Annotated in this window: 40 protein-coding genes (1 of these 40 cut by a window edge); 20 read left to right on the top strand and 20 right to left on the bottom strand. The window is 51.2% G+C overall.

Annotation, left to right across the window (positions count from 1 at the left end; translation table 11 throughout):
* Window positions 1–2,601, bottom strand: partial view of an ATP-binding protein gene (locus ACO0LK_RS22600; RefSeq protein ID WP_422979075.1) — the 5' portion only. The gene continues 1,335 nt to the left of window position 1, outside the view; only the first 2,601 of its 3,936 coding nucleotides appear in the window; it begins with the start codon at window positions 2,599–2,601; its stop codon lies beyond the left edge, outside the window.
* A gap of 248 nt (window positions 2,602–2,849) precedes the next feature.
* Here ACO0LK_RS22600 and ACO0LK_RS22605 point away from each other — a divergent pair, with 248 nt between their 5' ends.
* The 5 genes from ACO0LK_RS22605 (at window position 2,850) to ACO0LK_RS22625 (ending at window position 9,242) form a co-directional block, all read left to right on the top strand.
* The gene (locus ACO0LK_RS22605; protein WP_422979077.1) at window positions 2,850–6,131 is read left to right on the top strand and encodes an amidohydrolase family protein; all 3,282 of its coding nucleotides are present in this window, start codon (window positions 2,850–2,852) and stop codon (window positions 6,129–6,131) included.
* Window positions 6,132–6,399: 268 nt separating this feature from the next.
* Window positions 6,400–7,593, top strand: coding sequence for an aromatic amino acid transaminase (locus tag ACO0LK_RS22610; RefSeq protein WP_422979079.1), 1,194 nt, complete (start codon window positions 6,400–6,402; stop codon window positions 7,591–7,593).
* Window positions 7,594–7,696: 103 nt separating this feature from the next.
* Window positions 7,697–8,230, top strand: a complete 534-nt coding sequence (locus tag ACO0LK_RS22615) for a hypothetical protein (protein WP_422979081.1) — start codon at window positions 7,697–7,699, stop codon at window positions 8,228–8,230.
* 92 nt (window positions 8,231–8,322) lie between these two features.
* Window positions 8,323–8,838, top strand: coding sequence for a hypothetical protein (locus ACO0LK_RS22620; RefSeq protein WP_422979083.1), 516 nt, complete (start codon window positions 8,323–8,325; stop codon window positions 8,836–8,838).
* Window positions 8,839–8,894: 56 nt separating this feature from the next.
* On the top strand, window positions 8,895–9,242 hold the full coding sequence (locus ACO0LK_RS22625) for a hypothetical protein (protein WP_186945214.1): 348 nt from the start codon (window positions 8,895–8,897) through the stop codon (window positions 9,240–9,242).
* 40 nt (window positions 9,243–9,282) lie between these two features.
* Here the strand turns inward: ACO0LK_RS22625 and ACO0LK_RS22630 are convergent, their stop codons facing one another.
* The 4 genes from ACO0LK_RS22630 to ACO0LK_RS22645 all read right to left on the bottom strand — a co-directional run bounded on the left by ACO0LK_RS22630 (window position 9,283) and on the right by ACO0LK_RS22645 (window position 13,125).
* Entirely contained in the window at window positions 9,283–9,972 is a 690-nt protein-coding gene (locus tag ACO0LK_RS22630; RefSeq protein ID WP_422979085.1) for a pentapeptide repeat-containing protein, read from the bottom strand.
* Between the two features lie 31 nt (window positions 9,973–10,003).
* Window positions 10,004–10,837, bottom strand: a complete 834-nt coding sequence (gene murI / locus ACO0LK_RS22635; protein ID WP_422979087.1) for a glutamate racemase — start codon at window positions 10,835–10,837, stop codon at window positions 10,004–10,006.
* Between the two features lie 31 nt (window positions 10,838–10,868).
* Window positions 10,869–12,389, bottom strand: a complete 1,521-nt coding sequence (locus ACO0LK_RS22640; RefSeq protein ID WP_186945212.1) for a fumarate hydratase — start codon at window positions 12,387–12,389, stop codon at window positions 10,869–10,871.
* 136 nt (window positions 12,390–12,525) lie between these two features.
* Entirely contained in the window at window positions 12,526–13,125 is a 600-nt protein-coding gene (locus tag ACO0LK_RS22645; protein WP_422979089.1) for a YqhA family protein, read from the bottom strand.
* A gap of 368 nt (window positions 13,126–13,493) precedes the next feature.
* Here ACO0LK_RS22645 and acs point away from each other — a divergent pair, with 368 nt between their 5' ends.
* Window positions 13,494–15,488 carry an acetate--CoA ligase gene (gene acs / locus ACO0LK_RS22650; protein WP_422979091.1) on the top strand — a complete coding sequence of 665 codons (1,995 nt, stop codon included), beginning with the start codon at window positions 13,494–13,496 and terminating at the stop codon, window positions 15,486–15,488.
* A gap of 227 nt (window positions 15,489–15,715) precedes the next feature.
* Here the strand turns inward: acs and ACO0LK_RS22655 are convergent, their stop codons facing one another.
* A complete protein-coding gene (locus ACO0LK_RS22655; RefSeq protein WP_422979093.1) occupies window positions 15,716–16,579 on the bottom strand; it encodes an AAA family ATPase in 864 nt (287 codons plus the stop codon).
* A gap of 386 nt (window positions 16,580–16,965) precedes the next feature.
* Between ACO0LK_RS22655 and ACO0LK_RS22660 the strand changes: the two genes are divergently transcribed.
* Complete coding sequence (locus tag ACO0LK_RS22660; protein WP_422979095.1) at window positions 16,966–17,289, top strand: c-type cytochrome; 324 nt, start codon at window positions 16,966–16,968, stop codon at window positions 17,287–17,289.
* Between the two features lie 15 nt (window positions 17,290–17,304).
* On the top strand, window positions 17,305–17,658 hold the full coding sequence (locus ACO0LK_RS22665) for a c-type cytochrome (protein WP_422979097.1): 354 nt from the start codon (window positions 17,305–17,307) through the stop codon (window positions 17,656–17,658).
* 207 nt (window positions 17,659–17,865) lie between these two features.
* On the opposite strand, the gene ACO0LK_RS22670 is transcribed toward ACO0LK_RS22665, so the two are convergent.
* Window positions 17,866–18,120 carry a hypothetical protein gene (locus tag ACO0LK_RS22670; RefSeq protein ID WP_422979151.1) on the bottom strand — a complete coding sequence of 85 codons (255 nt, stop codon included), beginning with the start codon at window positions 18,118–18,120 and terminating at the stop codon, window positions 17,866–17,868.
* A 342-nt stretch (window positions 18,121–18,462) separates the two neighbouring features.
* Entirely contained in the window at window positions 18,463–19,596 is a 1,134-nt protein-coding gene (locus tag ACO0LK_RS22675) for a JmjC domain-containing protein (RefSeq protein ID WP_422979099.1), read from the bottom strand.
* A gap of 78 nt (window positions 19,597–19,674) precedes the next feature.
* Between ACO0LK_RS22675 and ACO0LK_RS22680 the strand changes: the two genes are divergently transcribed.
* Window positions 19,675–20,241, top strand: a complete 567-nt coding sequence (locus ACO0LK_RS22680; RefSeq protein WP_422979101.1) for an FKBP-type peptidyl-prolyl cis-trans isomerase — start codon at window positions 19,675–19,677, stop codon at window positions 20,239–20,241.
* Between the two features lie 64 nt (window positions 20,242–20,305).
* Here the strand turns inward: ACO0LK_RS22680 and mutS are convergent, their stop codons facing one another.
* The 3 genes from mutS to ACO0LK_RS22695 all read right to left on the bottom strand — a co-directional run bounded on the left by mutS (window position 20,306) and on the right by ACO0LK_RS22695 (window position 25,639).
* Window positions 20,306–22,939 (bottom strand): DNA mismatch repair protein MutS, encoded by a 2,634-nt coding sequence (gene mutS / locus ACO0LK_RS22685; RefSeq protein WP_422979103.1) that lies wholly within the window; start codon window positions 22,937–22,939, stop codon window positions 20,306–20,308.
* 429 nt (window positions 22,940–23,368) lie between these two features.
* Entirely contained in the window at window positions 23,369–24,754 is a 1,386-nt protein-coding gene (locus tag ACO0LK_RS22690; RefSeq protein ID WP_422979105.1) for a DEAD/DEAH box helicase, read from the bottom strand.
* Between the two features lie 93 nt (window positions 24,755–24,847).
* Complete coding sequence (locus ACO0LK_RS22695) at window positions 24,848–25,639, bottom strand: inositol monophosphatase family protein (RefSeq protein ID WP_422979153.1); 792 nt, start codon at window positions 25,637–25,639, stop codon at window positions 24,848–24,850.
* A 169-nt stretch (window positions 25,640–25,808) separates the two neighbouring features.
* Here ACO0LK_RS22695 and ACO0LK_RS22700 point away from each other — a divergent pair, with 169 nt between their 5' ends.
* The 3 genes from ACO0LK_RS22700 to ACO0LK_RS22710 all read left to right on the top strand — a co-directional run bounded on the left by ACO0LK_RS22700 (window position 25,809) and on the right by ACO0LK_RS22710 (window position 29,640).
* Window positions 25,809–26,567 carry an RNA methyltransferase gene (locus tag ACO0LK_RS22700; protein ID WP_422979107.1) on the top strand — a complete coding sequence of 253 codons (759 nt, stop codon included), beginning with the start codon at window positions 25,809–25,811 and terminating at the stop codon, window positions 26,565–26,567.
* Window positions 26,568–27,073: 506 nt separating this feature from the next.
* Window positions 27,074–28,864, top strand: coding sequence for a type IV pilus assembly protein FimV (locus ACO0LK_RS22705; protein ID WP_422979109.1), 1,791 nt, complete (start codon window positions 27,074–27,076; stop codon window positions 28,862–28,864).
* A 128-nt stretch (window positions 28,865–28,992) separates the two neighbouring features.
* On the top strand, window positions 28,993–29,640 hold the full coding sequence (locus ACO0LK_RS22710) for a glutathione S-transferase (protein WP_422979111.1): 648 nt from the start codon (window positions 28,993–28,995) through the stop codon (window positions 29,638–29,640).
* 106 nt (window positions 29,641–29,746) lie between these two features.
* On the opposite strand, the gene ACO0LK_RS22715 is transcribed toward ACO0LK_RS22710, so the two are convergent.
* Entirely contained in the window at window positions 29,747–30,547 is an 801-nt protein-coding gene (locus ACO0LK_RS22715; protein WP_422979113.1) for a PP2C family protein-serine/threonine phosphatase, read from the bottom strand.
* Window positions 30,548–30,631: 84 nt separating this feature from the next.
* Between ACO0LK_RS22715 and ACO0LK_RS22720 the strand changes: the two genes are divergently transcribed.
* Both ACO0LK_RS22720 and ACO0LK_RS22725 read left to right on the top strand, forming a co-directional pair.
* Window positions 30,632–30,832, top strand: a complete 201-nt coding sequence (locus tag ACO0LK_RS22720; RefSeq protein WP_422979115.1) for a YdcH family protein — start codon at window positions 30,632–30,634, stop codon at window positions 30,830–30,832.
* Between the two features lie 176 nt (window positions 30,833–31,008).
* Entirely contained in the window at window positions 31,009–32,868 is a 1,860-nt protein-coding gene (locus tag ACO0LK_RS22725) for an ATP-dependent DNA helicase (RefSeq protein ID WP_422979155.1), read from the top strand.
* Between the two features lie 129 nt (window positions 32,869–32,997).
* Here the strand turns inward: ACO0LK_RS22725 and ACO0LK_RS22730 are convergent, their stop codons facing one another.
* From ACO0LK_RS22730 to ACO0LK_RS22755, 6 genes are all read right to left on the bottom strand, one after another.
* Window positions 32,998–35,028, bottom strand: a complete 2,031-nt coding sequence (locus ACO0LK_RS22730) for a M13 family metallopeptidase (protein ID WP_422979157.1) — start codon at window positions 35,026–35,028, stop codon at window positions 32,998–33,000.
* 208 nt (window positions 35,029–35,236) lie between these two features.
* Entirely contained in the window at window positions 35,237–36,226 is a 990-nt protein-coding gene (locus ACO0LK_RS22735) for a peptide ABC transporter ATP-binding protein (RefSeq protein WP_422979117.1), read from the bottom strand.
* Window positions 36,226–37,242 (bottom strand): oligopeptide/dipeptide ABC transporter ATP-binding protein, encoded by a 1,017-nt coding sequence (locus ACO0LK_RS22740; RefSeq protein WP_422979119.1) that lies wholly within the window; start codon window positions 37,240–37,242, stop codon window positions 36,226–36,228. The genes ACO0LK_RS22735 and ACO0LK_RS22740 overlap by 1 nt, the downstream gene beginning before the upstream one ends.
* A 13-nt stretch (window positions 37,243–37,255) precedes the next feature.
* Complete coding sequence (locus tag ACO0LK_RS22745) at window positions 37,256–38,161, bottom strand: ABC transporter permease subunit (RefSeq protein ID WP_422979159.1); 906 nt, start codon at window positions 38,159–38,161, stop codon at window positions 37,256–37,258.
* Window positions 38,162–38,258: 97 nt separating this feature from the next.
* Entirely contained in the window at window positions 38,259–39,263 is a 1,005-nt protein-coding gene (locus tag ACO0LK_RS22750) for an ABC transporter permease subunit (protein ID WP_422979121.1), read from the bottom strand.
* 196 nt (window positions 39,264–39,459) lie between these two features.
* On the bottom strand, window positions 39,460–41,067 hold the full coding sequence (locus ACO0LK_RS22755) for an ABC transporter substrate-binding protein (protein ID WP_186945190.1): 1,608 nt from the start codon (window positions 41,065–41,067) through the stop codon (window positions 39,460–39,462).
* Window positions 41,068–41,365: 298 nt separating this feature from the next.
* On the opposite strand from ACO0LK_RS22755, the gene ACO0LK_RS22760 reads away from it, so the two are divergent.
* Window positions 41,366–42,097: an alpha/beta family hydrolase gene (locus ACO0LK_RS22760; RefSeq protein ID WP_422979123.1), complete on the top strand. Its 732-nt coding sequence runs from the start codon at window positions 41,366–41,368 to the stop codon at window positions 42,095–42,097.
* A gap of 31 nt (window positions 42,098–42,128) precedes the next feature.
* On the opposite strand, the gene recJ is transcribed toward ACO0LK_RS22760, so the two are convergent.
* Together recJ and ACO0LK_RS22770 are read right to left on the bottom strand one after the other, a co-directional pair.
* Complete coding sequence (gene recJ, locus ACO0LK_RS22765; protein ID WP_422979125.1) at window positions 42,129–43,817, bottom strand: single-stranded-DNA-specific exonuclease RecJ; 1,689 nt, start codon at window positions 43,815–43,817, stop codon at window positions 42,129–42,131.
* Window positions 43,814–44,815 (bottom strand): hypothetical protein, encoded by a 1,002-nt coding sequence (locus tag ACO0LK_RS22770; RefSeq protein ID WP_422979127.1) that lies wholly within the window; start codon window positions 44,813–44,815, stop codon window positions 43,814–43,816. The genes recJ and ACO0LK_RS22770 overlap by 4 nt, the downstream gene beginning before the upstream one ends.
* A gap of 94 nt (window positions 44,816–44,909) precedes the next feature.
* Here ACO0LK_RS22770 and ACO0LK_RS22775 point away from each other — a divergent pair, with 94 nt between their 5' ends.
* From ACO0LK_RS22775 to ACO0LK_RS22795, 5 genes are all read left to right on the top strand, one after another.
* A complete protein-coding gene (locus tag ACO0LK_RS22775; protein ID WP_422979129.1) occupies window positions 44,910–46,166 on the top strand; it encodes a lipoprotein-releasing ABC transporter permease subunit in 1,257 nt (418 codons plus the stop codon).
* Window positions 46,159–46,860, top strand: a complete 702-nt coding sequence (lolD, locus tag ACO0LK_RS22780) for a lipoprotein-releasing ABC transporter ATP-binding protein LolD (RefSeq protein WP_422979131.1) — start codon at window positions 46,159–46,161, stop codon at window positions 46,858–46,860. Before ACO0LK_RS22775 ends, lolD begins: the two co-directional genes overlap by 8 nt.
* 13 nt (window positions 46,861–46,873) lie before the next feature.
* On the top strand, window positions 46,874–48,238 hold the full coding sequence (locus ACO0LK_RS22785; protein WP_422979133.1) for a hypothetical protein: 1,365 nt from the start codon (window positions 46,874–46,876) through the stop codon (window positions 48,236–48,238).
* A gap of 66 nt (window positions 48,239–48,304) precedes the next feature.
* Window positions 48,305–48,973 (top strand): polysaccharide deacetylase family protein, encoded by a 669-nt coding sequence (locus ACO0LK_RS22790; RefSeq protein ID WP_422979135.1) that lies wholly within the window; start codon window positions 48,305–48,307, stop codon window positions 48,971–48,973.
* 84 nt (window positions 48,974–49,057) lie between these two features.
* Complete coding sequence (locus ACO0LK_RS22795; protein ID WP_422979137.1) at window positions 49,058–50,944, top strand: MFS transporter; 1,887 nt, start codon at window positions 49,058–49,060, stop codon at window positions 50,942–50,944.
* Window positions 50,945–51,084: the final 140 nt, after the last annotated feature.

Below are 51,084 nucleotides of genomic sequence, written 5' to 3' on the forward strand. Positions count from 1 at the left end.
AACAGAAAATCGTAGTAGCGTCGTGTCGGACGTATGTGCAGGTTTTGGTAGACTGTGCACATGCATGGTGATATCGCCACCTGCCGGGGTAAACTTGACTGCATTATTGATCAGGTTGATCAATACCTGGCCCAGGCGCAAAGGGTCACCGCGCAGACTTGCTGGCACATCTGCGTCGACCAGAACCACGTAGTTAACCTGTTTTTCCGCAGCCTTCTGGCTGATCACCGTGGATATGCCGGTCAGTACTTCTTCTAAGGAAAACGGTATGCACTCAACATCCAGCATACCTGCTTCTATCTTTGAAAAATCCAGAATGTCATTGATGATGCCCAGCAGCGATTCACCGGCATGATGTATCTTGCTGACGTAATCATATTGCTTGGGTGTCAGCCGGGTTTGCAAGGCCAGGTGGGCCAGGCCGATGACGGCATTCATGGGCGTGCGGATTTCATGGCTCATGTTGGCCAGAAATTCACTCTTCAGCCGCGTCGCATCTTCTGCCTTTTTGCGGGCCTGCCTTTCGGTGATACTTGCTGCTTCCAGTTGCTGTTGGGTCAGCCGCAGTTCGCGATATGCATTCGCATTATCAAGTGCAATTGCACCGTAGGCACACAGAGTGCGAAAAATCAGACATTCCCTTTCCCCATAGGCATGCTCGCGCGGGGTCTGTATGGTCATCACACCCAGAATGCGTTCATTGATACTCAGTGGGGCAAACAGCAGGCTGAGTGTCTGCAAGGTATCCTGTACAACGGTGAAGTCATTGTCGGCCAGCAGCTCCAGCCTGATTTCGCGCTTCTCACGCACACAGCGGGCGCTGAAGGCACGCTCATCGTTGACGGCAACTTCGTGACGCGGGTGTGGCAGGTTTTCTTCTATGCCAAAGGCCTGGGTCAGGGTCTGACCATCGTCGGACAACAGATAAATGATGAAGGTGGTGGCGTCCAGCAAATCTTTCAGGTGATGATGTATGGCTTCAAAGACGGCTTCCGGTTCCAGGTTGGAGGTGATTTTTTGCCCTATCTTGCCCAACCGTTCTAGGGTCACACCGGCCTCTTGCAAGGTGGCTGCACGGCGTGCTTCTGATGCGGCTATCAGCCGGTGTTGTTCGGCTTCTGCACGTATCAGTTCGGTTTCATGCCTGACCTGTGCCATGGCGGTACGGTTGTTGGCCTGCTTTTTACTTTCGCGCTGCTCTGCCGCGACGGCCAGTTTTGCATACGCCAGCGCCTTGCCGGTATCGCCGATATCTGACCAGGCATTGCTGAGGGCCATCAGCAATTCTGTGCTTGCCTGCCAGCCCTCGGTCAGTTTGCCGGTCTGTAGTGACTCTTCCAGATAATAGATGGTGGCATTCGGTGCATCCATGTTGGACGGTTGGCTGACTACATGGCGCGCATGGATTTCTGCCAGTGTCTGGTTCAGCGTGACGCCCAGCGCGGTGAACTGGTGCAGGTGAATCAGGGTTCGTGCTTCTTCTATGGCATCCAGGGCGGCGGTAGCCTGGCCAGAGGCAGACAGGGCGCGTGCATAGCGTATCAGGGCTTGTGGCAAGTCATCCATCGAATGCGCAGCGCGAAACAGGGCGATGGCTTCGCTGAACGCCAGTATGGCTTTGTCGGTTTCACCCTGCAATAACAGGCATTCTGCCAATTCTGCATGGACGATGGCTTTATTGATGCCACCCGGCGCATGCGAAAAACCGTTCAGTGCTTCTTCCAGCGTTTTTTTACTGCGTTCCAGTTGCCCCAGTTGCCGTAGCAGGCTACCCAGATGCGACATGGCATAGCCTATCAGTGCCGGCCATTCGGTTTCGTGCGCACGTTCTGCCGCCCAGTCAAACACCCCGGCAGCACCTTCCAGATCACCGACGGCCTGCATGGATTCACCAGAATTGCCGGCTGAAATAATGGCCAGCCTGATCATGCCAGCCTGGCGTGCCAGTTCACTGGCTTGCAGATAATAGACTGATGAGCGTGCAGGTTCGCGCCGCCCCTGTATCACCCCCTGGGCTGCCGCCATATGGGCAGCGACTGCCGGATGAGACTGGTGCTGGTGTTGTCTGTCAAACGCGGCATGTCTGACCGATGCTGCCATAGGATCATAAAATGCCAGTTCATAGATGGCCCATGATTCTGCAATCGATAGCCTGAGCTGGTCATTGGCGCGGGTGTACCAGGTGATAGCATTGTTGCAGGCGCGGGCTTCGCGTACGGCGTCACCCTGTTCCAGCGCCAGTGCCGCATCGGTCAGGCTGGCATCACCCAGGCCGGTTGCGTCGTTAAGGTCGGTAAAAACAGTCAGGCTGTCGGCCAGCAGGTGTTCGGCGTCATTCAGCCTGCCATGCAGGGCGGCAACTTCTGCCCTGATCAGGCAAAGGCGGGCATAAAATTGCCTGCGCATGGTTTCGGGCGCATCCAGCTCAGCCAACTCTGTCAATACCTGAGCGGCAAGTTCGGCGGCGCGCCGGCTATTTCTTTGTCGCAAATGCCAGGCCAGACTTAGCTGCATCATGAATTTTTCCAGTCCATGTGCAGAAGTCAGCCTGGCAGCAAGCTGTGTTACTTCGTCCTCTAGCGCAAATAGATTCATGGTCATGAACAGAATGCAATTGCTCAAATAATACCTGATGCAAGTCGATTTGATGATGTATGGTCTACTGCTTTGTTGTAATTCAATATATGTCCGGTGCAATACAGATGATGACAGCTTGCCATAGGGAACTTTTTGCCTGAGGATGCATCTGAAAGCATCTGGCTGATATGCTTTGGATATATTATTGGGTGGCGTATTGGCTAGCAAAAAACCACATAAAAACGACATAAAAACCAACGAGGGAGAAGTGTATGCGTGTTTCACGACTGTTGCCTGGGGCCTTGGCTGTCATGCTGTGTTTGCCGGCATTGGCGGCATTAGCAGCGGAACCAGCCGCCAAGCCGGATGCAGATAAAAAGAAATGGGATGTCAATCATCCCCCAGGCGAAAGCAGGACAGTCAATATTGACACACGCAGCGGCACCTGGATGAGTGTGGATGTCAGCCCAGACGGCAAGCAACTGGTCTTTGATCTGCTGGGTGATTTGTACACGCTGCCGATTGCAGGCGGTGAAGCCAAGGCTTTGACGCATTCCATGGCGTGGGAAATGCAGGCGCGATTTTCACCTGACGGCAAACAGATTGCCTATATGTCTGACGCCGGTGGCGGTGACAACGTATGGGTCATGAATGTCGATGGCAGCAATGCGCATGCCGTCAGCAAGGAAGATTTCCGCCTTTTGAATAACCCGGTGTGGCACCCGAACGGACAATATATTGCAGCCCGCAAACACTATACCGGCACACGTTCACTGGGATCTGGTGAAATCTGGCTTTATCATCAAAGCGGCGGTACGGGCGTACAGTTGAATGAAAAGCCAAACTGGCAAAAAGACCTGGGTGAGCCAGCTTTTTCACCAGATGGCCGCTATGTCTATTATTCGCAAGATACGACGGCTGGCACATCCTTTGAATACAATAAAAATTCCAACGCGCAGATTTACCAGATTTTCCGTCGCGACATGCAGGATGGCAAAGTCAAGGCTGTGGTCAGCGGCCCCGGTGGCGCAGTAAGGCCTGTTCCGTCACCAGACGGCAAATACCTGGCGTTTGTACGTCGCGTGCGGAATCAGTCCACCTTATTCCTGAAGAACTTGCAGACTGGCGAAGAAGCTGCCGCCTGGCCGGAACTGGAGCGCGACATGCAGGAATCCTGGGCCATACAGGGTGTTTATCCAGCTTTCGCCTGGATGCCTGGCAGCAAGGAAATCGTGGTCTGGGCCAAAGGCAAGATATGGCGTCTTGACCCGTTTTCGCACAAGGCCGCAGAAATTCCCTTCCATGTGAAAGACACACGCGAAGTCCGTGATGCCTTGCGTTTTCCGCATGAGGTGGCCCCCGATCAGTTTGATGTGCATCAGTTACGTTGGGTGAATGTGGCGCCACAGGGTGACAAGGTCGTATATTCGGCGTTGGGGCATATCTATATCAAAGACTTGCCAAATGGTGCACCACGCCGCCTGACCGCGCAAAACACTCATTTTGAATTCTTCCCCAGTTTTTCACGCGATGGCAAAGCTGTGGTTTTCAGTAGCTGGAATGATGAGAAACTGGGCTCGGTCAGGGTGGTGGATCTTGCAAGTGGCAGGGAATCGGTGCTTACCAAGGCCCCAGGCAAATACATGCAAGCGCGTTTTTCACCGGATGGCAGGCAAGTCACTTACGTCAAGGCCAAGGGCGGCTTTCTGACCACGCCCTGGTATGGAATGGACACCGGGGTCTATGTGACCAGTGTTGACGGCAAATCCGAACCACGTTTCTTGTCGGAAGATGGTAGTGCACCGCAGTTTGGCAAGGATGCTGATGCCGTGTACGTAACACGCACGCAATTTTCAGGTGAGGTTGACTGGACTACGTCGTTGGTACGCCTGCCACTGGATGGCAAGCCTGAGCAACCGGTCGCAAAAAGTGAATTTGCCGGTGAATTTGCGATTTCTCCGGATGGTGAATGGCTGGCATTTGGTGAGCGCTATCATGCTTATGTCACGCCATTGCCGCTGGCTGGCAAGGCTGTCACCATAGGTCAGAAAATGGATGCCCTGCCAGTAAAGCAGCTGGATGTGAATGCCGGACAATATCTGCACTGGTCGGGTGACAGCAAGCGCATTCATTTTTCTTTGGGGGATGAATTATTCAGCCGTGATTTGAAAGACGCCTTTGCATTTGTACCAGGTGCACCGGCCGAATTGCCCAAACCAGTGGAGCAGGGCGTCAAGATAGGCTTCCGTCAACAGGCCGACAAGCCTGCTGGCCTGACTGTGATTTCCGGCGCCCGGATAGTCACCATGAAAGGCGATGAAGTCATTGAAGATGGCCGCATCGTCGTCAGGGACAACCGCATAATCAGCATAGGCAAGGCCAGCGACATCGCCATACCGGATGGTGCCAAGCAGATAGATGCAAAAGGCAAGACCATATTGCCGGGCCTGGTTGATGTGCACTGGCATGGTGGCATGGGGGAAGGTGGCATTATCCCGCAGCAAAGCTGGGTCAATTATGCGTCGCTGGCGTTTGGGGTAACGACCATTCATGATCCTTCCAACGATACCGGCGAAATCTTTACCCAGAGTGAGTTGCAAAAGGCCGGGCAGGTACTGGGACCACGCATTTACTCAACTGGCACCATACTGTACGGTGCCAAGGGCAACTTCGCTGCCATCGTAAATAACCTGGACGATGCCCTGACACACCTGAAACGCCTTAAGGCAGCCGGGGCAATTTCTGTGAAAAGTTACAACCAGCCACGACGTGAGCAGCGTCAGCAAATTCTGGAAGCTGCACGGCAGACGCAAATGATGGTGGTGCCTGAAGGCGGTTCATTATTCCAGACCAATATGACCATGGTAGTCGATGGCCATACCGGCGTTGAACATGCTTTGCCCGTCGAAAAAGTGTATGAAGATGTGCGGCAATTGTGGTCGCAAACCCAGGTCGGTTATACACCTACGCTGGGGGTTGCCTATGGTGGTCTGGATGGCGAACATTACTGGTATGCACGTACGGATGTATGGAAACATCCCTTGCTGACCAGATATGTTCCCAAATCGGTACTGGAGCCGCGCAGTGTCAGGCGTGAAACTGCACCGGAAGAAGATTTCAATGTATTCAAGGTCGCAGAAACGGCCACGTCATTGCAGCGTGCCGGTGTGCCAGTCAATCTGGGGGCGCATGGTCAGCGTGAAGGTTTGGCTGCCCATTGGGAACTATGGACTTTGGTACGGGGTGGCATGACGCCTATGGAAGCCATACGCAGCGGCACCATCAACGGTGCGCGCTATCTGGGGCTGGACAAAGACGTGGGTTCGCTGGAAGCCGGCAAACTGGCGGATCTGATGATCGTTGATGGAGATGTACTGAAAGACATACGTGTGTCAGACCGGGTTAGCCATGTGATGCTGAATGGTCGTCTGTATGAATCAGCAACCATGAATGAAGTCGGTAAGACACCTAAAACCCGCAAGCCTTTCTTCTTTGAAGGCAGCAATGGCAGCAATATGCCGGTAGAAGCCGAGGAACATTCGCACGGGCATTGATTTAATCACTCTGTAATTTTTCCGTGCCATTTTCTGTGCGGCAATATGTGCCGTTCTCCTGACAAGGGGAGCGGCATTTTTTATACTGCTTATGTTTGATTTGGTCAGATCAATACAGTTTTCATGCATGTGCTAGAGCAGCTGTATCCTAAGTTGGGGGTGGCTTGTGTCACAATAGAGGCATGACGCACATTGTCAGTGCATTTTGTTTAATAAAAATGCAAACAATGGCGCTTTGATTTTATGTCCAACCATCTGGAGTTTTATCATGTTTCAGCACGTCGAAGCCTACCCTGGCGATCCTATCCTGTCACTGAACGAGGCGTTTGGCAAGGACCCTCGTCCGAACAAGATCAATTTGTCCATCGGTATTTATTTTGATGATGCTGGCAAGATCCCCATGCTGCCTTCCGTTCGCGCAGCCGAACACAAGGTGGTGGCCGATGCAGGTGCCCGTCCTTATTTGCCTATGGAGGGTGCAGCCAATTTCCGTACTGCGGTCCAGCATTTGCTGTTTGGTGCTGACAATGCGGTAGTCAAAGCTGGCCGTGTGGTGACCATACAGTCTGTCGGTTCCAGTGGTGGTTTGAAGGTTGGCGGTGATTTCATCAAGCGCTATTTTCCTGAAAGCACCATGCTGGTCAGTGACCCTACCTGGGATAATCACCGTGCCGTATTTGAAGGTTGTGGCCTGACGGTCAAAACCTATCCTTACTACGACGCAGCGACCGGTGGTCTGCGTTTTGATGCCATGCTGGAAGCGCTGAAGGGCGCAGAGAAAAAAAGTATAGTTTTGCTGCATGCCTGCTGCCATAACCCGACCGGCGTCGATTTGACGAAGGCGCAATGGCAACAACTGGTGCCTGTGCTGAAAGAGCGTGAACTGATTGCCTTCATGGATCTGGCCTATCAGGGCTATGGCGATGGTATCGAAGAAGATGCGTATGCCGTGCGCCTGCTGGCAGATGAAGGTTTGAGCTTCTTCGTCGCCAACTCTTTCTCCAAGAGCATGAGCCTGTATGGCGAGCGTTGTGGCGCCCTGAGTGTGGTGTGCCCGGATGCTGCGCAAGCCGTGAATGTATTGGGCCAGATGAAGGCAACGATACGCCGCAATTATTCCAACCCGCCTTTGCATGGCGGTCAACTGGTGGCGCGTGTTTTGAGTGATCCAGAACTGCGCCCCATGTGGGAAGCTGAAGTGGTTGCCATGCGTGATCGCATCCAGCTCATGCGTCGCAAATTACATGATGTACTGAGCGCCAAACTGCCAGGTCGTGATTTCAGCTACTTCCTGACCCAGCACGGCATGTTCAGCTACACCGGTCTGACGGCAGAGCAGTGTGATCGCCTGAAAGAAGAATTTGGCGTCTATCTGGTGCGTTCTGGCCGTATGTGTGTCGCCGGCCTGAACACTGGTAATGTCGAAGCAACGGCAAGTGCTATTGCTGCGGTGCTGGGTTAAACACTGCTTAGCACTGCCAAGCACTGCTAATCGTTATTAAGTATTGATAAGTATTTACTGGCCCTCATTCTCTTTGTGTGAGTGGGGGCCATGTCTGAATAATATGCGACTGTATTTCATCGTCCCTCTGCTTGTCTGCCTGAGCTTTTCTGCCCGTGCAGACACTGTCTACAAAACCTATGTCAATCAGCGCTATGGGTTTGCGATTGATTATCCTGATTATTTACAGCCACAGGGTGAAGCTGCCAATGGTGATGGGCAGGTGTTTTTATCGCCCAAACAGGATGCCGAACTGAGAGTGTATGCGCGCGCCTGCATAGAAGAGTGGGACACCACGCCCGCAGAATTTCTTGCGAAAGCAGAGAAAAATAAAGCCAAAGATGGCAGGCAGATTACTTATCATGCCAAAGGCAAACATTTTGCAGTGGTATCTGGCATTAAGGGTGGCAAAAACGATGACAACAATGGTGGCAATAAAGTTGGCAGTAAAGTTGGCAACAACGGTCAGCAGATTTTTTACGAGAAATTAATCACTGATGGAAAATGGTGCAGCCTGTTTCAGTGGACCTATGCCAGCAGCAATCGTGAAAAATATGATGAAGCCACTAAACGTATTGCGGCTTCTTTCACGCCCTGACATAAAACCACCTGGCAGTATAAGTATATTGGTTGAAATTGCATTTCATGATGTTAAGATGAAGTTTTTGACACCATGAAATGTGGAGAGCCATGAAGCGGACTGCAAGTATCCTGTTATTGACGCGATTATGGCTGCTGGGCATGTGCATGATGCTGGCCGCCTGCGCTACGCAACTGGCACCAGCCTATGACAAGGCCGTAGTGGATGGATTGGCGGCAGTCAATACCGATGCCATGATCCTGTTTGCCAGTGTATCAAATGGTACAGACAAAAGCAGTTTTGCCAGTCGTGCCGATAAATACAATTCCCTCATAGGACGGCTGGATGCACTGAGTCTGCAAGCCGGTGCCCGCCCCATGCCAAAAAACAAGGTCACCGATGCCATCAATCGCGCACTCGACAAGCGCGGCAGTACGGGCATAGTGGATGACGACAGTACCCCGCCCAGTGCCTATGCGATCAGGAAAGTGTCGGACACCCTGGCAAAAATGCGCGACACCGATCGCCAACAAGGTGTGACTGCCTATGAGGCACTGGCATTCAAGGGCCAGGCTGCGATCTATCTGGATCAGGCCATCACCTACGAAAATTTCTTGCAGCGCTAATTTGCGGCAATAACTTGTAGCGATTATTTCTAGCGATAAGCAGAAGGAAAAGCACCATGTCACTTGATCTTGATCAACTCGTCGCCGATATGCAGGCTGCGGCCACAGGCGTTTTGCAAACCGACGTTACTACCTTGCGTGGTTTCACCCAGCAGCAATTACAGGCCATCGCGCAACAGGCGGGGCTGGTCAGCACCGGCATATTAACCAAGCAGATTACTCCGGAAACTCAGCAGTTCTTTCTTGATGGACTGGAAGACATGGCCCTGAGCTTTGCAAAAACCTTGCGTGGTTTGCTCATGGTGACCGTCGAAAAGGTGTGGAATGCCGTTGTTGGTGTGCTGTGGGGAGCCATTTCCAAGGCGACAAATCTGGTGTTGCCAGCGCCTGTGATGAGACAATAGGTCTGCGGAAACAAGTTGTTAAGTGCTGAGCCCGCCAGGTTCAGCCTACATTAATCCCCAGTTCCATGATCAACTCGGCGGCCTGCCGGTGGGAAATGGTCGCGCCCTTGAAGAGCTTGGCATTCACCAGTTTGAGTCCGCTGATATCTGCCTCGCGCAAGTCAGCACCTTCAAAGCGTGCAGCCACCAGAACGGCGTCACGCAAGCTTCCACCTTCGAAAATGGCGTCACGAAAGTCGCTGCCTGACAGGTCGGCGTCTGAGAAATCCAGTCCTGCCAGTTTCGCTTTTCGAAAAGACATTTTCTGTAAATCGGCACCTATCAGCAAGCAGTCTTCAAACGATAGACCAAGGTGACTGACTTCTTCAAAGATGGCCCCGGTCAGCTTGCAACTCTGATAGCTCACTGAGCCTAGTTTGGCGCGTCGCCACTTGCTATTGTTTAGATCGCAGCTTGTAAATCTGGCATCGACAAGATTGCCCGATTCAAAGTCAGCATGTCCCGCACGGCAGCGCTGCCATACCGTGTTGGCCAGATTGGCGGCGTACAGCGAAGCATCTGTCAGCCTGCAATTGTAGAAATACGCAGCTTCCAGATTTAATCTGGACAGATCAAGACCTTCGAAATCACAGTCATCAAACCGCAGCAAATCGCCAGCCACCGACGTCAATTGCTCCATGCGTGTACGGTTCAGGGTTTCGCCAGAAATGGCAATGGTTTGTTGAGTCATGGGATGATTACATTAACAAATTGATAGACGATTAGGCGACGAGTGCTGCGCTGATATTACTGGGCCCAATGTTCAGCCACTGTGCACAGGCCTGCCGCAAACGTTCAACACTGCCACTCGCGCAGGCGGTAAAAGCAGTTGGTATCGCAGCCTTCCTATCCAGCCCGCGCTGTATCAACAGGCGTTGCAATTGTAGGGCGACTGCCTGGCCAGTATCCACCAGTTGCACCGGCCTGCTGCCAGCAAGGTGTTGTGCGACAAACTCACGTATGAGGTGAGTGACAAGGGGATAGTGGGTGCAGCCCAGCACCAGGGTGTCGGCATTGGCATCCAGTAAAGGGGGCAGGTATTGTTGCAGCAGGTTGCGTATCTGTTCCGAATCGACGTTTGCTTTTTCGATCTGGTCAACCAGGCCAACGCATGCTTGCGGCATGAAATTCACCCCGGTTTCTGTACTCAGCTGTGCGCTCAGGCGCTGGTATTTATCGCTGTGCAGGGTGGAGCGTGTCGCCAGCACGCCGACGGTTTTGGTCTGACTCAGCAGGGCCGCAGGTTTCAGGCCCGGTTCCATACCGATGATGATCAGTTCAGGATAGCGTAGACGTAAATTGGCGATGGCCGCAGCGGTTGCCGTATTGCAGGCGACGACCAGCGCCTTGATCTGCTGGCTGAGCAAGAATTCTGTCACTGCGATACTGCGTTCGAGTATCAGGGCTGCCGGTTTGTCGCCGTAAGGCGCAAAACCGGAATCGGCCACATACAACAGGGATTCATTGGGCAATGTCTGTTGTATGTGCCGTAAAACCGACAGACCACCAATTCCGGAATCAAACACACCAACAGGTGCAGATGTATCGTGTGTCATGCAGGAGTGGTCATGTCAGTTATGTACTTGCTCAGGCGCTGACCGGAATAATACCGATTTTAGCCTGCCATTCTTTCGGGCCGGTATTGTGGACGGATGTACCTGTGGAATCGACCGCAACCGTGACTGGCATATCAACGACATCGAATTCATAAATGGCTTCCATGCCCAGATCGGCAAAGCCAACGACAGATGCTGATTTGATCGCCTTTGATACCAGGTAGGCTGCGCCACCGACTGCCATCAGGTAGGCAGACTGGTGTTTGCGTATGGATTCGATGGCGACCGGGCCGCGTTCTGCCTTGCCTATCATGGAAATCAGGCCGGTTTTTTCCAGCATCATGTCGGTGAATTTATCCATGCGGGTAGCCGTCGTCGGACCAGCCGGGCCAACAGCTTCATCACGCACAGGATCAACCGGGCCGACATAGTAAATTACACGGTTGGTGAAATCGACAGGCAATTGCTCGCCTTTTGCCAGCATGTCCTGGATACGTTTGTGCGCGGCATCGCGGCCAGTCAGCATTTTGCCGTTCAGGAGCAAAGTCTGGCCTGGTTTCCAGGAAGCGACTTCTTCCTTGGTTAATGTGTTCAGATCCACGCGTTTGGATTTTTCTGTATCAGGTGCCCAGCTTACATCTGGCCAGTCAGACAGTTTTGGCGGCTCTATGTAGCTCGGGCCAGAACCGTCGAGTACGAAGTGCGCATGGCGCGTCGCGGCGCAGTTAGGAATCATGGCAACAGGTTTGGATGCCGCATGGGTAGGGTACATATTGATCTTGACGTCCAGTACCGTCGTCAAACCACCCAGGCCTTGCGCGCCTATGCCCAGTGCATTGATCTTGTCGCACAGTTCTATACGCAATTCTTCAGTCTTGTTTTGTGGGCCGCGTTGCTTGAGCTCATACATGTCGATGTCATCCATCAGGGATTCTTTCGCCATCAGCATGGCTTTCTCGGCGGTGCCGCCTATGCCTATGCCCAGCATGCCAGGAGGGCACCAGCCTGCGCCCATGGTCGGTACGGTTTTCATGACCCAGTCAATCAGCGAATCAGAAGGATTCAACATGACAAACTTGGTTTTGTTCTCGGAGCCACCACCTTTGGCCGCGACTTTGACATCAACCGTATCGCCAGGTACCAGTTCCATGTGGACGACCGCTGGTGTGTTGTCCTTGGTGTTTTTGCGTTCGAAGTGCGGGTCAGCGACGATGGAGGCGCGCAGTTTATTGTCGGGGTCGTTATAGCCGCGACGCACGCCTTCATTCACGGCGTCAATGATGGAGCCACTGAAACCTTCGAAACGTACGCTCATGCCGATTTTCAGGAACACGTTGACGATGCCGGTGTCCTGGCAGATAGGGCGACGGCCTTCGGCGCACATGCGCGAGTTGGTCAGGATTTGTGCAATCGCATCTTTGGCGGCGGGGCTTTGTTCTGCCTCATAGGCGCGCGCCAGATGGGCGATGTAGTCGGCTGGATGATAATAGCTGATGTACTGTAGCGCAGCGGCTACGGATTCGATCAGATCGTCTTGCTTGATGACTGTCATGATATGGCTCTTGGCTAGGTGAAGAAAAACGGGGTTGTTGCTGATTTATAGCTGCTTGGTTGTTGGTTTCAGTTGCTGGCTTTAATTGCTGGCTTTAATTATTACGTGCGTGCGCAATATTCCAGGTTTCCAGGCATTAATGCTTCTCGCCTGACTGTGCGGTTTTGGTCATGATCTGGTCGCAATGTGCGATTGCCAGGGCTGACAGCAAAAAGACCACATGTATGCCGGTCTGTGCCAGCACGACTTGCGGATCATAATTGCCGGCGTTGATGAAAGTTTTCAGCAAATGGATGGATGAAATGCCGATGATCGCCATCGCCAGTTTGACCTTCAGCACGGATGCGTTCACGTGTGACAGCCATTCTGGCTGGTCAGGATGACCATCCAGACCCAGGCGCGATACAAAGGTTTCGTAGCCACCAATAATGACCATGATCAAAAGATTGGAAATCATGACGACATCGATCAGACCCAGTACCACCAGCATGATCGTGGTTTCTGTCAGCTTGGTCGGTTTGACGTTGCCGCTGGCAACCGCATCGACGATATGTTTCAGGGCAGCTTCATTGCCCATGGCAGCACCGATCAGATCAACCAGTTCAACCCAGAAATGAAATACGTATACGCATTGTGCGAGTATCAGACCCAGATAAAGAGGAACTTGCAACCAGCGGCTAAAAAAAATCAGGCCGGCAAGTGGAGAGAGTTTTACAGTGGATTCTGGTTTTGACATGTTTGCAATCTGCTTGATGGGCGACAGTGGAAGGCGTGATTTACGGCAAAGCGATATTTTACATGGCCCGGCAAGGGTCGTGTGGTACAGCTGAAATGTCGAGGCAAGCAGTGGTGATTGAATGGTATCTTTGTGGTATTATTTTTCCATAAAAGCAACCGTAAGGCTTGAGTAAGTCTCCAAGTTTAAGGTTCACCTGTGTAAAAACTACTTTGTGCATGGCAAGCGTACAGACGCCTATACTGAATGCAGAATGGGCCGTAAAGCGTTGCCGGAGTGCGTGAAATGACTTATCGATCGGTAAGAATTTTGTGCTGGCGCAACAGTAGTGATGATTTCAATCAAACTATAACAAGTTGGAGATACAAATGTCTGACCTCAATGCCGCTCAACACGAAGTCAAAACCGAATCCCGCATTTTCTATCCGCCTGCCGCTTTTGCTGCCAATGCCACCATTTCAGGCATGGATGCTTACAATGCCCTGTGCCAGGAGGCTGAACAGGACTATGAAGGCTTCTGGGCTCGCCTGGCACGTGAAAACCTGCACTGGCACAAGCCTTTCCAAACCACGCTCGACGAATCCAATGCGCCGCTGTACAAATGGTTTGAAGATGGCTTGCTGAATGTTTCCTACAATTGCCTCGATGTGAATCTGCAAAATGGTAACGCTGACAAAGTTGCCTTGATATTTGAGGCCGACGGCGGCGATGTCACCAGAGTCACCTATCAGGAGCTGCATCAAAAAGTCTGCCAGTTTGCCAACGGCCTGAAATCATTGGGCATTGTCAAGGGTGACCGCGTCGTCATCTATATGCCAATGTCGGTAGAAGGCGTCGTTGCCATGCAGGCCTGTGCACGTATAGGTGCGACGCATTCTGTGGTATTTGGTGGTTTTTCTGCCAAATCGCTGCAAGAACGTATTGTCGATGTGGGTGCGGTAGCAGTTATCACTGCCGATGAGCAGGTGCGTGGTGGTAAACACCTGCCGCTCAAAGCGATCGTGGATGAGGCTCTGGCGCTTGGCGATTGCGAAAAAGTAAAGAGTGTCGTTATTTATAAACGTACCGGCGGCAACATCAAGGTCGCTGCCGGGCGTGACTTGTGGATGCATGAACTGGTTGCCACCCAGTCAGCAGTCTGCGAACCTGAATGGGTCAGTGCTGAACATCCCCTGTTCATCCTTTATACGTCTGGTTCCACTGGCAAACCAAAAGGTGTACAGCATTCGTCCGGCGGTTATTTGCTGTGGGCGATTCTGACCATGAAATGGACTTTCGACATCAAGCCGGAAGACGTGTTCTGGTGTACCGCTGATATAGGCTGGGTAACCGGTCATACCTATATCACCTATGGCCCGCTGGCCGCCGGCGCAACTGAAATCGTCTTTGAGGGCGTGCCTACTTTCCCGAATGCCGGACGTTTCTGGAGCATGATAGAAAAACACAAGGCGACTATTTTCTACACTGCGCCAACAGCTATCCGTTCCCTGATAAAAGCCGCAGATGGCGATGCGAATATCCACCCGGACAAATTTGATCTGTCGTCGCTGCGCCTGTTGGGTTCAGTCGGTGAACCCATCAATCCTGAAGCCTGGATGTGGTATTACAACAATATTGGCCGTGGCAATTGCCCCATTGTTGATACCTTCTGGCAGACGGAAACCGGTGGTCACATGATGACACCATTGCCAGGTGCGACGCCGCTGGTGCCTGGTTCATGCACCTTGCCTTTGCCAGGTATTACGGCTGCGATTGTGGACGAAACAGGCAATGATTTGCCAAACGGGCAGGGCGGTATTCTGGTCGTGAAACGTCCATGGCCATCGATGATACGCACCATCTGGGGTGATCCTGAGCGTTTCAAGAAAAGCTATTTCCCCGAAGAATTTGGCGGCAAGGTTTACCTCGCGGGTGATGGTGCGATACGCAACAAGGATACGGGCTACTTCACCATTACCGGTCGTATTGATGATGTGCTCAATGTTTCCGGACACCGCATGGGTACCATGGAAATTGAGTCGGCGCTGGTTGCCAATCCACTGGTTGCTGAAGCCGCAGTCGTCGGCAAGCCCGATGAAACCACGGGCGAAGCTATTTGCGCCTTCGTCGTGCTGAAACGCTCACGTCCTACCGGCGACGAAGCGAAACAGATCGCGACAGAATTGCGCAACTGGGTAGCGAAAGAAATTGGACCAATTGCCAAACCCAAGGAAATCCGTTTTGGTGATAATCTGCCGAAAACGCGTTCAGGCAAAATCATGCGCCGTCTGTTGCGCGTGCTGGCCAAGGGCGAGGAAATCACCCAGGATATCTCGACGCTGGAAAATCCGGCCATCCTGGAGCAACTGAAGCAGGCACAATAATGTTGTGAGAATGCCCCGGGCTAGCCTGGGGCAAGATATAGCATTAAAATATAAGGACAGCGCAAAAGCAGAGAAAAAACAGGGCGCAGACAGAATACTGACAGCAATCGCATAGACGAAGCATTGGTATAAATACCGGTAATTTAAAAAAGCACTGCCTATCCAAAGATAGGGTAGTGCTATTTTTTTAGTGATACTAGATTGCTGAACAAGTGTGCTTTAGGTAGTTAGCGATTGGTGCGTGACATGAATACCAGGCGTTCAAACAGATGCACATCCTGTTCATTCTTCAGCAGGGCGCCGTGCAGGGGCGGGACGATGGCCTTGTTGTCTTTGCTGCGCATGGCTTCCAGTGGAATATCTTCCGCCAGCAAGAGTTTCAGCCAGTCGATGAATTCTGAGGTTGATGGTTTCTTCTTCAGGCCGGCAACATCGCGGATTTCATAAAAGGTCTGTAGGGCTTGCGCCAGCAAATCTGATTTCAGTTTTGGGAAATGCACATCGACGATTTTCTGCATGGTTTCCTTGTCGGGAAACTTGATGTAGTGGAAGAAGCAGCGACGCAGGAAGGCATCCGGCAATTCTTTTTCATTATTCGACGTGATGATGACCAGCGGACGATGTCTTGCCCTGACCATTTCACGCGTTTCATAGACATAAAATTCCATGCGGTCCAGTTCGCGCAACAAGTCATTCGGGAATTCGATATCGGCCTTGTCAATTTCATCAATCAGCAATACCACTGGCTCATCTGCTGTAAATGCCTGCCACAACACGCCCTTGATGATGTAATTGTGGATGTCCTTGACTCTTTCATCTCCAAGCTGTGAATCACGCAGGCGTGACACAGCATCATATTCGTACAGGCCTTGCTGGGCCTTGGTTGTGGATTTGATGTGCCACTGCATAAGCGGCATGTTGAGGGCTGCGGCAACTTCTTCGGCCAGCATGGTTTTGCCGGTGCCAGGTTCGCCCTTGATCAGTAGCGGACGTTGCAGGCTCAGGGCTGCATTCACAGCCAGTTTCAGATCATCGGTGGCGACATAATTATCGGCACCGTCAAAGCGTAAATTGTTAGGGGTTTGCGTCATGGTTTGTACCCGGAATATATAAGTAGGACTGCCAATTAGAGCTGCCAATTAGAGCTGCTAATTAGGACTGCCGCAAAATTACACATGTAGTCAGATATGGACAACATGCATAACATGTATTGCGTCGATGAAACTGTCCAAAGAGTATAAGCCAGAATTTGTGCTCTTGTGAACGGTTGTTCTTTTTTTGCGAAAGCATTCGCGATAAAAATAGTTGATGCGTGTGGAAAATCATCGGCGGAATTGCACAAATGCAGCATTTTGATCTTTCAATAGATGATTGTGGGCAGGTTTATTGCGCAAATCCGGACGTAATCAGCTAAAATGCTGAGTTATATCAAAACACTGTATTTATTGATCTGCCAGCTAAATTAATATTCGCTACTATGAAAAAATTGTTTGCACTCCTCGCCATGGCGAGTCTCGCTCAAGCTGCTGCGGCAGCAGATCCAGTTGGCAATGCTAAAGACGCTGCCGACAAAAAAATCGCGATGTGTATAGGTTGCCACGCCATTTCAGGCTACAAGGCTACCTTCCCGGAAGTGTATCAAGTACCTATGATTGGCGGCCAATCTGCCAAATACATAGAAAATGCGTTGAAGGCTTATCAAAAGGGTGATCGCAAGCATCCGACCATGCGTGGTATCGCTGGTAGCCTGTCCGAACAGGACATCGCTGATCTGGCAGCTTACTATTCCCAACAAAAATAAAAACAGGAGCGAACCATGAAGAAATCTATTGTGTTGGCAACGCTGTTGTCTACGGTGTCTTTCGCTGCTTTGGCCGGCGGTAATATTGAAGCCGGCAAGGCAGCGGTTAAAAAATTCGACTGTGCTTCTTGCCACGGCGATAATTTCAGTAACCCTAAAGACCCATCCTATCCAAAACTGGCTGGCCAGCATGCTGATTACCTGGCGCAAGCCCTGAAATCGTATAAGCGTGGTGGTGATGTGGCGAGTGCAAATGGCCGCAGCAATGCGACCATGGGCCCTAAGGCAAAAGAACTGTCGAATGATGACATTCAAAACATTGCAGCCTATCTGCATAGCCTGCCTGGCGAATTGGTATTAAAGAAATAAACGATTCACATTTCAAAAAAGCCACGACGAGTCGTGGCTTTTTTTATGCCTTCGCGCCTGTTTTCGCGTTTGAGCAATAGCAAATTGTCAGTGGTCCATTGGCTACTGTTGATGGCAGTCTTTGTCCAGATGATAAGTGCAACTGATGCGCTGCAACAGACGAAAAAAAACCGACCCAAGGGCCGGCTTTTCTTAAGTAATTAAAAATTACTTGGATGCAGATGCGGAAGCTGCTGCTGGAGCAGATGCTGCTGCGGAAGCTGCTGGAGCTGCGCCAGAAGCTGCTGCTGCATCAGATGCTGCTGCTGGAGCAGGAGCTGCTGCTGGGGCTTCTGCTGGAGCAGATGCTGGAGCTGGAGCTGCTACGGAAGCTGCTGCAGAAGCTGGAGCTGCTTCTTCTTTTTTGCCGCAAGCAGCCAAAGCGATTGCCAACAGGGAAACGAGCAAGAGTGATTTTTTCATGTTTGTACTTTCAATAAATAGATCAAAAAAGAAGATCAAAACGTTGCGATGAATAATTACCGGTAATTATCGCTCTATAGGTTAATTCGCGAGCTTCTCGCCAAAACGACATTCGGCCCCTACGAAAGTTTCCTAACCCGGAATTATAATGATTTTTCCATTGTTGGAATAGGCATAGATGCATTTTTGCACTCAAATCTGTCATTATTTATAGGCAAGAGGCTCATTTTAGTCGTGGTTCTCCACTTTTTCATGAAAATTGCCCTTCACAAGACGAAAATTTCCTTTCAGATTTCAATTTGAATGCTGCGCTGCGGCATGTATTTTTGTTATTTTTAAAGATTAACGAATTTCCAGCCAGCCATCTTCGTACCATAAACAAAATGCTTCCAGCACGTCTTGGGAGATATTCGTGATATCGCTACCATCCAGTTCCCTTTGATTCGCCAGTTGTGTCAGTGAAGTTTTATCTTCCCTGCCAACGGCAAAGGATTCGCCGTTGATGAAGACATGTTTTCCTTTGTATAACATCTGGGATTTGCGCGACAGCTTCAAACCATTTTTGATGGCTGCTTGCTGGAAGCGCTTGGGTGTCAACGGTTTTTCTGGTCCGGTGAAGAAGACGCTGGGTTTGGGTTCGGTCAGGTGTTCACCCAGGAAGATCAGAATGTCATCATCGGTGAAACGGATCTTGGCAATTTCTGCCGAGATGTCGTCGAGCATCTCCGTACTGATTTCAGCTGGTTTGGTCGTAAATTTCAAGTCGGGGTCAGCGTAACGTCCTGGCAAGTCTATTGATTCGGACATGAAATGCAGGAAGGATTCACCCAGTTCCTGATAGGACGGCGCGCGGAAGCCGATGGAGTAGGTCATGCATTCGCCGATCGCCACGCCATCATGCGCATACTTGGGCGGCAAGTAGAGCATATCGCCCGGTTCCAGTACAAATTCCTGCTCTGCCTTGAAATTGCGCAAAATCTTTAACGGCATGCCTTCTACCAGGCTCAAGTCTTTTTGTGCACCGATACGCCATTTGCGCTGGCCATGTGCCTGCAAAAGGAAGACATCATAAGAATCGAAATGTGGACCAACGCCACCACCATCGGCCGCATAGCTGATCATCAGGTCATCCAGCCTGCTATCGGGAATGAAGCGGAATTGCCGCAGCAGGGCATCTGCCGCATCGTTGTGCAGGTTGACGCCCTGTATCAGCAGTGTCCAGTCCTTCTTTTCCTTGACGGGTATCTGCTCATGCGGGCCGGACTGCATTTCCCAGTGTTTGCCAAAAAAGCTGATCAGGCGCGATTCAACGTCGTCGCGACCAGCCATGTCGAATAAGTCGGCCTTGGACAACAAAGGCTGAAAGCCGGGAATGGCCTGGCGTATCAGTAAAGGCTTCTTGTGCCAATATTCACTGAAAAACTCTTCAACAGAGATGCCGCCAAGCAAGGGGAGGGGGGAGGTGATTTTTTTCATGCCCGCATTATAGGCCGAGGTAAAGGACTCGACTAGACGGGTATAATTCGCAAGCAGATAAATTTTTAAGGAATTGCTATGAAGATAGGCAAAAATTCAGTTGTTACCGCGCGCTATACCTTGAAAGACGCACAAGACAATCTGATTGAAGAGGGGCAGGAGCCTATGGTGTACCTGCATGGCGGGTACGATAACGTCTTTCCCAAGATAGAAGAAGCCCTGGAAGGCAAGGAAAAAGGCTTTAGCGCCACCATACAGCTCAATCCTGAAGATGCATTTGGTGACTATGATGCGGAACTGGTTAAAGTCGAACCACGTGAGCGCTTTCCTTCGCCACTTGAAGTTGGCATGCAGTTCGAAGGTATGCCGGAAGACTCCGAAGAATCTGCCGGTGCTGACGATGGCGATGCCCATATTTTTACAGTGACCGATATCGCTGATGATAAAGTAGTGCTTGATGGCAACCATCCTCTGGCCGGCATAGCCTTGCGTTTCAGCCTGACCGTGGATGATGTACGCGAAGCATCGGAAGAAGAAATCGCTCATGGCCATGTGCATGGTGCCCATGGACACCATCATGACGACGATGATGGCGATGATGAAGATGATGCAAATGCTGAATATCGCAGCCACAAGCTGCACTAGCCTGAAAAGAAAATGCCGCTGAAGATTGCGGCATTTTTTCTTTCGTCTGGCTGGGTATCAGTTTTTACCCAGTTTTACCCAGTAGCCCCTTCAGCTCATACAGCGCTGCCAGTGCTTCGCGCGGTGTCATGCTGTCTGGCTCCATGGAATCCAGCGTTTCCAGCAATTCGGTATTGGTGGGTGTCGCTTCCACGGGCTCAGGTTCTGCTGCGGCCACGGCAGAAGAGAATAAATCAAACTGCGAGGTCGATTGCAGTGACTGCGCTTCCAGGTCCGCCAGGTGTTTGCGTGCAGATTTGATGACAACTTGCGGTATGCCCGCTAGTTGCGCTACCTGCAAGCCATAGCTTTGTGAAGCCGGTCCAGCCTGTACCGCATGCAGGAAAACGATATTTTCCTTGTGCTCTACCGCTGACAGATGCACGTTTTCAGCGGAAGGGTGCACGTCGGGCAATTGCGTCAGTTCAAAATAATGCGTGGCAAACAGGGTATAGCTTTTGGATACCTGGATAAGGTGTTTGGCAATCGCCCAAGCCAGCGCCAATCCATCAAAAGTGGATGTGCCACGGCCTACCTCATCCATCAAGACCAGGGAGTGTTCGCTGGCACCATTCAATATTGCCGCAGATTCCGTCATTTCCACCATGAAGGTAGAACGTCCGCCGGCCAGGTCATCCGCCGCACCTATACGGGTAAAGATGCGATCTATTGGGCCTATGCTGGCTTCCGTGGCAGGTACATAGCTACCTACATAGGCCAGCAGGGTAATCAAGGCCACCTGACGCATGAAGGTGGATTTACCGCCCATGTTGGGGCCGGTGATCAGTAATAATTTGCGCTCGGCAGAAAAATCGCAATCATTGGCGATAAAACGTTCGATCTGGTTTTCCACTACAGGGTGACGGCCCTGGGCGATATGCAATACAGGTTCACTGAGCAATTGTGGCGCGCACCAGTTGTTCTTGGTCGCATGTTCGGCCAGGCTGACCAGGGTATCCAGCTGGGCAATCGCATTCGCAATTTTTTGCAAAGCAGGAACTTGTGGCAACAGGTCTTGCAGCAGGCGCTCATACAGCATTTTCTCGCGCACCAGCGCCCGTTCCTGGGCTGACAGGGCCTTGTCTTCAAAGGCTTTCAGTTCCGGCGTGATATAGCGCTCGGCATTTTTCAGGGTCTGGCGACGGCGGTAATTGTCAGGGACTTTGTCACTCTGGCCATTCGTCACTTCAATGTAAAAACCATGGACGCGATTGTATTCGACGCGCAGGTTGGCAATGCCGGTACGTTCACGTTCCGAGGCTTCGAGTTCGATCAGAAATTGCCCGGCATTTTCGGACAATGCCCGCAATTCATCCAGCTCGGCATCAAAGCCGGTCGCAATGACACCGCCATCACGTACCATGGTGGCCGGTTGCAGCATCAGGCCGCGTTCCAGCAAATCCAGGCATTCTGTTGGTGTGTCCAGGTCAGACAATACTTTGGTCAGCAGGCTGGTCTGGTTATCAGCGATGCACAGGCTGACATAGTTACGCAGCCCTGGCAGATGCTGCATACCGTCACGCAAGGCAGACAAATCACGAGGGCGGGCCGATTGCAAAGCGATGCGGGTGGTGATGCGCTCGATATCCGGAATCGATCTTAGGGTCGTTGCCAGGCCATCAGTAGAATCGGCCAGTATCAGCGCCTTGATGGCGTCATGACGGGCCCGCGCAACTGACTGGTCTCGGCGTGCATGATGCAGCCAGTGACGCAACAGGCGTGATCCCATCGCCGTACGGCAATGATCCAGCAGAGAAAACAGCGTTGGCGATTCTTGTCCGCGCAAGGTTTCAGTCAATTCAAGATTGCGTCTTGTGGCGGTATCCAGGCCAATGAATTCATGTTCTGTTTCGACATTGAGGCTATTCACATGCTTGAGACCGCGCCCTTGTGTGCTTTCCGCATAACGCAGCAGGGCACCGGCAGCGCCCAGGGCTGCATTCAGGTTCTCTACCCCAAAGCCTGTCAGCGACGCCGTGCCGAGCTGGTCCTGCAGGGCCTTCTGCCCTTGTTTGACATCAAAATGCCAGTCAGGCAGTTCAGAGAACTTGCCTGGTAACTGGCTATAGTGTTCGTCCAGCAAAAGCGTACCGGCAGACAGCAAGACTTCAGCCGGGCTGATGCGCTCCAGTTCCTGTTGCAGGCGTTGTGGCAGCGATTTTTCGTCGGTGGATACTTCCATCAGCTTCAAGGCGCCACTCGCCAGTGACAGCCATGCCAGGCCTATGCTGACGGTTTTTCTTTGCTGCAGCATGCACAGCGACAGCAAAGGACGGTCAGACTTTTCTGGCAGCAGATCGGTATCAGTCAGTGTGCCGGGGGTAATGACGCGCATCACCTTGCGTTCTACCGGCCCCTTGCTGGTGGCCGGGTCGCCTATCTGCTCACAAATAGCGGCAGATTCACCAATCTTGACCAGCTTGGCCAGATAGGGTTCCAGTGAGTGAAAGGGCACACCCGCCATCTTGATCGGTTCGCCGCCAGAACTGCCACGCTGGGTCAGGGTGATGCCCAGCAAACGCGACACTTTTTCCGCATCAGCAAAAAACAGTTCGTAAAAATCACCCATGCGGTAAAACACCAGCGTGTCCGGGTGATCTGCCTTGATGCGCAGATATTGCTGCATCATAGGAGTATGCTGAATTTCTTTTGTGCTCATAAAGCCTTGATTTATTAGTGTATTTTTTTATTGCCGTGGATGTGGCGATGGCTGATCCAGGCCTTGTGCCGTATCAATCGCTGACCTGTTTTTTTTCGTATTTTTTGTCAGATCAGTCATTAATTTTGGTGCGCACCTTATCATAGACGATTGCCGTGGTCTACGGTTGCTCTGCGGGATTGCACATATAAGTAGAACACGCGTATGGAATCGCCTTGGCTACTGTCCCGAAGAAATAAATGTAATCAGCATTTTGCTAAGTTGAAATTGCTACGAGCATTGTTAAAATGAAAAGCATTTTTGCCTTGTTGCCAAAGGAAATTCTGCAGTAAATGTGGTCGTAAGCAGATGCGACATCTGTCCTTAAAAAAACAAAGCCAGCTACGCGAGTAGGCTGGCTTTGTTATTGTGCAGGCGGATTGGCTTACATTAACCGTTACCGCGACTGCCAGATCTGCGTGGTGCAGATTGTTTGACTACCGGGCGAGGGCCGGCTGGGCGTGGCTTTGATGGTGCTGCGCCTGGTGTTGCGGGTTTGCCTGGCGCACGTGCTGCTTGCGCGCCGCCATTGCCTTGTGGGCGCTGTCCACGGCCTGATGGTTGTGCTCTGCCGCCGCCGCGGTGGTCCTGGCTGCGCAACTGTATGGGCTGGGCTTTGGCATGTGGATCCGGGATGAAGCCATCAATGATTTCTTGCGGAATCTGACGCTTGATGAGTTTCTCTATGTCCGCCAGCAATTTGAATTCATCCACGCACACCAGGGATACGGCTTCGCCGGTAGCGCCGGCGCGACCGGTGCGGCCTATGCGGTGAACATAATCTTCGGGTACATTTGGCAGGTCATAATTGACTACGTGTGGCAATTGGTCAATGTCGATGCCGCGTGCAGCGATGTCGGTCGCTACCAGTACGGTCAGGCTGGCGTCCTTGAACTCAGCCAAAGCCTTGGTACGTGCAGACTGGCTTTTGTTACCGTGTATGGCCATGGCAGCGATGCCATCTTTAATCAATTGTTCCACCAGTTTATTGGCACCGTGCTTGGTACGGGTAAATACCAGGACTTGTGACCATTGATGTGTCTTGATCAGGTGGGCCAGCAAAGGATGTTTCTTGTCGCGGTCAACCGGATGCACTTTTTGGGCAATCACTTCTACCGTGGAATTACGGCGTGCCACTTCTATCATGGCCGGATTGTCTAGCAAACGGTCGGCCAGTGCCTTGATCTCGTCCGAGAACGTGGCAGAGAACAGCAGATTCTGGCGTTTGGAAGGCAGGATCGCCAGCACTTTTTTGATGTCGTGGATAAAGCCCATGTCCAGCATGCGGTCGGCTTCGTCCAGTACCAGAATTTCAATATGGCGCAGGTCTATCGTGCCTTGCTGATGATGGTCCAGCAGGCGGCCTGGTGTGGCCACCAGAATATCGACACCCTGTTTCAGCAGCTTGATTTGCGGGTTGATGCCAACGCCGCCAAAAATCACGCCAGAATTCAGCGGTACATATTTGCCATAGGTGTTGACGCTTTCTTCTACCTGGGCAGCCAGTTCACGTGTCGGTGTCAGCACCAGTGCGCGTATAGGGCGTCTGCTGGTCTTGTCCTTGGGGGCGTTAGCCGAAGTGGAAAGGCGCTGTAATATGGGCAGGGTAAAACCTGCCGTTTTGCCGGTGCCGGTTTGCGCGCCGGCCAGCAGATCGCCGCCCTTGATGACAGCAGGAATAGCTTGTTGCTGAATCGGGGTTGGCGATGTGTAGCCTTGTTCGCTTACTGCGCGAACAATGTTCTCGGATAAGCCGAGTTCGTTGAATGATGCCATGTGGTTTGACTGTGTTTCTAAGTGACCGGACTGATAGCCATCAGTCCGGCATATGGGGCAGTGGGGCGCTCCAATTTTTCGGAGCGTGAGAAATTACTTGATAGCTGAAAACGGTTGCATTGCATTGACCATCTGCGCAAATACTTTGGGTGTACCGGCCAGTACATCACCTTTGTACAGGTAATCTGAATCACCAGTGAAATTACCGACGATACCGCCAGCTTCAGTGATCAGTAGGGCACCTGCTGCGATATCCCAGGGTGCCAGGCCTTTTTCAAAAAAACCATCCAGACGGCCGGTTGCAACATAAGCCAGGTCTAGCGCGGCAGAGCCGGGCCTTCTCAAACCCTGGCATTTGCTGGTCATGACCTTGAACATGGCCAGATATTCATCCAGGCCAGATAAATCACGCGAAGGAAAACCTGTGCCGATCAATGCGTCGGCCAGTTTGTCGCAGCGTGTAACGCGTATGCGTTTGTCGTTCAGGAAAGCGCCAGCGCCTTTGCTGGCAGTAAACATTTCATTGCGGGTTGGGTCATACACGACAGATTGCGTGATCACGCCGCGCTGTTGCAGGGCGATGGAAACGCAATATTGCGGGAAGCCGTGGATGAAGTTGGTAGTACCATCGAGTGGGTCGATGATCCAGACATTGTCATTTTCGTCGTGCAGATTAGCGGAAGCGCCTGATTCCTCAGCCAGCACGGCATGATCAGGGTAGGCAGTGGTCAGCACCTCAATGATGGCGGCTTCGGCAGCCTTGTCGACTTCAGTCACGAAATCATTGAAATGTTTTTCTGTGACGGTGACACGATCAAGGTCAAAAGATGCGCGATTGATAATCGTCGCGCCACGACGAGCGGCTTTAATAGCCGTATTCAGCATTGGGTGCATAAGGTTTCCGATAAAATGACAGCATGCGCATTACTGTCACCCGAAAAGTGAGGTAATTGCAAAGCTACACAAAAATGATAAAGAGCGTGCGTAATTGTCGTCAGTCAGGCAATGATCAGCACAACCGATGAAAAATTAACGCTTGATACCGCTATTTTAAATGAACTTGCCCAAAACTGACACATCTCTTTTTCAACGCCTGCGCTTCATTCTGGTTGAAACCAGTCATCCTGGCAATATAGGCGCGGCTGCACGGGCAGTTAAAAACATGGGGTTTTCTGAACTGGTGCTGGTCAATCCTCGCTTTGAAGATGCCTTGCAACACCCCGAAGCAGTGGCACTTGCCAGTGGTGCGCAAGACATCCTGGGCAAGGCGCGTATTGTAGGCACGATAGAAGAAGCCTTGCAGGGATGTGAATATGTGGCAGCCGTGAGCGCCAGGCTGCGCGAGTTTTCTCCTCCAGTCATTACTCCACGCCATTTCGCCGAAGATATGGTGCAGCGCCAGCCAGCGCAGATAGCTTTAATTTTTGGCAATGAACGCTATGGCCTGCCCAATGAAATCGTGATGAATTGCCATGTGCTGATCAATATTCCGGCTAATCCTCTGTATTCATCCCTGAACCTGGCCCAGGCAATACAACTGCTGGCCTATGAATGCCGAATGGCATTTGATACGGATGTGCCAGTAGCCAGCAATATCGGTTTTCAGGGACAGATGGCATCGGCAGAAGAAATCGACGGCATGTACCGTCATCTGGAACAGGCTTTGGTCGCAATTCAATTTCTGGATCCGGACAATCCCAAAAAACTGATGCCCAGATTGAAGCGCATGTTGGCACGTGCAGAACTGGAAGCGGAGGAGGTCAATATCTTGCGTGGCATTGCAAGAAAAATTCTTGATGTGAAGAAAAATTAAAACTTTTACTTGAACGTTGCTATAAATTAAATTATTTTAATAGTACACAAGCAAGAAAGTGTAGTAATTTACTGATTATGTATATCATTTTCTGTATTTCTAACGACGATGGCCGGGCATTGAATATGATTTTTTTGACTTGTTAATTTTGTGCCGTCACTTCATTTTGATCAGGAAAATATGGAGATAACTATCTGTTTTTTATGAGTTAAATATTAAGGCTTGTTGCTGGAAATGATAAATATGTTGAAATCTACACACATTTCGGCTTTAAACCCATGTTTTCATTTGGTTACGACTTTAAGGAAGCTTATAAAGCCAGTAAGATTGCAGATAACATACGTTCAGAAAAGGCAATTGATAATTGATTTACTGAATAAACTAATTCTGAGGTCTCTATTATTTCTGTTCCATTCCGCCGATCCACGTTAAACCTTTTATGTCTGGGCGCATTTGCTGCCGGGGCAACGGGTAACGCATATGCATTAGGCTTCAGCAACCTGACAGTGCAGTCTGGTTTAGGGCAGCAGTTACGGGCGCAGCTTGAAGTCACCGGCAGGGATGCTCCAGAGATAGATCAGTCTTGCTTCAAGGCCAAAGTTGAAGCGACTGATGGCACTTTCCTGGCACAGGCTGGCGTTACCCTGTTGGTCAAAGGCAATACGCGTTTCCTGACGCTTGTCACAAAAAAAGATTTGATGGAGCCCGCTGTCAAGATCATGGTGGACATGGGGTGTGAAATTCAGTTGCACCGTGAATTCACCATCTTGCTTGACCCGCCTTTGGCTGCATTGCAACCGGTGAGTGGTCAAAAAGCACCGGCTGCAATCATCCTGCCGCAAGCTGGCGCGACCAATACACCTGTCGGCGCAGTAGCAGCACCAAAACCAGTGAAGCCGAAAGTCAGGAAAGAAAAACCTCAACCAGAAGTATCTGAAGTCATGCCGACGGATACTGAGGTCGTCACTGCAAAAAAAAACCCGAAAAAATCTTCAACACCCAAGCCGACCCAAAACACCAGCTCGGCCAGGGATGAACTGAAACTGTCTGACGATGTTGCCATTATCGCTCCTGGCTTGCGCATCAGCGATAACCTGACAACCAATAACCCACAAACAAATATAGAGGAATTGCGTGCCGCGCAGGCCCAGTTCGCTGCCATGTTGCGGGACGAAGTGCCGGCCCAGGTTGCACCTGACAAGTTAAAATCCGAGCAGCAAAAAATTCTAAGCTTGCAGCAAGAAGCACAGCAATTGAAACGTCAAAGCCAACTAGATAAGGCGGCACTGGAGGAGGTCAGGGAAAGCAGTTTTTCCAAAGACTGGATCATTGCCCTTTCTGTCTTCGTGCTGGCAGGCTTGAGTATTATTGCTTTCCTGCTGCTGTATATCAGCCGCATGCATAAACGGTTTACATCCACCTGGTGGCAGCAAAAAGAACATGCGCATGAGCCGGAACCAAAGAAAAATATAGAAGAAATCGTGAACAGTATCCAGGCCTCCTACGGGCCGACCACGACGGGTTCCCTGTATCAGATTGATGATGAGAAAACTACGGATACCAGCCGTCCGGTGACTGCTGCGCCAGGCAAGAAAAATGCGCCTGAAAGCAGTCTGGGTGAACTGGAAACACCATCAATCTTCAGCAAGGCATATGTGCCTACGCTGGAAGACAGCAATAGCAGTACATTCAATTTCTTTTCTACGCGCGGCCAGTCTGTGAAAGTGGAAGAAATTTCGGATGTGACCCAGGAAGCTGAATTCTGGATTTCAGTCAATGATCCGCAGCGCGCCATAGAAATACTGGAGCCACAGGCAGAAATTGATTTGCCGGAATCGCCCGTGCCCTGGTTGTATTTGCTGGACTTGTACCGTGTAACCGGCAACAAGGACAAATACGATGCCATGCGAGACCGCTTTGTGGTGTTCTTTAATGCCAATATTCCGGAATACGAGATTGATCCTACTGCTTTGCCAGCGCGACAGTTGGAAGATTTTGAACACCTGATGAACCGTATTTGCCGTTTGTGGAGCAGCAATGACATTCTGCCTTTCCTTGAAAGCCTGTTGGTTGACGACAGGGATGGCAAACGCATGGGCTTTGAATTGCCTGTGTACAGAGATATCCTGCTGCTGATCTCCGTTGCCAATGAACTGGAAAGAATGGGCTCGGCCGGCGGCAAGCCGAAAGTATGGGCGCGCCCGTCAGCAGATGCCAGTGCTGCCAAGGGACCGGAGGCAGACTCCAATATCATCAATTTTGAAACGATTGATTTCCGTACAGACAAAGAAAACTGATCTGTTTTTGTGGGAAAATAATAGTGACCTCGCATTTCAGCTGGTCCACAATAATATGCCCTTAGCTGGTGGCAGGAGTGCCAAATACACCTGCGGCAGCGATGGCATCACATATAAAACGGAGACATATGATTACACTTTGCGGCTTCGCCCTCAGCAACTATTACAACAAGGTCAAACTGGCACTACTGGAAAAATCGGCACCTTTTGAAGAAAAGCTGGTGTGGACCGGGCGCTCACCAGAACTCTTGATGCATTCACCGCTTTGCAAGATTCCCTATATTGAAACACCAGAGGGGTCATTGTGCGAATCCCAGGTCATACTTGACTACATAGAAAATCTGTATCCCGAGCATCCGCTTTTACCCGCTGATCCATTCGCCGCCGCTAAATTGCGTGAGTTGATCACCTTCATTGAATTACATCTGGAACTGCCAGCACGTGAGTTGTATGCAGAAGCTTTTTTTGGCGGCAAAGTCTCGGATGAAGTCAAAGCCAAAGTGGAAAAACAACTGACGCGCAATATTCCGGCATTTGCCAGTCTGGCTAAATTTGATCCTTTTGTTGGTGGCAAAGAATTCACTATGGCGGATTGCGCTGCGGTAGTGCATTTCCCCCTGGTCTCGCTGGCGACCAAAATCATTTATGGCAGAGATTTTCTGGCGGATTTGCCAACACGTGATTACGTCAAGATGATGTCTGAACGGCCAAATGTGCAAAAAGTAAACGCAGACCGCAAGGCGAATCAGGAGTTGATGGCCAGCAAGGGCAAGTAATCCGGCGTATTCGGTGTAAATAGCGCAAACAAGACAAGAATGCCAGCAAGAGATAAATTCTTGCTGGCATTCTTATTTTTTGCTTGCCTTTAGCTTGCTGGCAGAATCAGATTGCCCGGCGCATTTTTTGTACGGTGTACGATTTGACTTCTGTCGGCGGCTCAACCAGTTTGATAATCGCAAACGTACAATTGTCGCCCCTGCTGTTGGCCCTGTCCCTGGCTTTCCTGATCAAAAACTCAGAAGCCTGACGCGGGCTGTTGGCTGCCACGGCGGCGGACAGCTCAGCATCATCGAAATAATGCCAAAGACCGTCAGAACACAGCAAGAAGCTGTCATGTGCCTTCAGCTCATTGTATTCGCCAAAGCTGACATAGGGAGCCGTCGTGCTGGAACCCAGTACATTAATCAGAATATTTGATAAACGGTGACTTTTGGCTTCATCGGCGGCAATTTTGCCCTCGTCAACCAGTTTTTCAACGTAGGAATGGTCTTTGGTTCTCTCGGTAAAATTGGGGCCGGTAAACCGATATAAACGAGAATCACCCACATGTGCCCAGATGGCCTCTTGTTTTGGTGTTATTACAAGTGCAACAAAAGTGCTGTGTGGTTCCTTTTCTGATGATACGCCCGACAATTTAATGACAGTGTGTGCTTCGTTGACTATGTTTTCTAACAGACTGCGTACATCATTTCCCGGGTAAAATTCATCAAAGAGTTGTTTTGCTGTACGTACTACTTGCTCAGCGGCAAGTGCTCCACCGCTTTTCCCCCCCATACCGTCTGCTACCACGGCCATGACATAGCCGGGTGCATGCGGAGCCGCAAAAAGTGCGGCGCGGTCTTGTTGTTCCTGCCGGTCACCGATATGTTGTCCGGTTCCAGCTTCGATCTTATATTGGCTCATACGTCTTGGTAGATTAAACTAACGGGATAAACCCGAAAATGGTCTTTCCTTAATTAAACTTTATTTTACTGCAACCAGAAGACTATGAACCACCCGGAACAAACACTACAACGCATTATCGAGCTGGAGGTTGAACATAGAGACCTGGATGTGGTAATCGAGACGCTGATCAAGGATCCGAGTCACGATGAACTGCAACTGCGTCGCCTCAAAAAGCGCAAATTACAATTGAAAGACCATATTACACTGCTTAGGATGCAACTGACACCAGATGTCCCTGCATGATTATCCGCTTTTCCTTGTCCTGATAGTTAGTTTCTGATTGCCTCATTTTGACTGAATCACTTGCCACACCGAATGCAAACGGCATTCACGATGCAGAAGTAGAACATATTTTTGGCTTGACCGGCCCATTAAGCGCATCGGTGAACGCTTATCGCCCGCGTCAGGCGCAGACAGAGATGGCAAAAGCCATCGCTGATGCCATAGCCGGGCAAAAAACCCTGATTGCCGAGGCTGGTACAGGCACAGGTAAAACCTATGCCTACCTGATTCCCGCTCTGCTATGGGGGGGCAAGGTGGTGGTGTCGACGGGAACCAAGAACTTGCAGGATCAGTTGTATTTGCGCGATATTCCCACCATACGCAAAGTGCTGAAGGCACCAGTGTCCGTGGCCTTGCTGAAGGGCAGGGCGAATTACCTCTGTCACTACCATCTGGAAAGAACCATACAGAATGGCCGCCTGAGCTCGCGTGAGGACGTAGGCTACCTGCGTGATATTAGCCGTTTCATAAAAACCACAATGACGGGTGACAAGGCTGAACTGGCCCGGGTGCCGGAAAGTGCATCGGTCTGGAGTCTGGTTACGTCGACCAAAGATACTTGCATGGGGTCTGAATGCCAGTATTACCAGGATTGTTTTGTCATGAAGGCCCGCAAGGAAGCGCAACAGGCTGACGTGGTGGTGGTCAATCATCATCTGTTCTTTGCCGACGTGGCATTGAAAGATACCGGCATTGCCGAATTATTGCCATCTGCCAACACCGTCATATTTGATGAAGCCCATCAGTTGCCAGAGACAGCAACTCTGTTTTTTGGTGAAACAGTGTCTACTTCACAGGTGCTGGAATTATGCCGTGATGTACTGGCAGAGGGTCTGTCACATGCCAGGGATGGTGCCGAGTGGGCGAAATTGGTGGCGCCGGTAGAGCGCGCAGCACGTGATTTAAGGCTGGCATTTCCGCAGGATGTGGTCAGGTACTCGATTGACCAGATTGCCCCGTCCAGCCCGTTTTTTGAAGCCCTGGAGACCCTGAAAACCTGCATGCAGGACATGATCGTGGTTTTGGAAAAACAGGCAGAAAGGGCAGAGACGCTGGAGCAATGCCGGGCCCGTTCGATTTTGCTGGCAGAGCAATATGAAAAGTGGAATGCCGCAGACGATGGCAAATCCGGTGATTATGTCCTGTGGGTTGAGGCTTTTTCCACTTCGCTGCAATTGCACCGTACACCCTTGTCGATTGCCCCCATTTTCAACAAACAGCGCGAAGGTGTGCCGCGTGCCTGGATTTTCACTTCCGCCACCATGGCAGTGAAGAATGATTTCACTCACTATGTATCGCAAATGGGCTTGTGGGATGAGCCGGCACGTACCTGGCCCAGTCCATTCAATTATCAGGAACAGGGTTATCTGTACGTCCCTAACGGCATGCCTCAGCCGAATTCTTTTGAATACATGGATGCGGTGATTGATGCGGCATTGCCCGTGATTGAAGCCGCCGGTGGCCGTACCTTCCTGCTGTGCACGACCTTGAAAGCAGTAAAGCACAGCGCGGAACGCCTGCGTGAAGAATTTCAGAAGCGTGGCCTGGATTTTCCCCTGTTTGTGCATGGCGATGCAGGCAGGACAGAATTACTCGACAGATTCCGCGCTGCCGGCAATGGTGTGCTGATCGGTAGCCAGAGTTTTTGGGAGGGCGTGGATGTCCGTGGTGAAGCACTGTCGCTGGTGATCATCGACAAGCTGCCGTTTTCACCGCCGGATGACCCCGTACTGTCTGCCCGCATTGCTGCGATGGAAAAAAAGGGCCTGAATGGTTTCGTACATCACCAGTTACCAGAAGCCATCATTAACCTCAAACAGGGTGCCGGTCGCCTGATCCGCGACGAGGGCGACAGAGGCGTACTGATGATCTGTGATCCGCGACTGATCTCCAAGCCCTATGGCAAGCGGGTCTGGCAAAGTTTGCCATCATTTGCACGTACCCGTGAGTTATCGGATGTACTGGCATTTTTCCAGAAAATAAAGACGCCGGCCTAAATTAGATAGCTTCAGTTCGTTTTAGATAGCTTCAGATAGCTGGCGCAATATGTAAAAAGGCAGCACCGTTTCCAGTGCTGCCTTTTTCATTGCCATCAGATTCTGATGGCAAATCGTGATGCTATCTGCTTACCAGATGCTGACGCGCTCGGCCGGTGTCAGGAACATCTTGTCACCTTCCTTGAGTTTATAAGCATCATAGAAGCCAGGCATATTGCGCAATGTGCCATTCGCACGGATTTCTCCTGGGGAATGTGGATCAGTCTTCAACTGCACAATCATGGATGCTTCACGCATTTTGGTGCGCCAGACCTGGGCAAAACCCATAAAGAAACGTTGATCACCAGTCAGACCACCTATAACTGGTGCCGGTTTGCCGCCGAGTGACAGTTTGTACGCCTTGTAAGCGATAGCCAGGCCGGAATTATCGGCAATGTTTTCACCCAGAGTCAGCTCGCCATTGACGTTGTAGCCGGGAATAGGGCTGAAAGCGCTGTACTGTTTGACCAGGATGGCAGTTTTTGCCGCAAATTTTTCGTGATCTTCCTTAGTCCACCAGTCACGCAGATTGCCCAGTCCGTCATATTGCGCACCCTGATCATCAAAGCCATGGCTGATTTCATGACCAATGACAGCACCAATGGCACCATAGTTGACCGCGTCATCTGCCTTGGCATTGAAGAAAGGTGGTTGCAAAATAGCTGCTGGGAACACGATTTCATTCATTTCCGGGTTGTAATACGCGTTCACGGTTTGTGGCGTCATGCCCCATTCGTCACGGTCTACCGGTTTGCCCAGTTTGTTCAGTTCAAATTGCGCGGCAAAGCTGCGGATGTTACGCAGATTGCCGACTGCGTCACCCTTGGTGACGGTCAACCCAGAGTAATCACGCCATTTGTTTGGATAGCCAATCTTCGGCATGAAAGTCGCCAGCTTTGCCTGCGCTTCTTTTTTTGTCGCAGGGCTCATCCAGTCCAGGGTATCTATGCTTTGCTTGTAAGCGACCAGCAAATTGCTGACCAATTTTTCCATCTTGGCTTTACTTGCAGCCGGGAAGTGTCTGGCAACATACATCTTGCCCAGGCTTTCACCCATGCCGGAATCGGCCAGGCGAACGCCGCGTTTCCAGCGGGCTTCCTGTTCTGGCACGCCACGCAGTGTTGTAGCGTTGAATGCAAAGTTTTCATCAGCGAAGTCTTTCGACAACTGGCCAGCAGCTGAGCGCAGGATGTGCCATTTGAAATAGGTTTTCCAGCTATCCAGCGATGTTTCTTGCAACACTTTGTTGAAGCCTGTCAGATAGCTGGGTTGGCTGACGATGATGTAATCGATCTTGCCTTTGACGCCCAGTTCGCTGAGGTAAGTGTTCCAGTCATACCCGGGTGTCAGCGTATCGAGTTTGCTTATTTCAACTTTATTGTAGGCTTTGACCGGGTCACGCAATTCAACCTTGGTCCATTGAACTTTGGCCAGTTCGGTTTCCAGTGCCAGGATGTCGGTTGCATGTTTTGCGGCTTCCTTGTCACCGGCCAGAGTCAGCATTTTTTCGATATGCTTGACATATTTGGCGCGGAAATCCTTCAGTTTGGCGTCGTCATCCTTGAGATAATAATCACGGTCAGGCAAGCCCAGGCCGGACTGACTTACATCCAATACGTATTTGGTTGAATCCTTGTTGTCCTGGTGGATCTGGAAGTCATACGGCGCACCAATGCTGGTGCGGTTCAACCAGGCCATCAGCGTTGAAATCTGTTTTTTGTCCGTCATGCCATCCACTTTGGCAAATTCGCCTTGCAGTGGTTTTAGGCCCATTGCATCGATGTGCGCAGTATCCATGAAGCTGGCGTACAGATCAGCGATTTTTTGCGCATCAGTGCCGGTTTTATTTTTTGTCTTGGAAAGGCCTTCAATAATTGCATGCAGGTGCGGAATAGTTGCTTCGCGCAAATCGATAAATGCACCGGCAGAGGCTTTGTCAGCAGGGATTTCTGTTTTTTTCAACCAGCTACCATTGACGTGACGGAAAAAATCATCCTGTGCACGCACGGAGCTGTCACTATGGCCAGCTTCTATGCCGGATAACAGGACGGTTGATGCGGATGCTGCTTTGGCTGGTTCTGCTGCAAAGGCGATATTGCTGCCGACGGTACCGGCAATCATCAGCGCGATAGCGCTAAGTACTTGAGCTTTCACTTGGGGGTCTCCTGGGAGTGAAGTGTTTTATAAAAATACGACAAACTTTTTGCGGCTGGTTTCAAGTAATTACTGCCCGCAACAGCTTGCTATAGCCGTCGTAAGACTGCGTGAGTTTAACGAAGTTCGACAGATTTAGTAAAAGTTTTGGAAATGCTTAAAACTAAAATATCATTTAGTTAATTTCCTCTGCTCTATGACAGGCCAACAGTCTTTCTGCAAAGGGGCGCAGCAGGGGAATCTCTTGCCGGCAGCGCTCATTTGCGTGTGGGCAGCGATTGTTAAAGGCACAACCCGGCGGCGGCGCCAGCGGTGAAGGCAGTTCGCCAGGCAGCATCATCTTGGCCTGGCGCTGCGCCGGGTCTATGCGCGGGGTGGAAGCCAGCAATGCTCTGGTGTAGGGATGCAGTGGTTGCTTGAAAATACTTTGTTTGTTGCCATGTTCAACCGTCTTGCCCAGATACATGACCAGCACGTCATCGGCTATATGTTCTACGACAGACAGATTATGCGAAATGAACAGGTAGGCGACGCCATTTTGCTGCTGCAAATCCATCAATAAATTCAGGACCTGCGCCTGTATCGATACGTCGAGCGCGGAGACAGGTTCATCGGCAACGATGACTTCCGGGTCAAGCATGAGGGCACGGGCAATCGCGATACGCTGCCTTTGTCCGCCCGAAAACATATGCGGATAACGGCTGTAGTGTTCTGGCCGCAAGCCTACACGGGTCATCATTGCCCGCGCTTTTTCTTCGCGTTGAACAGACGATAAACTGGTGTTGATGATCAGCGGCTCTTCCAGCATGGCCCCCACTTTTTTACGTGGATTCAGGCTGGCATACGGGTTTTGAAACACCATTTGCACTAGTGGCCGGACTTGCTTCAGTGTCGCCTTGTCGGCATGGGCAATGTTTTTCCCTGCCATCCACAGTTCCCCGCCAGATGGGGCTTCTATCATGGTGATCTGGCGTGCCAGGGTGGATTTGCCACAGCCGGATTCACCCACCACCGCCAGGGTTTTGCCCGCTGTCAGTTGAAAAGAGACGCCATCAAGGGCCTTGGCCAGCGCCTTGGGACGCAGAAAACCCTGTGACACAGGATAATGTTTGGCCAGATTTTTTGCTTCCAGTAACACCGGAGCCTGAGTAGACGTGTTTTGCATCATGCTGCCTGATGAATGTGAATGGCTTGCCAGCCGTTACCCGGAATACCTTGTGCATCAAGCGGGTAATGGCAGCGCACCTGCGCATTTGCCTCGCCTTGCAGTTGTGGCCGGGTGCTGTGGCATAGTTCCGTGACATAGCTGCAGCGTGGTGCCAGCAGGCAGCCGCTGGGTCTGTCATACAGGCCAGGCACAACGCCGGGTATGGTCTGCAAACGCGCTTTACCCAGATTGTGTTCGGGCAGGGCGGCCAGCAAGGCCTGGGTATAGGGATGTTTGGGGGTATCGAAAATGTCTGGCACCGTGCCGGTTTCCAGTACCTGGCCGGCATACATGACGACCACCCGTTTTGCAGTCTGTGCCACTACGGCCAGATCGTGGGTGATCAGCATCAATGCCATGCCGCGTTCACTTTGTAATTGCAGTAACAGCTCCAGCATTTGCGCCTGTACTGTCACATCCAGCGCTGTCGTTGGTTCATCGGCAATCAGCAGACGCGGGTTGCAGGCGATGGCGATGGCGACCATCACGCGCTGGCTCATCCCACCGGATAACTGGTGCGGATAAGCATGCATGCGACGTTCAGGGTCAGGAATATCCACTTGTTTCAGCAAGGCCAGTGCCTTGGCGCGCAAGTCTTTTTCCTTGCCGCCCTGATGCAGGCGCAGGGTTTCCATCAACTGGAATGCCACGGTATAGCAGGGGTTAAGGCTGGTCATGGGGTCCTGAAAGATCATGGCAATATCCTTACCCAGCAATTGCCGTCTTTCCTTGTCTTTCATGGCGAGCAGATTGCGGCCATCAAAATCCATTTGTTCAGCACGCACACGACCAGGGAAATCGATAAGGCCCATCAATGCCAGCGAGGTCACGCTTTTGCCTGAGCCCGATTCGCCAACGATGCCGACCACTTCGCCTTGTTCTATGCGCAGATCAAGACCGTCAACGGCTTTGAATGGCTGGCTTTCCGAGCCAAATTCAATGCGTAAATTTTTGATATCCAATAATGGTTTCATGTTGAATCTTTGTTCAGCGTTTTAACTTGGGGTCAAGCGCATCGCGCAAGCCATCACCCATGAGGTTAAAGGCCAGCACGGAAATCAGGATAGCCAGGCCAGGAAAGGTAACAACCCACCAGGCACTCTGGATAAATTCCATGGCACTGGCCAGCATGGAGCCCCATTCCGGCGTAGGTGGCTGTGCGCCCAGACCAAGAAAACCCAGCGCAGCAGCATCCAGGATGGCGGTGGAAAATCCCAGTGTCGCCTGGACGATGATGGGTGCGGCGCAATTGGGCAGCACGCAGTTGAACATCAGTCGTAAATTGCCAGCACCGGCGATGCGCGAAGCATTCACATAATCCTTGTTCAGCTCGCCACTGACGGCTGCCCTGGTCAGCCTGGCATAGGACGGCATGAGGACAATGGCAATCGCATACATGGCATTCATCAGGCCAGGGCCAAGTATGGCGACCACCGCAATCGCCAGCAACAGGCTGGGCAGCGCCTGCAAGATATCCATGAGGCGTACGATAATGGTTTCCAGCATGCGCGAAAACCTGCCAGTCCAGCTGCGTGAAAAACCGGCAATCAAACCCAGGGTCACACCAACACCCATGGATAACGTGACCGATACCAGACCAATAATCAGCGACAGCCGGGAACCATGTATCAGACGCGACAAAATATCGCGACCGACCGGGTCGGTACCCAGCAAGAATTTGCTGCTGCCAGCGGCGGTCCAGGCGGGAGGGGCCAAGGTCGCATCACGATATTGCTCAATCGGTGAATGGGGGGCTATCCATTCGGCGAACAGGGCGCATAGCGTCAGCACGCCAACCAGCACCAGGCCGATGACCGCACCACGGTTCTGCTTGAAATACTGCCAGAATTCAAGCAGCGGGTGCGGTGGTGCAAGGGGCACAGTATTTGCCATGCTATTGGCCACGCTGCTATTGCCAGTATTGCCGGGTAAGCTAGTATTGCTCATAAATCTGTGCTCAAGTCTGTAAATCAGAATGAAAAATCATGCATCAATGACGTATGCGCGGATTGATGACGCCATACAGCACATCGACAATCAGGTTGACAGCAATGACGATGGTGGCCACCAATAAAATGCCGCCTTGTACCGTTGGGTAATCCCGTCTTTGTATGGCTTCAATCAGCCATTTGCCTATGCCTGGCCAGGAAAAGATGGTTTCCGTCAGTATTGCGCCAGCCAGCAGGGTGCCGACCTGCATGCCGATGACGGTAATTACGGGTATCAGGGCGTTACGCAGCGCATGCACCCAGACCACGCGCATCCATGACATGCCTTTTGCCCTGGCCGTGCGTACATAGTCTTCACGCAACACTTCGAGCATGGCAGAACGGGTCATGCGTGCAATGACGGCCAGCGGGATGGTGCCGAGGGCAATGGCAGGTAAAATCAGATGCATGACCGCAGATTTGAATGCGCCTTCTTCGCCTGACAGCAGGCTGTCAACCAGCATCAGTCCCGTGACTGGCGGCAGGTCGAACAGGATGTCGATGCGCCCAGACACCGGCGTCCAGCCCAGCGTGACGGAAAACAGCAAAATCAGCAGCAGTGCCCACCAAAAGATAGGCATGGAATAGCCTGTGAGCGAAGCGCCCATGACAGAATAATCGAGAAAGGTATTACGCTTCAGCGCCGCCAGTATGCCAGCCGGCAAACCGAGCACAATGGCAAAAATGATGGCGCACAATGACAATTCCAGTGTGGCCGGAAACAGGGTGAAAAATTCTTTGCTGACCAGTTCCTGGGTGATGATGGAGTGCCCCAGATCACCTTGCAGGACTTTGCCGAGATAAGAGAAATATTGCTGATACAAAGGTTGGTCCAGGCCATACAGGTGCATCAGTTTTGCATAGCGTTCGGCATCCATGCCGCGTTCGCCAGTCATGGCTTCCACCACATTGCCGGGTATCAGATGTATCAGTGAAAAAACCAATAACGTGATGCCTATGAAGGTGGGTATGACTACACCCAGGCGCCGCAAAATAAAACCCAGCATCGAAAAACCTTTTTAAAACAGATCAGTGAGTTCGGTACATCAAACCATGCATGGATACCGGCTTTCAGCATAAACATAAACCAGACTTGCGCAAAATTGTCCCTGTAAGGCTGGGGCAGTTTTGCGTAAGTCCGATAAAAAATCGTGGTGCCAGTCTGCATGCACATCGCAAACTGACACCACGCCGGAGTATTTCTTATTTTGCCAGGTCTACTTTTTTGAAGTAATGATGGGCGGTGGAATCCATTTTGAAGCCAATCACGTCCTTGCGCACCGGTGTGTAACGCAAAGAATGTGCCAATAGCAGCAAAGGGGCCTCTTCATGCACAATTTCTTGTGCTTTTTCATACAGTTTGGCTCTTTCACTCTGTTTTGGTGTCAGTTTTGCCTTTTGTATCAGGTCTTCATAATCCTTGTTGCACCAACGTGGGATATTGCCGCCACCCTTGACTGCTTCACAGCCCAGAATTGGTTCAAAGAAATTGTCCGGATCGCCATTGTCGCCAGACCAGCCGAACATCATCGAATGCTGTTCACCGGTTTTGCTGCGTTTTTTGTATTCTGTCCATTCATAGGTGGTCAGCTTGGTTTTGACGCCGATCTTGGCCCAATCGGCCTGTATCAGCTCAGCCATGCGCTTGCCATCCGGATTGTAAGGACGCGACACCGGCAGATACCAGAGTTCTATCTCCACGCCATTGGGATAACCTGCCTTGGCCAGCAGCTCCTTGGCTTTGGCCGGGTCATACGGGAAGTCCTTGACCTTGTCATTGTAGGACCACATGGTAGGCGGGATAATGTTCTTGGCTGGCTGGCCAGAACCGGCATAGACCGACTTCAGGATAGATGCTTTGTCGACGGCCAGGTTCAGAGCCTGACGCACCAGTTTATTGTCGAAAGGCTTTTTCTCTACGTTAAAGCCGACATAGCCAATATTCAGGCCTTGCTGGCTCAACAACTTGATGTTCGGGTCACTCTTCATGAGTTCAACGTCGGCCGGTTTCGGCAGCGCCATCACATGGCATTCACCGGCTTTCAGCTTGGCGTAGCGCACGGACGCATCAGGCGTAATGGCATACACCAGATTATCAATTTTCGGGCGGCCGTCCCAGTAACCATCATGTGCCTTGTAGCGGATGATGGCGTCTTTTTGGTAAGACACAAACTGGAAGGCACCAGTGCCGATAATTTCCTTGTCGATCAGCTCCGGTGTACCGGCGGCTTTCATTTTTTCTGCATATTCAGCCGAATGCACGGACATGAAATCCATGGTCAGAGTCGCCAGGAAAGGCGCTTCCTGACGTTTCAGTTTGAAACGCACGGTCATGTCATCGACTTTTTCCAGTTTGTCGACGATTTTGTTGATACCCAGATCCTGAAAATACGCATAGGTCTGGCCTGGCGTATTTTTATGGAAGGGATGGTTTTCATCAGCCATGCGATAGAAGCTGAACAAAATGTCGTCCGCGTTCAGAGTACGGCTGGGCTTGAACTTGGCATTGCTGTGGAACTTCACACCCTTGCGCAGCTTGAAGGTATAGGTCATGCCGTCAGGAGAGATTTCCCATGACTCGGCCAGGGCAGGGGTGATATTGGTGGTGCCTGTTTCCATCTCCACGAGGCGGTTATACATGGGTACAGAACCGGCGTCTGCTGTTGTACCTGTGGTGAAAAACTGTGGATTGAAGCCTTCCGGACTTCCTTCAGAGCAAAAAACCAGTGTTTTTGCTGCCATTGCAGCACCTGCATACGCACCCAGAATCGCCAGTGCGCCAGCCTTCAACAACCATTTACCTTTTTTCATCCAGACTCTCCAAAGTGAACAAGTACCAGTAAAAATGACAAGTCGATTGTGCCACGACGACTTGTGCAGACTTTTCTATTGTGCAGCAATTCGATAAGTTTTGTATTACTTTGTTACATGGCTGAAGAAAATTTTGAAAATAAAACAGTCAAACAAGTGTTGTTAGTAATCGATGGATTTTGCAATCAAGAAGTTTTGCCACTGTTGCGTATTTGAATCAGTTAAGCTACGTTCCACTTTATTGATTGCAGCCAATGATGAATCCTAATAAGTCCTGATAACCCGCGTTTGACCCGACATGAATTTATCGTTAGAAACAAAATCAACTTCGATATTACATTTACGAATAAATGATGGGCATGTACTGGAGTTGCGTGCCGATTTTCCTGATGGGGCAGGGCCGTTCCCAGCCCTGATTCTGGCGCCGGGCTTGCGCTATGACATGGATCGCCCCGCCATTTCACAAACTGCCGTGCACCTGGTGACGCGGGGTATTGCCGTATATCGTTTCAACTGGATTTTTTATGCCGTGGATGCGGAGAGCGGCCATCCTTCTGCTGATCTGTCGGCAGAATTTGCCAGTATGCAGGCTGTGGTCGCCGCAGCCAGAAGCGATGTCCGCGTCAATTCGCATCAATTGTCGGTGGCTGGTAAATCATTTGGTTCCGTTGTTGCGTGGCAGGTGTTTCAGGCTGATAAAAGCTTGCAGCGTTGTATCCTGATAACACCCTTATGCAAGGCTGGTACGGCAAATCAGAATGAAGAACTGGATGCGGTCAGGCAAAATTATCCCGACGTGGAGCAAGAGTCCAGGCCAGTCACCATGATGGCTGCTGATCAAGACCCTTATTGCGAGTTACCTCTGCTGCACCGTTACGCCGCAAGATTTGCGAAGCCGGCTACTGTGATTGTCTTGCCAGGCAATCACAGCTTTGAAATACCGTCAGAGGATACTGTTTCGTCTGAACTGGCTTTTCAGCTCACCATGAGTACGCTGAGCACGCAGATGGAGAAATTTTTAGTGGATTAAAGTTAGGACTAAAAAGGGGACATTTCTCACTTCAATCGATATGTTCAACCATTAACTGCACCCTGGTAACGCCATTGTATTCATTCGCATCCAGGCGGAAAGCGACATGCACGTTTTCAGGCAGGGTATCGGTATGCCCGAACCAGATGGCATCATATCTTTGCTTGTTTTTTTCCAGTACCAGTTTCAAATGACGTTCCTTTAAAACCCGTTGCGATACGAGGCGGAAGTCATCGCAAAAAATCGGTGGTGGAAAACCCTGGCCCCATACCTGGGTGTCGAGCAGACGTATAAAATCCGTCGTGAAGTAGGCATCTTCCAGCGGGCCATCGGTTTCGACCACGCGTTCCAGTTGGTGTGCCTGCAACCAGTTTTTACCCACGGCTTCAAATGCCTGCTGGAAGGCGGGGAAATCTTCTGCGCGCAAGGTCAGGCCAGCTGCCATGGCATGCCCGCCAAATTTCTGTATCAGACTGGGTGCATGTTTCGACACCAAATCCAGCGCATCGCGCAGATGAAAACCGGGAATGGACCGGCCAGAACCTTTGATAAGGCCATCACCACCCGGCGCAAAGGTGATGGTGGGGCGATAAAATTTGTCTTTGAGACGGGAAGCGACAATACCGATGACACCCTGATGCCAGCTTTCGTCAAACACTGTAATGGTATTGCTGTCCTGCGGCTGGAAATCGTCCAGATGCAGCAGGGCGACATCCTGCATTTCGCGTTCTATGTCTTTGCGGTCGGCATTGATGGCATTCAGTTCCTGCGCAATTTGCCAGGCGCGGCCTTCGTCATCGGTTGTCAGGCACTCTATACCCAATGCCATGTCGGCCAGACGGCCAGCGGCATTAAGGCGTGGGCCAAGGGCAAAACCCAGGTCAAACGGGCTGGCATTATGTGGCTCGCGTCCGGCGACACGAAACAGGGCCGCGATGCCTGCGCACATGCGACCCGCACGCATGCGTTTCAAGCCTTGCGCGACCAGAATACGGTTATTCGCATCTAGCCTGACGACGTCAGCCACCGTACCCAGTGCAACCAGATCCAGCAAGGTATCCAGCTTGGGCTGGTTTTGCTGGTCAAACACGCCGCGCTGCCGCAGTTCTGCACGCAAAGCCAGCAGCACGTAAAACATGACGCCGACACCTGCCAGGTTTTTACTTGGAAAACCGCATTCGGGCTGATTGGGGTTCACGATGACGGCGGCATCTGGCAGGCTGTCACCCGGCAAATGATGGTCGGTGACGACGACCGCGATACCCTGCGCATTGGCAGCAGCGACACCATCCACGCTGGCAATGCCATTGTCGACGGTGACAATGATGTCCGGTGATTTTTCTTTAATGGTGAGCGCAACGATTTCCGGTGTCAGGCCATAGCCATACTCAAAGCGGTTCGGCACGATGTAGTCAACTTGCGCGCCCAGCATGCGCAAACCGCGCAGGCCCACGGCACAGGCGGTGGCACCGTCGCAGTCATAGTCAGCGACGATCACCAGTTTTTTTTCTTGCGCGATGGCGTCCGCCAAAAATGTGGCGGCATGCGCTATATGCAAGAGCCCGGCAGGTGCCAGCATGGCACTGAGCTCGGTACTCAAGTCCTTGTCGCCGGTCGCGCCGCGCGAGGCATACAAACGTGCCAGAACCGGATGCAGTCCGTTCTGGCGTAACATTTCAGATTCGCGGAAAGGGCAGGGGCGAGTGGTAATGCGTGTCATGGTTTGGCGATGGAAAACAAATGGTGTAAAGAAGGTTTGACCCAGAATTTGCGTAAGGACCAGGGTGTCAGACTAAAATTTGCCACGCTGCGGGCATCCGTAAACAGCAGGTCAAGACGGGTGATTTTCCTGGTTTTCAAGGCAGACATGACCGGAGAAAACCAGTTTTTTTCCATTTCATGTATGCGTTCCAGCCACAAACCCCAGTCGTTGTTGATGGCGGCTTCTGCCAGATCTGGCAACAGTAGCGTGTGTTTTGCCTCAGCGCCGGAATGTGCGTCCTGCCAGTTGGTAAAATTTGATGCGGTCATCACTTGTTTTGCGGTTGGGTGAATGTGGTCAGCTCCGCATGATATCCACACTGAATTGATCACTTTTTCACCCTGCATTTCGCGTGCGTCATTAATGGCGTGTCCAAACCACAGCATCTGGATTTCATTTTGCAGCTTGCGCCAGGCACGCTCATGTTCGCCCTTGGGCATCCAGATATCAATATTGTGACCGCAGGCAGCGTCCATGGTGGCCGTGCTCAGCGCTGACCAGTCATCTGCCCGCAAGAACCAGGTTTTGGCATCGCCATATAACAGCGTCATGCCGATTTCTTCGCAACAACTGCGGGCGATGTCAAACAGAATGCGTGCCTGATTGTCAGGAAGCTCCAGCCGGCGCTGATCTGTCAGCACCAGGTGATCTCTGGCAATATGGATATGTACTGGCTGCAGGGTGAACCAATAGCCGGCATCGACTGTCAGACCGCAGGCCTGCATGGTGTCCCAACTGATCGCTGGGCTATTGGCATTGTTTTCTGGCGGAAACTGATCTGCCAGCCAGTATTCATGGGCAAGCGCATGGGAAAATGCGTCTATTGTCTGTGTTTGGGGGCTACCGCCAGAGGCGATCAGGGCTGCCAGTGCAGGCGTGTGCATTTCCTTTAACAGGTCTTTTGCAAGGCCAGCAGGTGGGATGCCGAAGGGGATAATCAATTCTAAATGGCTCATATCTCTGTATTGTATGGCAAACGTGTGGCAAACTGCTGGCTGCCGTATTTAATGATCTTAATGACCTTAATGAACTCAATGAAGTGAACATGTAGTGAAAAATCTTTCTTTCGAATGGCTGGTTGGCCTGCGCTATACCCGTGCAGGGCGGCGTAGTGGCCGGAATAGTTTTATTTCTTTTATCTCACTGATCTCCATGCTGGGCATCAGTCTGGGCGTGGCTGCGATGATTATCGTGATTTCAGTCATGAACGGTTTCCAAAAAGAAGTCCGTGACCGCATGCTGTCCGTGCTGGCGCATATAGAAGTGTTTGATGCCAGCGGCGCTTTGCCGGACTGGAAATCAACCGCATTGGAAGTGCAAAAAAACAAGGCAGTCACAGGTACGGCACCGTATGTGGATGGTCAGGCCATGATCATTCGCGAAGATGTCATGCGCGGAGTCATTTTGCGCGGCGTCTTGCCAGAAGAAGAGCCCAAGGTATCTGACGTTGCCAGCAAGGTCAAATATGGCAAATGGGCGGATTTAAGGCCGGGCGAATTCAATATCGTGCTGGGTGTGGCGCTGGCGAACAGCCTGCATGTACGCATTGGTGAAAAAATTACCCTGGCGGCACCGGAAGGGCAGATGACGCCGGCAGGTATGGTGCCACGTCTGAAAGCCTTCAATGTGGTGGGTATTTTTGAGGCAGGTCACTACGAATATGATTCTGGCATGGCTTTCATGCATATTGAAGATGCGCAGAAATTTTTCCGCCTGAGTGCACCATCGGGACTACGTTTGCGCATAAAGGAGATGCTGAAAGCGCCCCAGATTGCGCTGGAATTGTCGCGCAGCCTGTCTGGTGACTTGCTGATACGCGACTGGACACAGCAAAACAAGACGTATTTTGCTGCCGTCAAAGCAGAAAAAACCATGATGTTCATTATTTTGACGCTGATTATTGCGGTTGCCGCTTTCAATCTGGTGTCGACACTGGTGATGACTGTGACTGAAAAGCAGGCAGATATTGCCATCATGCGCACTTTGGGTGCTGCGCCTTCATCCATCATGAAAATTTTTATTATCCAGGGCGCTATCGTTGGCCTGTTTGGTACCTTGCTGGGTGTAGGTGCCGGTCTGCTGGTGTCTTTCAATATTGACGTTATCGTACCTTTCATAGAGCACATTCTGGGGATACAGGTACTTTCCAAGGAGGTGTATGTGATCAGTAAGTTGCCATCCGATGTGCAATTGCTGGATGTCGTGACTATCGGTTCAGTCTCTCTGGTGTTGGCTTTGCTTGCCACGATTTATCCTAGCTGGCGTGCTTCCAGAACCAAACCTGCGGAGGCTTTGCGTTATGAGTAATACAAATGGTCAGCCGGCAGACAGCATTTTGTCGTGCAGTCAATTAAGCAAGGTGTTTGCCGAGGGGCCGGATTCGGTCAAGGTATTTAGCGACATCAATCTGAGCATATACAGAGGTGAACGGGTCGCCATCATCGGGGCATCCGGTTGCGGCAAATCTACTTTGCTGCATTTGCTGGGTGGGCTGGATACGCCTACGCAAGGCAGCGTCATACTGCAAGGACAAAATTTTGCCAGCCTGAATGAAACAACCAGGGGTAATTTGCGTAATCAGGCGCTGGGTTTCGTGTACCAGTTTCATCATCTGTTGCCTGAGTTTTCGGCACTGGATAATGTTGCCATGCCGCTGATGATCAGGCGCATGAAACGTACCGATGCACAGCAGGCAGCTCAGTTGATACTGGAAAAAGTTGGCCTCGGCCACAGGCTCAAGCATGTCCCGGGTGAATTGTCCGGTGGCGAACGGCAGCGTGTAGCGCTGGCCCGGGCACTGGTGACACAGCCTGCCTGCGTGCTGGCAGATGAACCGACTGGCAACCTTGATGGCAGCACGGCCCAGCAAGTATTTGCATTGATGCTGGAGCTGTCACGCACACTGGGTACGGCTTTTGTAATCGTCACGCATGATGCCGAACTGGCTGGCCGTTGTGATCGCGTGTTCCGCCTGTCTGGACATGGTTTGCAACTCCAATAAGGGAGGCCGGAAAATGAAAGGCAAAGCACATCGCGCACTTCATTTTTCTGGCAATCGTGGTGGCTGTCTGCTTACGGCCATGGGCTTGCTGACTGCTGTGGCACAACCAGTTTTTGCCGCCGATACAGTAGAACTGGTGCTGCAACTGGAAACGTCACTGACCAGTGATTCGAACCCATTCCGTTTTTACTCGCAGCCAGTGAATACCGGCCCTGCAAATCCGCCGGATACAGTCGCCACGCCCCCGGGCCTGAATACGCCAGAACGTGATAGCGTCAAAGGTGGTGATATACGTGCTGGTGCCATCATCCCCTTGCTTTCTGACCGTACACGGCTGACACTGACCGGTTCGCTTGGGAATCGGTACTATAAAAATTATAAAGACCTGGATCACCATGTCGCTGCTGGTGATGCCACTCTGGATTGGGCAGCAGGCCAGGTTTTTAACGGGCATGTCTCTGCTGGCAAGGAAGACAGGCTTTTTCAGTACATTAACGGTACTTTTACTGATAAAGATATATCCCATCAAAAACGTGCTGCTGCTGACCTGAACCTGAAATTGACGGATGAATGGTCTTTGAACGTTAAAGTTGACAAGTCCGGCCTGAATTACGATTTGCCCGTGAATCAGCTCTACAATTTTGATGAGCGCGGCCGGCAGTTCAGCGGTCGTTATTATTCGCCGACAGGCTCCAGTGTCGAAGTCGGTACACGGCTGTCTGACAGCAATTTCCCGGACCGTAACGCCCAGGAGATCGCCGATCTGGATCAGTCTTATAAAGAATCCGAAGTGTTTCTTGACGCTGAATGGCGTTACAGCAGCAAGTCGGTCACCAGTACACATCTGGGCATCATACGCCGTCGTTATGACAACCTGACCGACCGCGATACCAACCTCTTCAACGCACTATGGCGTGGCACTTATCATTATTCGCCCAAGTTAAGGCTGGATCTGCAACTCTGGGACCGGCCTTTCACCATTGTTGACCGGTCTGTCCTGTATGTGATTACCAAGGCCCTGCGTTTTGACGCCCAGTGGAAATACTCGGACAAGTCACAAATGAATTTCTCTACCTTGTTACAGAATAGCGATAACGTACTGGTACCGCGACTGGCCGGCCTGGGTGATGGATCGTCCCGTAAAGAGCAATTGCTGCGCATTGGTTTTGGCGGCGCGTATGAGTTTGAACGTGGCTTTCGTGTCGTGCTGGACAGCTTTTATGAAAAAGTCCGGCGCGAATCAGATGGCATCAATCTGAAACAGGCCGTCATCAAGCTGGGGCTGGAATATACTTATGAAAATTTACCAGGGAGCACTTCACGCATGGGCTTGAAACGTTATCAGCATTCTCTTAGTGCCTCTGACAGTTTGCGTTGATCTATGGGAATACGTCAGAGATTCAGCCGTTTTGCGGCACGCCATTTTGGATGCCGTTGGTTACCCTTGCAAAAAGGGCAGGGCGTGGTCAGCTTCAGCTTCGATGATGTGCCGGCCAGCGCCTGCCATATAGGTGCGGTGTTGCTGGAGTTGTATCAGGCACGCGGTACTTTTTATATCTGCGGCAGCCTGACTGACGGTGTGGAGCAAAACCAGCCCTGTCACAGCGTCGACGACCTGAAACGTCTGATCGATAACGAACATGAAGTCGGTTGCCACACGTTTTCACATACCAATTGTGCGAATGCGTCCGGCGCGGACCTGGCCAGTGACTGGGAACGCAATCAGGCTTTTTTCAAGCAGCATGGCATACACAACCAGGGATTTGCTTTCCCCTTCGGTGCTTATGATCTTGGCAGCAAACTGGCTGCTGCCAGGCGTTTTTCCTATTCGCGTATTACTGGTGGTGGCACCCAGACTGGCCGCGCTGACCTATATGCCTTGAAGGCACAATCCCTGTATTCTTCGACGACCAATGTAGAGGAATTGCATGGGTTGATCCATCATACTGCACGTAAAGGAGGGTGGTTAATCCTGTATTCTCATGAGGTCAGCGATAATCCCGGCCCTTGGGGGACCACGCCAGCCTTGCTGGAAACTGCACTGCGTCTGGCAACACAGGAGGGCTGTCATCTTTTGCCGGTAAATCGGGCAATTGATTATTTTCTTGCCTGAACAAGCTGTGTTTTCTGGTAACTGAGCTTGAGTATTTAGCAATCTTGCGGTATTAATCTTAAATTTCGGTAAGCGATATCATCCATGAGCCAACATAGCCAGTTCACCCTGCTGACCCAGCGCCGCTTTGCGCCTTTCTTCTGGACGCAATTTCTTGGGGCTTTCAATGATAATGTGTTTAAAACGGCCCTGCTCACCATCCTGACCTATGATGCGCTGACGTGGACCGATATGGATATAGGTCTGCTGAACAACCTGATTCCCGGATTGTTCATCCTGCCATTCGTGCTGTTTTCTGCCACATCGGGACAACTGGCCGACAAGTTTGAAAAAGGCAAGATGGCGCGCAATGTCAAATTGCTGGAAATTGTCATCATGCTCATCGCTGCCACTGGCTGGATGACGCACAACTTATGGCTGTTGATTGCGGCTGTGGCCGGCATGGGCATCCATTCCACTCTGTTTGGTCCGGTCAAATATGCTTATCTGCCGCAGCATCTTAAAACTGATGAGCTGGTGGGTGGCAATGGTTTGATTGAAATGGGAACTTTCGTCGGCATCTTGTTGGGTGAAATTCTGGGCGCCTTACTGGTGGTGCACAAGCCATGGGGTATAGAACTGGTTGCAGGTGGTGCAATCGTCATTGCCATCATGGGTTATCTGACCAGTTTGCGTATTCCTGATTCACCTGCGCCAGAACCTGAACTGAAAATTAACTGGAATCCGGCAACAGAAACCATCCGGAATATCAGTTTCAGCAAACAGAATCGCCCCGTGTTCTTATCCTTGCTTGGTAATTCGTGGTTCTGGTTTTATGGTGCCATCGTGTTGGCGCAATTTCCCCTGTATGCCAAAAATTATTTGCATGGTGATCATGGTGTTTTTGTGCTGTTGCTGACCATATTTTCTTTCGGTATTGGCGCTGGCTCGCTGTTATGCGAAAAGCTGTCCGGTCATAAAGTGGAAATTGGCTTGGTGCCATTTGGTGCCATAGGCTTGTCCGTATTCGGATTTGATCTGTATTTGTCGAGCATTGCGTACACCAATACAGCAACAGTGACCATGCAGACCTTTTTGCAACAGACGGGTAGCCTGCATATTTTGTTTGATATCACGATGATAGGTATTTTTGGCGGACTGTATATCGTCCCGTTGTTTGCCTTGATACAGACGCGTTGCGACCCCAAGCATTTGTCCCGCACCATTGCCGGCATGAATATCCTCAATGCCATCTTCATGGTGGTGGCATCACTTGCAGCCATGGTGATGCTGCAAAAAGGCTTCACGATTCCGCAAATCTTTATGGCGACCGCGATTTTGAATGCGATTGTCGCGGTGTATATATTCAGCCTGGTGCCAGAGTTCCTGATGCGTTTTATTGCATGGCTGTTGATACATACGATATACAAGGTCAAAGGTGTTAACACTGATCGCATTCCAGATGAAGGTGCAGGTATATTGGTATGCAATCATGTCAGTTATATGGATGCGATTGTGATCATGGCGTCCAGCCCACGTCCTGTCCGCTTTGTCATGGATCATCGTATTTTTAAAATTCCATTCTTGTCCTGGGTGTTCAGAACGGCGAAGGCTATTCCTATCGCGCCAGCCAAGGAAGATCCATGGCTGATGGAAAAAGCCTATGTGGACGTGGCCCAGGCTTTGCACGAAGGTGAGCTGGTCTGTATTTTCCCGGAAGGCAAGCTGACGGCTACAGGCGAGTTGAATGAATTTAAGGGCGGCGTCATGAAGATACTGGAACGTACGCCGGTTCCGGTCTATCCACTGGCCTTGCGCGGTTTGTGGGGCAGCTTCTTGTCGCGCGATAAAAGTAATCCGTTTGAACGTGCCTTCAGTCGCGGCCCATTTTCCAAGCTTGAACTGGTGGTAGGGGAAGCCATGCAGCCAGCCGATATCACACCACAGATATTGCAGGAAAAAGTCAGTCAGTTGCGTGGGGAGTGGAAGTAAAACAGTAAATGACTAGGGGCTGTTAACATTCAATAAAATGTGTTTACATTCGGTATTGGAAAAATAGGATACCGAAATGCAAAGCGACCGCAAGATGTTAAGAGATGATCAATGGAAGAAGATAGAAGCCTTGTTACCTG

The sequence above is a fragment of the Undibacterium sp. Ji49W genome (genome assembly GCF_049340205.1).
Lineage (GTDB): Bacteria > Pseudomonadota > Gammaproteobacteria > Burkholderiales > Burkholderiaceae_D > Undibacterium.

Coding starts and splice junctions, on each gene's coding strand:
- ACO0LK_RS22605 (WP_422979077.1), top strand. CDS start 2,850: ATGCGTGTTTCACGACTGTTGCCTGGGGCCTTGGCTGTCATGCTGTGT.
- ACO0LK_RS22610 (WP_422979079.1), top strand. CDS start 6,400: ATGTTTCAGCACGTCGAAGCCTACCCTGGCGATCCTATCCTGTCACTG.
- ACO0LK_RS22615 (WP_422979081.1), top strand. CDS start 7,697: ATGCGACTGTATTTCATCGTCCCTCTGCTTGTCTGCCTGAGCTTTTCT.
- ACO0LK_RS22620 (WP_422979083.1), top strand. CDS start 8,323: ATGAAGCGGACTGCAAGTATCCTGTTATTGACGCGATTATGGCTGCTG.
- ACO0LK_RS22625 (WP_186945214.1), top strand. CDS start 8,895: ATGTCACTTGATCTTGATCAACTCGTCGCCGATATGCAGGCTGCGGCC.
- ACO0LK_RS22630 (WP_422979085.1), bottom strand. CDS start 9,972: ATGACTCAACAAACCATTGCCATTTCTGGCGAAACCCTGAACCGTACA.
- murI (WP_422979087.1), bottom strand. CDS start 10,837: ATGACACACGATACATCTGCACCTGTTGGTGTGTTTGATTCCGGAATT.
- ACO0LK_RS22640 (WP_186945212.1), bottom strand. CDS start 12,389: ATGACAGTCATCAAGCAAGACGATCTGATCGAATCCGTAGCCGCTGCG.
- ACO0LK_RS22645 (WP_422979089.1), bottom strand. CDS start 13,125: ATGTCAAAACCAGAATCCACTGTAAAACTCTCTCCACTTGCCGGCCTG.
- acs (WP_422979091.1), top strand. CDS start 13,494: ATGTCTGACCTCAATGCCGCTCAACACGAAGTCAAAACCGAATCCCGC.
- ACO0LK_RS22655 (WP_422979093.1), bottom strand. CDS start 16,579: ATGACGCAAACCCCTAACAATTTACGCTTTGACGGTGCCGATAATTAT.
- ACO0LK_RS22660 (WP_422979095.1), top strand. CDS start 16,966: ATGAAAAAATTGTTTGCACTCCTCGCCATGGCGAGTCTCGCTCAAGCT.
- ACO0LK_RS22665 (WP_422979097.1), top strand. CDS start 17,305: ATGAAGAAATCTATTGTGTTGGCAACGCTGTTGTCTACGGTGTCTTTC.
- ACO0LK_RS22670 (WP_422979151.1), bottom strand. CDS start 18,120: ATGAAAAAATCACTCTTGCTCGTTTCCCTGTTGGCAATCGCTTTGGCT.
- ACO0LK_RS22675 (WP_422979099.1), bottom strand. CDS start 19,596: ATGAAAAAAATCACCTCCCCCCTCCCCTTGCTTGGCGGCATCTCTGTT.
- ACO0LK_RS22680 (WP_422979101.1), top strand. CDS start 19,675: ATGAAGATAGGCAAAAATTCAGTTGTTACCGCGCGCTATACCTTGAAA.
- mutS (WP_422979103.1), bottom strand. CDS start 22,939: ATGAGCACAAAAGAAATTCAGCATACTCCTATGATGCAGCAATATCTG.
- ACO0LK_RS22690 (WP_422979105.1), bottom strand. CDS start 24,754: ATGGCATCATTCAACGAACTCGGCTTATCCGAGAACATTGTTCGCGCA.
- ACO0LK_RS22695 (WP_422979153.1), bottom strand. CDS start 25,639: ATGCTGAATACGGCTATTAAAGCCGCTCGTCGTGGCGCGACGATTATC.
- ACO0LK_RS22700 (WP_422979107.1), top strand. CDS start 25,809: ATGAACTTGCCCAAAACTGACACATCTCTTTTTCAACGCCTGCGCTTC.
- ACO0LK_RS22710 (WP_422979111.1), top strand. CDS start 28,993: ATGATTACACTTTGCGGCTTCGCCCTCAGCAACTATTACAACAAGGTC.
- ACO0LK_RS22715 (WP_422979113.1), bottom strand. CDS start 30,547: ATGAGCCAATATAAGATCGAAGCTGGAACCGGACAACATATCGGTGAC.
- ACO0LK_RS22720 (WP_422979115.1), top strand. CDS start 30,632: ATGAACCACCCGGAACAAACACTACAACGCATTATCGAGCTGGAGGTT.
- ACO0LK_RS22725 (WP_422979155.1), top strand. CDS start 31,009: ATGGCAAAAGCCATCGCTGATGCCATAGCCGGGCAAAAAACCCTGATT.
- ACO0LK_RS22730 (WP_422979157.1), bottom strand. CDS start 35,028: ATGATTGCCGGTACCGTCGGCAGCAATATCGCCTTTGCAGCAGAACCA.
- ACO0LK_RS22735 (WP_422979117.1), bottom strand. CDS start 36,226: ATGCAAAACACGTCTACTCAGGCTCCGGTGTTACTGGAAGCAAAAAAT.
- ACO0LK_RS22740 (WP_422979119.1), bottom strand. CDS start 37,242: ATGAAACCATTATTGGATATCAAAAATTTACGCATTGAATTTGGCTCG.
- ACO0LK_RS22745 (WP_422979159.1), bottom strand. CDS start 38,161: ATGGCAAATACTGTGCCCCTTGCACCACCGCACCCGCTGCTTGAATTC.
- ACO0LK_RS22750 (WP_422979121.1), bottom strand. CDS start 39,263: ATGCTGGGTTTTATTTTGCGGCGCCTGGGTGTAGTCATACCCACCTTC.
- ACO0LK_RS22755 (WP_186945190.1), bottom strand. CDS start 41,067: ATGAAAAAAGGTAAATGGTTGTTGAAGGCTGGCGCACTGGCGATTCTG.
- ACO0LK_RS22760 (WP_422979123.1), top strand. CDS start 41,366: ATGAATTTATCGTTAGAAACAAAATCAACTTCGATATTACATTTACGA.
- recJ (WP_422979125.1), bottom strand. CDS start 43,817: ATGACACGCATTACCACTCGCCCCTGCCCTTTCCGCGAATCTGAAATG.
- ACO0LK_RS22770 (WP_422979127.1), bottom strand. CDS start 44,815: ATGAGCCATTTAGAATTGATTATCCCCTTCGGCATCCCACCTGCTGGC.
- lolD (WP_422979131.1), top strand. CDS start 46,159: ATGAGTAATACAAATGGTCAGCCGGCAGACAGCATTTTGTCGTGCAGT.
- ACO0LK_RS22785 (WP_422979133.1), top strand. CDS start 46,874: ATGAAAGGCAAAGCACATCGCGCACTTCATTTTTCTGGCAATCGTGGT.
- ACO0LK_RS22795 (WP_422979137.1), top strand. CDS start 49,058: ATGAGCCAACATAGCCAGTTCACCCTGCTGACCCAGCGCCGCTTTGCG.